Source organism: Brevundimonas sp. TWP3-1-2b1 (assembly GCF_049896165.1).
GTDB lineage: Bacteria > Pseudomonadota > Alphaproteobacteria > Caulobacterales > Caulobacteraceae > Brevundimonas > Brevundimonas subvibrioides_B.
The window spans coordinates 112,731-168,834 of sequence record NZ_JAFCTT010000006.1 but is presented as its reverse complement, the minus strand read 5'-3'; the positions used below and the strand labels follow the sequence as shown (position 1 = coordinate 168,834).

53 protein-coding genes (2 of these 53 only partly in view) are annotated in these 56,104 nt (G+C 68.0%); 23 read left to right on the top strand and 30 right to left on the bottom strand.

The window, feature by feature from the left end:
* A protein-coding gene (locus ACP7AB_RS07830) for a DnaJ C-terminal domain-containing protein (RefSeq protein WP_425989523.1) crosses the window boundary here: on the bottom strand, positions 1-337 show its 5' portion. It extends 383 nt beyond the left edge of the window; 337 of the gene's 720 nt are visible here — the first part of the coding sequence; it begins with the start codon at positions 335-337; the stop codon falls past the left edge of the window.
* Positions 338-413: 76 nt separating this feature from the next.
* Between ACP7AB_RS07830 and pdxH the strand changes: the two genes are divergently transcribed.
* Complete coding sequence (gene pdxH, locus ACP7AB_RS07825) at positions 414-1,088, top strand: pyridoxamine 5'-phosphate oxidase (protein WP_425989525.1); 675 nt, start codon at positions 414-416, stop codon at positions 1,086-1,088.
* A gap of 138 nt (positions 1,089-1,226) precedes the next feature.
* On the opposite strand, the gene ACP7AB_RS07820 is transcribed toward pdxH, so the two are convergent.
* Genes ACP7AB_RS07820 through ACP7AB_RS07810 form a run of 3 tightly spaced genes read right to left on the bottom strand, consistent with a single transcriptional unit; the run spans position 1,227 to position 3,201 of the window.
* On the bottom strand, positions 1,227-1,901 hold the full coding sequence (locus ACP7AB_RS07820; protein WP_425989527.1) for a TetR/AcrR family transcriptional regulator: 675 nt from the start codon (positions 1,899-1,901) through the stop codon (positions 1,227-1,229).
* Between the two features lie 25 nt (positions 1,902-1,926).
* A complete protein-coding gene (gene udk / locus ACP7AB_RS07815; RefSeq protein WP_425989529.1) occupies positions 1,927-2,580 on the bottom strand; it encodes a uridine kinase in 654 nt (217 codons plus the stop codon).
* Between the two features lie 27 nt (positions 2,581-2,607).
* Positions 2,608-3,201, bottom strand: coding sequence for a hypothetical protein (locus tag ACP7AB_RS07810; RefSeq protein WP_425989531.1), 594 nt, complete (start codon positions 3,199-3,201; stop codon positions 2,608-2,610).
* 190 nt (positions 3,202-3,391) lie between these two features.
* Between ACP7AB_RS07810 and ACP7AB_RS07805 the strand changes: the two genes are divergently transcribed.
* Together ACP7AB_RS07805 and ACP7AB_RS07800 are read left to right on the top strand one after the other, a co-directional pair.
* Positions 3,392-5,038, top strand: a complete 1,647-nt coding sequence (locus ACP7AB_RS07805; protein WP_425989533.1) for a long-chain-fatty-acid--CoA ligase — start codon at positions 3,392-3,394, stop codon at positions 5,036-5,038.
* 3 nt (positions 5,039-5,041) lie between these two features.
* Entirely contained in the window at positions 5,042-5,713 is a 672-nt protein-coding gene (locus tag ACP7AB_RS07800; RefSeq protein WP_425989535.1) for a DUF1499 domain-containing protein, read from the top strand.
* On the opposite strand, the gene ACP7AB_RS07795 is transcribed toward ACP7AB_RS07800, so the two are convergent.
* Positions 5,698-6,600: an MBL fold metallo-hydrolase gene (locus tag ACP7AB_RS07795; RefSeq protein WP_425989537.1), complete on the bottom strand. Its 903-nt coding sequence runs from the start codon at positions 6,598-6,600 to the stop codon at positions 5,698-5,700. The genes ACP7AB_RS07800 and ACP7AB_RS07795 overlap by 16 nt on opposite strands.
* A 69-nt stretch (positions 6,601-6,669) precedes the next feature.
* On the opposite strand from ACP7AB_RS07795, the gene ACP7AB_RS07790 reads away from it, so the two are divergent.
* Entirely contained in the window at positions 6,670-6,819 is a 150-nt protein-coding gene (locus ACP7AB_RS07790) for a hypothetical protein (RefSeq protein WP_303696988.1), read from the top strand.
* A 25-nt stretch (positions 6,820-6,844) separates the two neighbouring features.
* On the opposite strand, the gene ACP7AB_RS07785 is transcribed toward ACP7AB_RS07790, so the two are convergent.
* Complete coding sequence (locus tag ACP7AB_RS07785) at positions 6,845-7,249, bottom strand: TIGR01244 family sulfur transferase (RefSeq protein ID WP_425989539.1); 405 nt, start codon at positions 7,247-7,249, stop codon at positions 6,845-6,847.
* 221 nt (positions 7,250-7,470) lie between these two features.
* Between ACP7AB_RS07785 and ACP7AB_RS07780 the strand changes: the two genes are divergently transcribed.
* Positions 7,471-10,677, top strand: a complete 3,207-nt coding sequence (locus tag ACP7AB_RS07780; protein WP_425989541.1) for a TonB-dependent receptor — start codon at positions 7,471-7,473, stop codon at positions 10,675-10,677.
* A gap of 149 nt (positions 10,678-10,826) precedes the next feature.
* Positions 10,827-11,414 (top strand): hypothetical protein, encoded by a 588-nt coding sequence (locus ACP7AB_RS07775; RefSeq protein ID WP_425989543.1) that lies wholly within the window; start codon positions 10,827-10,829, stop codon positions 11,412-11,414.
* 129 nt (positions 11,415-11,543) lie between these two features.
* Here ACP7AB_RS07775 and metH read toward each other — a convergent pair whose 3' ends face one another.
* The 6 genes from metH to ACP7AB_RS07745 form a co-directional block, all read right to left on the bottom strand.
* On the bottom strand, positions 11,544-14,210 hold the full coding sequence (gene metH, locus ACP7AB_RS07770; protein WP_425989545.1) for a methionine synthase: 2,667 nt from the start codon (positions 14,208-14,210) through the stop codon (positions 11,544-11,546).
* A gap of 151 nt (positions 14,211-14,361) precedes the next feature.
* Positions 14,362-15,444 carry a homocysteine S-methyltransferase family protein gene (locus ACP7AB_RS07765; protein WP_425989547.1) on the bottom strand — a complete coding sequence of 361 codons (1,083 nt, stop codon included), beginning with the start codon at positions 15,442-15,444 and terminating at the stop codon, positions 14,362-14,364.
* Positions 15,444-16,394, bottom strand: a complete 951-nt coding sequence (gene metF, locus ACP7AB_RS07760; protein ID WP_425989549.1) for a methylenetetrahydrofolate reductase [NAD(P)H] — start codon at positions 16,392-16,394, stop codon at positions 15,444-15,446. The genes ACP7AB_RS07765 and metF overlap by 1 nt, the downstream gene beginning before the upstream one ends.
* Positions 16,394-17,371, bottom strand: a complete 978-nt coding sequence (locus tag ACP7AB_RS07755) for an ArsR/SmtB family transcription factor (RefSeq protein WP_425989551.1) — start codon at positions 17,369-17,371, stop codon at positions 16,394-16,396. Before ACP7AB_RS07755 ends, metF begins: the two co-directional genes overlap by 1 nt.
* A 52-nt stretch (positions 17,372-17,423) precedes the next feature.
* Positions 17,424-18,236, bottom strand: a complete 813-nt coding sequence (locus ACP7AB_RS07750) for a DUF6065 family protein (RefSeq protein ID WP_425989771.1) — start codon at positions 18,234-18,236, stop codon at positions 17,424-17,426.
* 223 nt (positions 18,237-18,459) lie between these two features.
* On the bottom strand, positions 18,460-19,392 hold the full coding sequence (locus ACP7AB_RS07745) for a 2-hydroxyacid dehydrogenase (protein WP_425989553.1): 933 nt from the start codon (positions 19,390-19,392) through the stop codon (positions 18,460-18,462).
* 111 nt (positions 19,393-19,503) lie between these two features.
* Here ACP7AB_RS07745 and ACP7AB_RS07740 point away from each other — a divergent pair, with 111 nt between their 5' ends.
* The gene (locus ACP7AB_RS07740; protein WP_425989555.1) at positions 19,504-19,923 is read left to right on the top strand and encodes a protease inhibitor I42 family protein; all 420 of its coding nucleotides are present in this window, start codon (positions 19,504-19,506) and stop codon (positions 19,921-19,923) included.
* A gap of 128 nt (positions 19,924-20,051) precedes the next feature.
* Here the strand turns inward: ACP7AB_RS07740 and ettA are convergent, their stop codons facing one another.
* The 3 genes from ettA to ACP7AB_RS07725 all read right to left on the bottom strand — a co-directional run bounded on the left by ettA (position 20,052) and on the right by ACP7AB_RS07725 (position 23,050).
* Entirely contained in the window at positions 20,052-21,719 is a 1,668-nt protein-coding gene (ettA, locus tag ACP7AB_RS07735; protein WP_425989557.1) for an energy-dependent translational throttle protein EttA, read from the bottom strand.
* Positions 21,720-21,840: 121 nt separating this feature from the next.
* Positions 21,841-22,485 (bottom strand): NrsF family protein, encoded by a 645-nt coding sequence (locus ACP7AB_RS07730; protein ID WP_425989559.1) that lies wholly within the window; start codon positions 22,483-22,485, stop codon positions 21,841-21,843.
* Positions 22,472-23,050 carry a sigma-70 family RNA polymerase sigma factor gene (locus tag ACP7AB_RS07725; protein ID WP_425989560.1) on the bottom strand — a complete coding sequence of 193 codons (579 nt, stop codon included), beginning with the start codon at positions 23,048-23,050 and terminating at the stop codon, positions 22,472-22,474. Before ACP7AB_RS07725 ends, ACP7AB_RS07730 begins: the two co-directional genes overlap by 14 nt.
* 157 nt (positions 23,051-23,207) lie before the next feature.
* Between ACP7AB_RS07725 and ACP7AB_RS07720 the strand changes: the two genes are divergently transcribed.
* The 4 genes from ACP7AB_RS07720 to ACP7AB_RS07705 are packed head-to-tail and all read left to right on the top strand — an operon-like array spanning position 23,208 to position 25,624.
* Complete coding sequence (locus tag ACP7AB_RS07720; RefSeq protein WP_425989562.1) at positions 23,208-23,501, top strand: DUF2282 domain-containing protein; 294 nt, start codon at positions 23,208-23,210, stop codon at positions 23,499-23,501.
* Positions 23,502-23,520: 19 nt separating this feature from the next.
* On the top strand, positions 23,521-24,402 hold the full coding sequence (locus ACP7AB_RS07715) for a DUF692 domain-containing protein (RefSeq protein ID WP_425989773.1): 882 nt from the start codon (positions 23,521-23,523) through the stop codon (positions 24,400-24,402).
* Complete coding sequence (locus tag ACP7AB_RS07710) at positions 24,395-25,153, top strand: putative DNA-binding domain-containing protein (RefSeq protein ID WP_425989564.1); 759 nt, start codon at positions 24,395-24,397, stop codon at positions 25,151-25,153. Before ACP7AB_RS07715 ends, ACP7AB_RS07710 begins: the two co-directional genes overlap by 8 nt.
* A 9-nt stretch (positions 25,154-25,162) precedes the next feature.
* Entirely contained in the window at positions 25,163-25,624 is a 462-nt protein-coding gene (locus ACP7AB_RS07705; protein ID WP_425989566.1) for a DoxX family protein, read from the top strand.
* 6 nt (positions 25,625-25,630) lie between these two features.
* Here ACP7AB_RS07705 and ACP7AB_RS07700 read toward each other — a convergent pair whose 3' ends face one another.
* From ACP7AB_RS07700 to ACP7AB_RS07690, 3 genes are all read right to left on the bottom strand, one after another.
* Positions 25,631-26,242, bottom strand: a complete 612-nt coding sequence (locus ACP7AB_RS07700; protein ID WP_425989568.1) for a TIGR02466 family protein — start codon at positions 26,240-26,242, stop codon at positions 25,631-25,633.
* Between the two features lie 118 nt (positions 26,243-26,360).
* On the bottom strand, positions 26,361-27,641 hold the full coding sequence (locus ACP7AB_RS07695) for an amidohydrolase family protein (protein WP_425989570.1): 1,281 nt from the start codon (positions 27,639-27,641) through the stop codon (positions 26,361-26,363).
* Between the two features lie 387 nt (positions 27,642-28,028).
* The gene (locus tag ACP7AB_RS07690; protein ID WP_425989571.1) at positions 28,029-28,781 is read right to left on the bottom strand and encodes a tRNA1(Val) (adenine(37)-N6)-methyltransferase; all 753 of its coding nucleotides are present in this window, start codon (positions 28,779-28,781) and stop codon (positions 28,029-28,031) included.
* 176 nt (positions 28,782-28,957) lie between these two features.
* On the opposite strand from ACP7AB_RS07690, the gene ACP7AB_RS07685 reads away from it, so the two are divergent.
* A complete protein-coding gene (locus ACP7AB_RS07685; protein WP_425989775.1) occupies positions 28,958-29,941 on the top strand; it encodes a polyprenyl synthetase family protein in 984 nt (327 codons plus the stop codon).
* Positions 29,942-30,112: 171 nt separating this feature from the next.
* On the opposite strand, the gene ACP7AB_RS07680 is transcribed toward ACP7AB_RS07685, so the two are convergent.
* The gene (locus ACP7AB_RS07680) at positions 30,113-31,318 is read right to left on the bottom strand and encodes a pyridoxal phosphate-dependent aminotransferase (protein WP_425989573.1); all 1,206 of its coding nucleotides are present in this window, start codon (positions 31,316-31,318) and stop codon (positions 30,113-30,115) included.
* Between the two features lie 122 nt (positions 31,319-31,440).
* Positions 31,441-32,883 (bottom strand): LytTR family transcriptional regulator DNA-binding domain-containing protein, encoded by a 1,443-nt coding sequence (locus ACP7AB_RS07675; protein ID WP_425989575.1) that lies wholly within the window; start codon positions 32,881-32,883, stop codon positions 31,441-31,443.
* 111 nt (positions 32,884-32,994) lie between these two features.
* On the opposite strand from ACP7AB_RS07675, the gene ACP7AB_RS07670 reads away from it, so the two are divergent.
* From ACP7AB_RS07670 to rodA, 7 genes are all read left to right on the top strand, one after another.
* Positions 32,995-34,428 (top strand): alpha/beta hydrolase, encoded by a 1,434-nt coding sequence (locus ACP7AB_RS07670; RefSeq protein ID WP_425989577.1) that lies wholly within the window; start codon positions 32,995-32,997, stop codon positions 34,426-34,428.
* 89 nt (positions 34,429-34,517) lie between these two features.
* Positions 34,518-35,237 (top strand): TVP38/TMEM64 family protein, encoded by a 720-nt coding sequence (locus ACP7AB_RS07665; protein ID WP_425989579.1) that lies wholly within the window; start codon positions 34,518-34,520, stop codon positions 35,235-35,237.
* A gap of 244 nt (positions 35,238-35,481) precedes the next feature.
* Positions 35,482-36,522 (top strand): rod shape-determining protein, encoded by a 1,041-nt coding sequence (locus ACP7AB_RS07660; protein WP_303696059.1) that lies wholly within the window; start codon positions 35,482-35,484, stop codon positions 36,520-36,522.
* 250 nt (positions 36,523-36,772) lie between these two features.
* The gene (mreC, locus tag ACP7AB_RS07655; RefSeq protein WP_425989581.1) at positions 36,773-37,801 is read left to right on the top strand and encodes a rod shape-determining protein MreC; all 1,029 of its coding nucleotides are present in this window, start codon (positions 36,773-36,775) and stop codon (positions 37,799-37,801) included.
* On the top strand, positions 37,798-38,316 hold the full coding sequence (locus ACP7AB_RS07650; RefSeq protein ID WP_303696061.1) for a hypothetical protein: 519 nt from the start codon (positions 37,798-37,800) through the stop codon (positions 38,314-38,316). The genes mreC and ACP7AB_RS07650 overlap by 4 nt, the downstream gene beginning before the upstream one ends.
* A 67-nt stretch (positions 38,317-38,383) precedes the next feature.
* Positions 38,384-40,399, top strand: a complete 2,016-nt coding sequence (mrdA, locus tag ACP7AB_RS07645) for a penicillin-binding protein 2 (RefSeq protein ID WP_425989583.1) — start codon at positions 38,384-38,386, stop codon at positions 40,397-40,399.
* A complete protein-coding gene (gene rodA / locus ACP7AB_RS07640) occupies positions 40,396-41,553 on the top strand; it encodes a rod shape-determining protein RodA (RefSeq protein WP_303696063.1) in 1,158 nt (385 codons plus the stop codon). Before mrdA ends, rodA begins: the two co-directional genes overlap by 4 nt.
* 163 nt (positions 41,554-41,716) lie before the next feature.
* On the opposite strand, the gene pip is transcribed toward rodA, so the two are convergent.
* Together pip and ACP7AB_RS07630 are read right to left on the bottom strand one after the other, a co-directional pair.
* A complete protein-coding gene (gene pip, locus ACP7AB_RS07635; RefSeq protein ID WP_425989585.1) occupies positions 41,717-42,691 on the bottom strand; it encodes a prolyl aminopeptidase in 975 nt (324 codons plus the stop codon).
* A gap of 27 nt (positions 42,692-42,718) precedes the next feature.
* Positions 42,719-43,087, bottom strand: a complete 369-nt coding sequence (locus ACP7AB_RS07630; RefSeq protein ID WP_425989587.1) for a DUF423 domain-containing protein — start codon at positions 43,085-43,087, stop codon at positions 42,719-42,721.
* Positions 43,088-43,136: 49 nt separating this feature from the next.
* Here ACP7AB_RS07630 and ACP7AB_RS07625 point away from each other — a divergent pair, with 49 nt between their 5' ends.
* The gene (locus ACP7AB_RS07625) at positions 43,137-44,294 is read left to right on the top strand and encodes an MFS transporter (protein ID WP_425989589.1); all 1,158 of its coding nucleotides are present in this window, start codon (positions 43,137-43,139) and stop codon (positions 44,292-44,294) included.
* Here the strand turns inward: ACP7AB_RS07625 and ACP7AB_RS07620 are convergent.
* From ACP7AB_RS07620 to ACP7AB_RS07610, 3 genes are all read right to left on the bottom strand, one after another.
* Entirely contained in the window at positions 44,291-44,887 is a 597-nt protein-coding gene (locus ACP7AB_RS07620) for a hypothetical protein (RefSeq protein ID WP_425989591.1), read from the bottom strand. The genes ACP7AB_RS07625 and ACP7AB_RS07620 overlap by 4 nt on opposite strands.
* A gap of 115 nt (positions 44,888-45,002) precedes the next feature.
* Complete coding sequence (locus ACP7AB_RS07615; protein ID WP_425989592.1) at positions 45,003-47,576, bottom strand: tipN; 2,574 nt, start codon at positions 47,574-47,576, stop codon at positions 45,003-45,005.
* Between the two features lie 148 nt (positions 47,577-47,724).
* On the bottom strand, positions 47,725-47,907 hold the full coding sequence (locus ACP7AB_RS07610; RefSeq protein ID WP_425989594.1) for a hypothetical protein: 183 nt from the start codon (positions 47,905-47,907) through the stop codon (positions 47,725-47,727).
* Between the two features lie 167 nt (positions 47,908-48,074).
* On the opposite strand from ACP7AB_RS07610, the gene ACP7AB_RS07605 reads away from it, so the two are divergent.
* On the top strand, positions 48,075-49,538 hold the full coding sequence (locus ACP7AB_RS07605; RefSeq protein WP_425989596.1) for a phospholipase D-like domain-containing protein: 1,464 nt from the start codon (positions 48,075-48,077) through the stop codon (positions 49,536-49,538).
* Here ACP7AB_RS07605 and ACP7AB_RS07600 read toward each other — a convergent pair.
* The 5 genes from ACP7AB_RS07600 to ACP7AB_RS07580 all read right to left on the bottom strand — a co-directional run bounded on the left by ACP7AB_RS07600 (position 49,523) and on the right by ACP7AB_RS07580 (position 53,488).
* The gene (locus ACP7AB_RS07600; RefSeq protein ID WP_425989598.1) at positions 49,523-50,260 is read right to left on the bottom strand and encodes an endonuclease/exonuclease/phosphatase family protein; all 738 of its coding nucleotides are present in this window, start codon (positions 50,258-50,260) and stop codon (positions 49,523-49,525) included. The genes ACP7AB_RS07605 and ACP7AB_RS07600 overlap by 16 nt on opposite strands.
* 51 nt (positions 50,261-50,311) lie before the next feature.
* Positions 50,312-50,998 (bottom strand): TPM domain-containing protein, encoded by a 687-nt coding sequence (locus tag ACP7AB_RS07595; RefSeq protein WP_425989600.1) that lies wholly within the window; start codon positions 50,996-50,998, stop codon positions 50,312-50,314.
* On the bottom strand, positions 50,998-51,822 hold the full coding sequence (locus ACP7AB_RS07590; RefSeq protein ID WP_425989602.1) for a TPM domain-containing protein: 825 nt from the start codon (positions 51,820-51,822) through the stop codon (positions 50,998-51,000). The genes ACP7AB_RS07595 and ACP7AB_RS07590 overlap by 1 nt, the downstream gene beginning before the upstream one ends.
* The gene (locus ACP7AB_RS07585) at positions 51,819-52,496 is read right to left on the bottom strand and encodes a LemA family protein (protein ID WP_425989604.1); all 678 of its coding nucleotides are present in this window, start codon (positions 52,494-52,496) and stop codon (positions 51,819-51,821) included. Before ACP7AB_RS07585 ends, ACP7AB_RS07590 begins: the two co-directional genes overlap by 4 nt.
* Before the next feature lie 68 nt (positions 52,497-52,564).
* On the bottom strand, positions 52,565-53,488 hold the full coding sequence (locus tag ACP7AB_RS07580) for a bifunctional methylenetetrahydrofolate dehydrogenase/methenyltetrahydrofolate cyclohydrolase (RefSeq protein ID WP_425989606.1): 924 nt from the start codon (positions 53,486-53,488) through the stop codon (positions 52,565-52,567).
* Between the two features lie 97 nt (positions 53,489-53,585).
* Between ACP7AB_RS07580 and ACP7AB_RS07575 the strand changes: the two genes are divergently transcribed.
* Entirely contained in the window at positions 53,586-55,457 is a 1,872-nt protein-coding gene (locus ACP7AB_RS07575) for a PPC domain-containing protein (protein ID WP_425989608.1), read from the top strand.
* A gap of 180 nt (positions 55,458-55,637) precedes the next feature.
* On the top strand, positions 55,638-56,104 hold the 5' end (the start) of the coding sequence (gene crtY / locus ACP7AB_RS07570; RefSeq protein WP_425989610.1) for a lycopene beta-cyclase CrtY. Its footprint extends 700 nt past the window's final position; only the first 467 of its 1,167 coding nucleotides appear in the window; its start codon is at positions 55,638-55,640; the stop codon falls past the right edge of the window.

The following is a 56,104-nucleotide window of genomic DNA, read 5'->3' as shown; positions in this document are numbered from 1 at the left end:
GCATTCCGGCGGGGGCATGAACGCGCAGCTGTCTGTCGCCGAGGCGCAGCATCGTCCGGGCGCCTGCGAGGGCCTGCAGCGGGGTCAGGCCCACGACCGGAAGCGCGACGGGGCCCTGGACGGGCGCAGCGAGGGCGGCGCGGGCGGGGCCGACGGACTGGATCAGGCGATAGGCGGCGATGACCCGGCGGAAGCGGTCGGCGTCGCCGCCGGGCTGGTCGGGTCTGGCGCTCTTGACCGCGAGGCGGAAGGCGCGCGTCACGACGGCCTGCTCGGCCGGACCGTGCAGGCCCAGGACGGCGAAGGCTTCGTTCAGACTGGGGCCGGGCGCGATCATCCGCTCAATAGGCCGTCGCCATGGTCAATGTCGGGTTAACCGTGCAGGTCGGCCCGGGCCTTGCTATAGGCGCGGCATGAACATCGACGCCATACCGCCCAGCCCGACACGCGAAGAGTACGCCCGCGACTATGCCGCCGCCCTGGCCGCCAACGGGGACGAGATGATCTTCGAGCGCGAGGAGCCGATCGGCCTGTTCATAGAATGGCTGACCGACGCCAGGGGGCATGAACCGAACGACGCCAACGCCATGGCCCTGTCGACAGTCGATGCCGACGGCGCGCCGGACAGCCGGATGGTATTGCTGAAGGACGTCGATGGGCGCGGCTTCACCTTCTATTCGAACCGGCAAAGCGCCAAGGGTGTCGAGCTGGACGCCAGGCCACGCGCGGCCCTGTTGTTCCATTGGAAATCGCTGCGCCGTCAGGTGCGGGTGCGAGGGACAGTGGAGCCGGTCAGCACCGAAGAGGCTGACGCCTATTTTGCCAGCCGGGCGCGGGAGAGCCGCATCGGGGCCTGGGCCTCGGATCAGTCCCGGCCGCTGGCGAGTCGCGCCGACCTCGAGGCGGCGGTGGCGCGCGAGACGGAGCGGTTCGAGGGTCAGGACGTGCCTCGCCCCGAACGCTGGACCGGCTGGCGGGTGCTCCCGGAGACGGTGGAGTTCTGGCGCGACAGGCCGTTCCGCCTGCATGACCGGCTGCTGTTCACGCGTGACGGCGGCGGCTGGGCGCGGACGCGACTGCAGCCCTGACGTCTGGAGCCTGATCGTTTGAGACGGAAGCGCTTCGCGCTTCTGTCGAAAGCGTGAATCAGGCTCTCGCTCAGATCTGGAGCAGGATTCACGGCATCAGCGGAATCGCGAAGCGATTCCTCCTCGGCCGATCCTGCTCTAGACGCCGTAGCGGGCGAGGAAGGTTTCGACCGCGTCCTCGGCGATCGATTCCGGCGCGCGTGCCGCCTGGACTTCGTCGCCTGTGACCAGGGGCATGAAGAAGACGGGGTGTTCGATCATCCCCATGAGCTGGCCGGCGGCCCAGGAGGCCTTTTCCAAGCGCAGGTCTCCGCTCGCGGCCAGGGCGGTCAGCGCCTCCATCAGCGGCAGCCCGAAGTCGTGACGGCCGCGCTCGAAGAAGCCCATGGCCACGTCGCGGAAGCGCGGGCGCTCGGCCATCACCAGCCGGAACACCGACCGCACGAACGGATCGCCCATGAAGCCGGCATAGGCGAGGGCGAACCGGGTCAGCCGGGTGCGCGCGTCGCCCTCGTCACAGCGAACGCTCTTCATCTGTTCGGAGAAGTCTCCTGACGCATTGGCGATCACCGCCGCGAACAGATCGGTCTTGGACGGGAAGTAGCCATAGAGGGTCGCGGTCGAGACAGAGGCCGCACGGGCGATGGGCTCGATCCGCGTCGCCGCATAGCCCTCGGACATGAAATGGCGTCTGGCCTCGCGTACGATGTTGTCGCGGCGGGGATCGGTGGCCGGGGTCGCGGAGTGAGCTCCGCCTCGTGGCGTAGTGGCGTTCGCTTGCATCAGGCCGTAATCGATAGCTGATATGCTCAAGCTGGCGATGTCATGTCAGAAATCGTCAGGTTTCGACAGGTTTCAGACGCGCCAGCAGTGGATGGGCCAGAACCGGCGCGGCCAGCCGGATTACGGCCTGCGGATCGTCCAGGCGAACCGCCGCCGTCGCGTCGGCGATGATGAAGTCCGCGCGGGTCCGAGAGGGCTCGGTAAGCCGTTCATGCCCGGGTCGCACCGTCTTCAGATACTGGTCGATGACCGAGGACGCCGTGCGCCCGCGTTCGGCCTGGTCGCGCAGCAGGCGACGGATGAAGCGGATGTCGGCGGGGGTGTCGACGAAGACCCGGATGTCGAACAGGTCCGCCAGCGCCGGGGTGCAGAGAACATGCGTCCCTTCCACGATCACGACGGCCGCGGCCGGGATCGCCTCGCCGTCGGGCTCGCGGCCGTGGTGGATGAAGGAATAGACCGGGGCCGTGACCGGCTTGCCCGCCTTCAGCCGGGCGAGGTCGTCGATCAGCAGGTCGTGATCGCGCGCAGCGACGTCGTCGAAGTCGAAGGTCGCGGCGTCGAAGCCGGGCAGGGAGGCGGCGTCGCGATAGTAGGAGTCCTCGCGCATCAGGGCGGCGACGCCGGGCGGCAGCGACGTAATCAGCGCCTCGGCCAGAGTGGACTTGCCCGAGCCGGAGCCGCCGGTGATCGCGATCAGAATGGTCATGGCGGGCCTTCTAGAGACCCGCGAGACCTAGCGGAAGAAGCAGGTCAGTCCGGCGTACAGGCTGGTGACCGGGCTGTCCGCGGCGGTCGAGCCGAAGAAGCCGCTGATGTCTCCCGCCGAGAACTCGGCTCCGAGCGTCGAATCCTCTTGCATCTCCACGGTGCGGTTGGCGCTGAGGGCCGCGCGGCTCATGCCGACCTCGACGCCGTCGACCGTGCTGAGGCCCTCCTGGTCCAGGGTCCAGCCGGCGAACTTGCTGTCCTGGAAGGCCAGTTGCAGGCCGTTGGCGAACTGGGCGAACTGGACCGGGCCGGCGCCGCATTCGCTGTTGGTGGTGACCTCCGGCGCCGCACCGCCGACCGATGCGGCGACAGTGGCGATCACCGTGGCCTGGGGCGTCTCGAAGGGCAGGGCGCGCGCGGCGCCCGCGGCGTCGAAGATGCGCAGGCCTTCGCCCTCGATGGCCAGTCCGCCGATCGACTGGGCCGGAAGCGCCGGGCCTTCCGCCCGCACAGGGTCGGCCGGGGTCGGGGCCGCGGCGGCCGGGGGAAGGGACCGGTCGCACGCGGCGACGGCCACCAGGGCGGCGAGAGCGAGGGCGGTGCGAGGGGCGATACGCATGACCGGGCGTCCTTACGATGTCTCAGGGGCGGGAACAGACGGCAAAAGTCGGGCGGGTGCAACGGCAAAGCCTTGTACGGTGTTCGGAGCCCCGGGGTCGGAGTGACCTAGCGTCACGTTGCTTATCAGCGGTCACCTCGGCTAGCGTGATGGCAAGCTCCGCATCCAGCCGGAGCAAAGAGGGAATGCGATGCTCGGTTTGATGCAGGACTGGCCGCTGACGGTCGACCGTATCCTGGACCATGCCAAGAATTGGCACGGCCACCGCGAGGTTGTGACACGCTCGGTCGAGGGGCCGATCGTCCGCACGACCTATGCCGAGATACACAGCCGGGCCCGCAAGGTCTCCAATGTGCTCAAGGACTGGGGCGTGAAGCCGGGCGACCGGATCGCCACCCTGGCCTGGAACACCGGCAAGCATATGGAGGTCTGGTACGGCATCATGGGTATGGGCGCCGTGTGCCACACCCTGAACCCGCGCCTGTTCCCCGAACAGCTGATCTACATCATCAACCACGCCGAAGACCGGATCATCTTCGTCGACCTGACCTTCGTGCCCCTGCTGGAAGCGGTGCTGCCGCACTGCCCGAGCGTCGAGCGGGTCGTCGTCATGACCGACGAATGGCACATGCCGGCGACCAAGCTGCCGAAGGCCGAATGCTATGAGCAACTGCTGTCGGGCGTGTCCGATGAGTGCGTCTGGGGCGGGTTCGACGAACTGACAGCCTGCGGTCTCTGCTACACTTCGGGCACCACGGGGAACCCCAAGGGCGTCCTGTATTCGCACCGGTCCAACTTCATCCACACCCTGATGGGGATGCAGACCACGGTCCTCGGCGCGACGCCGAAGGAAGTGATCCTGCCGGTCGTGCCGATGTTCCACGCCAACGCCTGGGGCATCGCCTTCGCCGGTCCTGCCTCGGGCGCGCGCCTGATCATGCCGGGCGCGCGGATGGACGGCGCGGCCATCTATGAGCTGATCGAGACCGAACAGGTCACCTTCTCGGCCGCCGTGCCGACCGTCTGGCAGGGCCTGTTGACCCACCTGCGCGAGAACAATCTGAAGATCCCATCGGTCAAGAAGGTGCTGATCGGCGGCTCGGCCGTGCCGGAGAGCCTGATCCGGGCCTTCCACGACGAGTTCGACGTCGATGTGGTCCAGGGCTGGGGCATGACCGAGACCTCTCCCATCGGCACCCTGTCGAACCTGACGCCCGAGCTTGAGGCCCTGCCCTACGACGAAAGCATGAAGTGGCGCGTCAAACAGGGCATTCCGCCCTTGGGCGTCGAGTTGAAGCTGAAGAACTACGCCGGTCAGGAGATGCCGCACGACGGCACAACCTTCGGCCGCCTGATGATCAAGGGCCCGACCATCGCCAAGGGCTATTTCAAGGACGAGGGCGGCGACATCCTCGACCACGAGGGCTTCTTCGACACCGGCGACGTTTCGACCGTCGACGAGCACGGCTTCATGCAGATCACCGACCGGGCCAAGGACGTGATCAAGTCGGGCGGCGAGTGGATCTCCTCGATCGAAATCGAGAACATCGCCGTGGGCCACCCGAAGGTCGAGCTGGCCGCCGTTATCGGCGCGGCCCACCCCAAATGGGACGAACGGCCCGTTCTGGTCATCAAGCTGAAGCCCGGCGAGACCCAGGACAAACAGGAGCATCTCGACTTCCTGGTCGGCAAGATCGCCAAATGGTGGATGCCGGACGACGTGGTCTTTGTGGACGACATCCCGCTGGGCGCGACGGGCAAGATCGACAAGAAGACCCTGCGCGAACAGTTGAAGGACTATCGGCTGCCCACCGCCGTCGCACCGGAGCGAGTCTGAGCCATGGCCAGAGGCCCGCGACCGCGATTGAAGGGCGGCATGGCCAAGGTGCGGGTCGCCATGGGGCTGGCCGTGCTGGCTCCGCTGATGACGTTCATCGCGCTTCTGTTGACGCGCAATGGCATCGTCTCGCTGGAGTTCGGTCTGGACCTGCTGGCGATCCAGGTCGCCCAGATCGTGTCATGGGCGGCGCTGGCGTTCGCCATCCTGTCGCTGGTGCTGTCCTTGCCGCAGTTCCGCAGGCTGGGTCTGATCAGCGTCGCCATCGTGATCGTTTGCGCCGTCGTCTCGGCCGCCTTCTTCGTCCAGTCCCGGGCCATCGCGCTTGCGGGGCCGCTCGACGTCTCCACCGACCTGACCGAGCCCCCGGCGGTGGCGGGCGCGACCGGATCGCCCCAGGCCTGTCCGGGAACAGCGGCGGTCATGACCCAGGTCGCGCCGGCACAGGCCACCGATGCGCTTCAGACCGCAGGCTTCTCGGTCACCGAATCCCAGCTGTTCCGCTCACGCGGGGTTCGCGACGGCTTCTGGTTCGGCATGGGGCACGAGGCGGTCATCCGCATCCGGCCGGATCGCACCGACGTCCGGGTCGTGGCGCGCTATGCCCACACCGACGGCGGCGCAACCTGCCGGATCGCCTCCACGCTGATCGCCGCGCTTCAGGCCGCGCCGTAGGTCGAGCCGAGCCCCGGGGCCTCGTCGACGGTCAGCCGGCCTTCGTCGACCAGTTTGATCAGGTGGGCCAGCACGGACAGGCTCGCCGCCGGCCATAGCCGCTGGTCCACGGCGGCGTAGAGAACGGGGACGATCTCAGCGATCGTCCGGTCTCCCGCGCGCACGTGCGTCAGGATCTGGGCCTCGCGCTCCAGCCGGTGCGCCCGATAGGCGGCGAGGAAGGGCGCGACCTCGGTGACGGGCGCCCCATGCGTCGGCCACAGGGTTGAGAACCCCGCCGCGATCACCGCGTCCAGGCTGCGCAAATAGGCCGACATGTTGCCATCCGGCGGCGCGATCACGGTCGTCGACCAGCCCATGACGTGATCGCCGCAGAACAATGCGTTCTCCTCCTCCAGCACGAAGGCTATGTGGTTGGAAGCGTGCCCCGGCGTCGCCAAAGCCGCCATCGTCCAGCCGTCGCCCGCGATCGTTTCGCCGCCTGACAGGATCGTGTCGGGCGCGAACACTTCGTCCTCCTCCTCGTCGAGCATCCCTGACGCATGGGTCTGGCGGGCCGGCGGGCGCATGGCCAGCACCGGCGCCCCGACCCGATCGGCGAACGGCCGGGCGAGGGGAGAGTGATCGCGGTGGGTGTGGGTCACCAGCACATGGCTGACGGTCCGGCCCTCGACCGCGGCCAGCAAGGCCTCCAGGTGCGCGTCGCCGATTGGTCCCGGATCGATCACGGCGACCGGCGCGCCGTCCTCCGGCCGCCCGACGATGTAGGTTCCTGTCCCCGTGAAGGTGAAAGGTCCCGGGTTGTCGCAGATCACGCGCTGGATCAGGGGCGAGACCTGATCGCGCCGCCCGTAGGCGAAGTCGAACGCGCGCACGAACGGGATCACGACGCTGTCTCCGAAAACCGGCGCCGACCTTGCCTTAACGAGAGGTAAATCCCTCCCGGAGCGTCCCCAGTGACCCGCAGCATCGTCTTCACTGTCTCAAATCGGCTCCAGCCCATCGCGGCGGCGATCCTGTGTCTCATGACGGCGCAACTTGTCCTCGCGTCCTGCGGCGATCCTGAACCGATTCCCTACGCGACCCGGGTGGCGATCCAGCGCTAGGGGGCCAGCATTAGGGGGGCCGACCCTAGAGCGGCAGCCGGCTGAGATCGTAGCCGGCGTTCGCGGCGGCCTCCCGCAACGCGTCCGGCCCGGCCCGATCCAGGGCCCGCATCGCCAGCGCCCAGGTCACTGTCGAGCGCGTGCCCGATCGGCAATACATCAAGACGGGTTCGCCGGCCTCCAGCGCGGCGGCCACGGCGCGGACTGCGTCCGGGCCCGGCATGCCCGACACGGGCGCGTGGACATAGTCCAGCCCCGCCGCCCGGACGGCGCCTTCCATCTCGGCGGAGGACGGCTGACCCGCCTCCTCGCCGTCCGGACGGTTGTTGACGACCAGACGCACCCCCATCGCCTGGACCTCGGCCAAATCCTCAAAGGCGATCTGCGGCGCCGCCCAGACGCCCGGGGCCAGAGGGCGGGGTGAGAACATGATGGGTGCCTTTCGGTTCGGTGACCTGAAGGTGAAGTTGGGACGGCGTTAACGTGTCCTGAATGCGACACTGATGGGGCTGAAACATTACACATAGGTAATAGCGGTAGCGCAGCAAAGTTCATCGGGCCTAACGTCGCATCAGTCCTGCGACAATTCAGAGTCGCGCGATGACCAGTCGGTGCGGCGGAGGGCTGCGCCATCGTTTCAGGAGAACGATCTTGAGAATCCAATCCATCCGGCAGCGCATGCTCGCCACCACGATGATGGGCGGCGCGGCCATTCTGGCCCTCGCAGCCCTGCCCGTGGTCGCGCTCGTTGCCGCGCCGACCGCCGCAGTGGCGCAGGACTATACCAACGGCACCCTGACCGGGACCGTTGGAGGAGCCAATGGCGAGCCGATCTCCGGCGCCACGGTCACCGTCGTCTCCAACGCCCAGGGCATCAGCCGCAGCGCCACCACCGGCGCCAACGGTCAGTTCCGCGTTCCGCTTATCCCGACTGGTTCCTACACGGTGACGGTCGCCGCCTCGGGCTTCGACAATGTGTCGGATGACGTCTCGGTCGGCCTCGGCAACAACAGCTACGTCTTCACGCTCGGCGCCGCCGGAGCCTCGGGCTCGGACGTCGACGATATCGTCGTCACGGGCGTTCGTCGCTCGCTGGACATGTCGCGCGCCGCCACCGGCGTGTCGATCGACGTTGACCAGCTGATCGAGAACGTCCCGGTCGCCCGTAACATCACCGCCATCACCCTGCTGGCTCCAGGCGCCGTCGTTGGCGACTCGCAGTTCGCGATCGGTCAGTCCCAACTGCAGGCTCCTCCGGCCCTCGGCGGCTCGGGCCCGGCTGAAAACGCCTTCTTCGTCAACGGCCTGAACATCACGAACTTCGTGACCGGCCTGGGCGGCGCGACTGTGCCGTTCGAGTTCTACAAGAATGTGGAAGTGAAGACCGGCGGCTATTCCGCCGAGTTCGGCCGCGCTACCGGCGGCATCATCAACGCCACGACCAAGTCCGGCACCAACGACTTCGTCGTCGAACTGCACGGCACCTGGGCGCCCGACTCGCTGCGTGAGGATGCCCCGAACACGCCGTCCGGCCCGCAGTACGCCGGCGCCGTGAACGCCCTCGCCGAGTTCGAAGAAAAGACCCTGACACTCGAAGTCGGCGGCCCGATTATCCGTGATCGCCTGTTCGCCTACGGCATCGTCGCCTACAACGATACGGAGTCCCAGTCGGCCTCCAGCGCGGGCACCACGGGCACGTTGAACCGCGACGTGTTCAGCGACGATCCCTTCTACGGCGTCAAGCTGGACGGCTACATCACCGCCGATCACCGTCTGGAGTTCACCTATTTCGACACGACCAGCTCGCGCACCCGTACGGCCTTCAACTACACCCCGGGCACGGGCGCGATCGGAACGACGGCGCTGAACTCGACCCTGCTGAATCAGGGCGGGGAGAACTGGGTCGGTCGCTACACCGGCACCTTCACCGACTGGCTGACCGTTTCGGCCGCCTACGGCGAAACCACCATCGACTCGTCCAGCCTGGTTCAACCGACTGCGGAATCGCTGGTTCAGGACGCCCGCCGCGACGCGGCGGGCCTGAGCCTGAGCAACGCCCGTCGCAGCCGTCAGACCTCTGCTGCATCGTCGCCACAACTGGCGGAACGCAAGTTCTACCGTGCTGACGCCGACGTGTATTTCGACCTGTTCGGCCAGCACCACGTCCGCTTCGGCTACGACCACGAAGACACGACGCTGACGACCTTCTCGATCCGCAACGGCGGCGGCAACTACGTCTACAACACCGCCTCGGCCGCGACGGCGACCTCGCTGGGCATCACGGTCGGCCAGGAATACGCCACCCGCCGTATCTTCACCTCGGGCGGCGGTTTCGACGGCGTCAACGAAGCCTACTACATCCATGATTCGTGGGACGTCAGCGACCGCCTGAACCTCCAGATCGGCTTCCGCAACGACAACTTCCAGACCGCGAACACCGCCGGTGTCACCTTCATCGACTTCGAGAACAACTACGCGGCCCGTCTCGGCGCCACCTACGATCCGATCGGCGACGGCACGTCGAAGTTCTACGGCAGCTATGGTCGCTACTTCCTGCCGCCGGTTTCGAACACCGCGTTCCGCATCGCGGCGCCGGCGATCGACATCACCGAGTTCTACCTGCCGACCGGCAGCGCGCGCTTCTTCGGCGGCTCGGCCGGTTCGACCACGGGCTTCGACGCCACCACCGGTCTGCCGACCGGCGGCTTCGGACCGCAGATCACCAACCGCCCGAGCTTCCAGGCTTGCCCGGCGGGCACGGGCACGACGGCTCCGGCCGGTGCGATCTCCTGCTCGGTTCGTAACAACGGTTCGCAACCCGATCCGCGCACCCTGGTCGCCACCAACCTCGAAGCGACCTACGAGGACGAGTTCATCGTCGGCTACGAGTCCCAGGTGTCGGACCTGTGGACGCTGGGCGTCAAGGCGATCTACCGCAACCTCGGCACGATCGCCGAAGATGCGCTGCTCGACAGCGGCGTCGTGAACTATTGCCGCCGGAACAATATCGCGCTGACCAACGCCCAGCACACCGGCTGCTTCGATCTGTACAACGGTCAATCGCTGTACCGGATCATCAACCCGGGCTCGGCTGCGACCATCGTGGTCGACCTGCCGAACGCGGCGGGCGTGCTGTCGGAACAGACGATCAACCTGACCGAAGCCGATCTGCCCTTCCCGAAGGTCCGTCGCGAATACACTGCGCTGGAGTTCACCTTCGACCGCGCCTTCGACGGCGTCTGGGGCCTGACCGGCTCCTACACCCTGTCGAAGTCGGATGGTAACACCGAAGGCGGCGTCAAGTCCGACGTGGGCCAGGTCGACGCTGGCATCACCCAGGACTTCGACTTCCTGTCGTTCCTGCCGGGTTCGGCGGGGCTGCTGCCGAACCACCGCGCCCACCAGTTCAAACTGTACGGCTCGTGGCAGGTGTTCGACAACTTCACCGTCGGCGCCAACCTCTCGGTCACATCTCCCCGCCACTACGGCTGCATCGGTCTGGCCCCGCCCGACTACGCAAACGGGGACGGTGCCGTCGCTAACGATTCCTACGGTGCGGCCGCTCGATTCTGTAAGGCCAGCGCGACCTCGCCAAGCCTTGTGGTCGATCGTGGCTCGGCCCTGGAAAGCGACTGGACGACCCGCTTCGACCTCGCCCTGCGTTACTCGCTGGACGACATCGTTCCGGGCAACCTGGTTCTGCGTGCTGACATCATCAACGTCTTCAACCTGCAAGGCGTGACGCAGATCAACGAGTTCGGCGAAGACGACTCCGGCAACCTGGATGCGACCTACGGCGCGCCGACCGTCTATCAGGCCCCGCGCTCCGTGCGCTTCGGCTTCGACTGGGCGTTCTAGACTTCACGACGACTCCACGAGCATGACTGGGCGGCGGATCTTCAGGTCCGCCGCCCTTTTTTTCGGACAACGGGCGCCGCAGAAAAACCATTGCGACGCTTCACGCCTTGGGTGGGGCGATACCCCTGAACACAGATCACGGACCGTCCATGCGCCTTCGTCTTGCCGCCTCGCTCCTCGTCCTGGCCCTCGCCGTTCAGTCCGGGGCCGCGGCGCCCGCCTTCGCCCAACAGGATGACGGCCCGGTCGTCACCGCCCGCGATGCCGGAGAGAGCGTCGATGCGCTGCGGGCGCGCGAGGCCATCGCCTATGAGACGCCCCTGCCGCGCGGCGCGCCGGAACAGGACTATCCTCTGGTGGCCTGGTGCGCCGCCTTGGTGGAGGGTCATATCGCGCTTGGTCGCAGCCTGACGAGCGCCGACGACCTCGATCGCGACATTATCCGTCTGGGCGGGCTGGAGGCGGCGGACTTCCGGGATGCGCTTCGCGCCGGTCAGGGCCGCCAGACGCCCGCGACCCTTGCCGCCGCCCGCGCCGCAGAGGCGGACGCCGCCGCCAAATGGGTTCCCCTGCAGGCGCAGGAAGACGAACGCGCGCGCAGCGAGGCCTTCGGTCTGTTCTTCGGCCTGCCCGGCCGTTGCGAACATGCCGCCCGCCGGGTGCGCGAGAACATCACGACGCCGCCGGTGACCCTGGATCAGGCCGGTCTGGACGACGTGGGCGTGCCGAAGGAGTAATCCTCCCCCGTCGGGGGAGGGGGACCGCAGAGCGGTGGAGGGGGCTAACCCCACACTCTGTCGATCGCGGCGGGCCCCCTCCGTCACGGCGCGAAGGCGCGCCGCGCCACCTCCCCCAATGGGGGAGGATTATGCCGCCGCCACCCGCGGTGCGGCGCCCGGCTCATAGTTGAGGATCGGCGACAGCCAGCGTTCGGCGGTCGCGACGTCCCAGCCCTTGCGGGTCGCGTAGTCCTCGATCTGATCCAGATCGATCTTGCCGACGCCGAAATAGTGGCTACCGGGGTGGCCGAAATACAGGCCCGAGACCGAGGCCGGGGGTGTCATGGCGAAGCTTTCGGTCAGGGCCATGCCGGCATTCCGTTCGGCCTGCAGCAGGCGGAACAGGGTGGCTTTCTCGGTATGATCGGGCTGGGCCGGATAGCCGGGCGCCGGGCGGATGCCCTGGTACTGTTCGGCGATCAGCTCGTCCACGCTGGCCGCCTCGGCGGCCGCATAGCCCCAGAGCTGGGTGCGGACCTCCTTGTGCAGCCGCTCCGCGAAGGCCTCGGCCAGACGGTCCGCAAGGGCCGAGGCCATGATGGCGGAATAGTCGTCGCCTGCGTCCTTGAACCGCTTCGAGGCTTCCAGTTCGCCGTGGCCCGTGGTCACCGCGAAGGCGCCGATATAGTCCTGACCGGTCTCGGCGACGAAGTCCGACAGGGCCAGGTTCGGCTTGCCGTTCGACTTCCTGATCTGCTGGCGCAGGGTGTGGAAACGGGCGATCTCCTCGGTCCGGGTCTCGTCAGCGTAGACGGCGACGTCGTCGCCGACCGCATTGGCGGGCCAGAAGCCGACCACGCCCCTGGCCGTGAACCACTTCTCGTCGATGATCCGCTTCAGCATGACCTGAGCGTCGGCGAACAGGTCCTTGGCCGCCTCGCCGACGATCTCGTCCTCCAGGATCAGCGGATAGCGGCCGATCAGCTCCCAGCTGGCGAAGAAGGGCGTCCAGTCGATGTGGTCGGCGAGGTCCTGAAGGTCCCAGCTGTCGAAGGCCTTGATTCCGATGAAGGACGGTGCGCCGGGCATGGCCTGGGTCGGATCGATGTTGAACCGGTTCTCGCGCGCCTGGGGCAGGGTTGCGCGCGCCTTGACCTCCTGGCCCCGGGCGTACTGCTCGCGGATGCGGATGTATTCGTCGCGGGTCAGGGCCTCGTTCTTCGCCCGCTCGGTCTTCGACAGCAGGCCCGAGACCACGCCGACGGCTCTGGAGGCGTCGACGACATAGGTGGTGGAACCCGCGCGATAGCCTGGCTCGATCTTGACCGCCGTATGGGTCCGGCTGGTGGTCGCCCCGCCGATCAGCAGGGGGATATCAAAGCCGCGCCGCTCCATCTCGCGGGCCACGAACACCATCTCGTCGAGGCTGGGTGTGATCAGGCCCGACAGGCCGATGATGTCGACCTTGTGCTCGATCGCGGCGTCCAGGATGCGGTCGGCCGGGACCATGACGCCCAGATCGATGACCTCGTAGTTGTTACATTGCAGGACCACGCCGACGATATTCTTGCCGATGTCGTGGACGTCGCCCTTGACCGTCGCCATCAGGATGCGCCCCGCCTGTTCGCGCGGCTTGCCGGCCTTCTCGGCCTCCATGAAGGGATTGAGCCAGGCCACGGCCTGTTTCATCACCCGGGCGGACTTCACCACCTGCGGCAGGAACATCTTGCCCGAGCCGAACAGGTCGCCGACCACGTTCATCCCGTCCATCAGCGGACCCTCGATGACGTGCAGCGGCCGGTCGAATGACAGGCGGGCCTCCTCGGTGTCGGCGTCGATGAAGGTCGTGATGCCGTTGACCAGGGCGTGTTCGATCCGCTTGCCGACGGGCTGGTCGCGCCACTTCAGGTCGACGACCCGCGCCACTCCCTTGTCGCCCTTGTAGTTGGGGGCGAGGTCGACGAGGCGTTCGGTGTTGGAGACATTGGTCCGCTGCGGCCGGTTCAGGATCACGTCCTCGACGGCTTCCCTCAGCGTCGGTTCGATGTCCGTATAGACGGGCAGGTCGCCGGCGTTGACGATGCCCATGTCCATGCCCGCCGAGATGGCGTGGTACAGGAAGACGCTGTGGATGGCCCGACGCACCGGCTCGTTGCCGCGGAAGCTGAACGACACGTTCGACACCCCGCCCGAGATCCGGGCGTAGGGCAGGGTGGCCTTGATGACCTTGACCGCCTCGATGAAGTCGACGGCATAGTTGTCGTGCTCCTCGATCCCCGTCGCCACGGCGAAGATGTTGGGATCGAAAATGATGTCTTCGGGCGGGAAGCCGACCTCGTCCACGAGGATCCGGTAAGCCCGTGTGCAGATCTCGATCTTGCGCGCGGCGGTGTCGGCCTGGCCCACCTCGTCAAAGGCCATGACCACCACGGCGGCGCCGTAGCGCAGGCATTTGACCGCCTGTTCGCGGAACTCGGCCTCGCCCGCCTTCATGGAGATGGAGTTGACGATCGGCTTGCCCTGAACGCACTTCAGGCCCGCCTCGATGACTTCCCATTTGGACGAGTCGATCATCACCGGCACGCGGGCGATGTCGGGCTCGGCCGCGATCAGGTTGAGGAAGGTGACCATGGCCTGCTGCGAATCCAGCAGGCCCTCGTCCATGTTGATGTCGATGATCTGGGCGCCGGCCTCGACCTGCTGGCGCGCCACGGTCAGGGCGGCGGAGTAGTCGCCGTCGATGACCAGCTTCTTGAATTTGGCCGAGCCGGTGACGTTGGTCCGTTCGCCGACGTTGATGAAGATGGGTCTCACTCGAAAACTCCGCTCATCCCCGCGAAAGCGGGGACCCAGTGCTTTCGTGAGGCACGGTGCATGGGATTGATGTCAGGGCGCGCCCGGCGGGACCGATCGCCCAAAGAACTGGGTCCCCGCTTTCGCGGGGATGAGCGGAAGTCAAAACACATCACGCCACCAGCTCGAACGGTTCCAGACCCGACAGACGCATCGCCACCGGCCGCTCGGGGATTTCCCGCGTCGGCAGTGTCGCGACGGCCTCCGCCGTGTGCCGGATATGCTCCGGCGTGGTGCCGCAGCAGCCGCCGACGATGTTCACCAGCCCCGACGCGGCCCATTCCTCGATGAAGTGCGCGGTCTCGTGCGGCTCCTCGTCGTACTGGCCCATCGCGTTGGGCAGGCCGGCATTGGGGTAGGCGGCGACCAGGGTGTCGGCGACGCGGCTCAGTTCGGCGATGAACGGTCGCATCAGGTCGGCGCCGAGCGCGCAGTTGAAGCCGACGGCGAAAGGCTTGGCGTGGCGCACGCTGTTCCAGAAGGCCTCGGCCGTCTGGCCCGACAGGGTCCGGCCCGAGCGGTCGGTGATGGTGCCCGAGATCCAGATCGGCAGGGCCTCCATGCCCTCGTCCTCAAGGTCCTTGATCGCCTTGATACAGGCCTTGCAGTTCAGCGTGTCGGTGATGGTTTCGATCAGATACAGGTCGACCCCGCCCTCGTTCAGGGCGCGGATCTGATGGCGATAGGCGTCATAGACCTGGTCGAAGGTGACCAGGCGCGCGCCGGGATCGTTCACGTCCGACGACATCGACAGCATCTTGTTCAGCGGCCCGATCGAACCGGCGGCGAAGCGCGGCTTGTGCGGCTGCTTCCCGGTCCAGCGGTCAGCGGCGGCGCGCGCCAGTTTCGCACCCTCCAGATTGATATCCCAGACCGCCTGTTCGTCGAGCTTGTAGTCGTCCTGGGCGATGATGGTGCCGGAGAAGGTGTTGGTCTCCGAGATGTCTGCGCCGGCGGCGAAATACTGGTCGTGAAGGTCGGCGATGACATCCGGGCGGGTGATGCACAGGATGTCGTTGTTGCCCTTCATCTGGTCCTTTTCGTTGTAACCATTGGCCTCAACAAAGCGGTCGCCGCGGAAGTCGGCCTCCTCCAGCCCGACGCGCTGGATCATCACGCCCCACGATCCGTCGAGGACGAGGATGCGCTCGGCTGCGGCCTTGTGCAGGGCGGCGATGCGTTCGGCGCGGGTCATCAGTTAGCCTTCTGTTCGCGGACGCCCAGGACGCGGCAGATCGCATAAACCAGGTCGGCGCGGTTCAGGGTGTAGAAGTGGAAGTCGGAGAAGCCCTCTTCCTGCAGCCGGGCGCAGGTCTCGGCGGCGACCGAGGCGGCCAGCAGCTTGCGGGTCTCGGGGTCGTCGTCGAGGCCTTCGAAGTGGGCGGCCAACCAGTCGGGGACCGAGGCGCCGCACGACCCGCACATCCGCACCAGGCCGGCGAAGTTCGACACCGGCATGATCCCGGGGATCAGGGGGATGGTCACCCCCGCCGCCCGCACCCGGTCGTGGAAGCGCAGGAAGGCGTCGATGTCGAAGAAGAACTGGCTGACCGCGCGGGTCGCCCCGGCGTCGATCTTGGCCTTCAGCACGTCGATGTCGTGGTCGATCGACGGGCTTTCCGGATGGCGTTCCGGATAGACGCCGACGGTGACGTCGAAGCCGCCGACGCGGCTGATCGCCTGGGTCAGTTCGGTGGCGTTGGCGTAGCCGTCGGCGCGGGGCGTGTAGACGCCGCCGATGCCGGCCCCGCCCGGCGGATCCCCCCTCAGGGCCACGATGTGGTTTACGCCGATGGCCTTGTAGTCGCGGATGACCTCGTCGACCTCGCTACGGCTGGCGTCGACGCAGGTCAGGTGGGCGGCGGGCTTCAGCGTCGTCTCGGTCAGCATCCGCTGCACGGTCCGGTGCGTCCGCTCGCGGGTCGAGCCGCCGGCGCCGTAGGTAACGGACACGAACTCGGGGTAAAGCGGCTCCAGCCGGCGCACCGCCTGCCACAGGGTCTCTTCGGCCTTGTCGGTCTTGGGCGGGAAGAACTCGAACGAGACGCGCACCGGATTGGCGTTCTGGCCCGCGCGGGCGACCGGTCCCAGCGGCGACAGCAGCAAGGCGCGGGCCTCGGCGAGCGGAGAAACTGCAGCGGCCATCAGGCGATGTTCCTTAGGGCGTGGGCCCTTGATGCGACAGCAGGTCGTGTCGCGGTCCAGATGGTGACTGTCAGCCCGGCCGTGTCGGGGGGAAGGGCGATGGAGGCGGAGGCGTCGAGGCCGGCCTCGGCCAGCCAGCGCCCGATCTCGTCGTCGGCGAAGCCCAGCCTGCGATGCTGGTGCTCCTCGCGCAGCCGCTCGAGGTCATGCGGGGCGAAGTCGACGATCAGCAGCTTGCCGCCGGGCGACACCAGCCGCGCCGCCTCGGCCACCGCTGCGCCCGGATCGGCGAGGTAGTGCAACACCTGGTGCACCAGCACCATATCCGCCGAACCGGCGGGCAGGCGCGTCGCGAAGATGTCGCCGTGGCGCAGCTCGACCTTCTCCAGCCCCGCCTTGACGACATTGGCCCGGGCGATGTTGAGCATGTTCTGCGACAGGTCGAGGCCAATCGACATCTTCGCCTTCTTGCCCAGGAGCGTCAGCATCCGGCCCGAACCGGTCCCCAGGTCGACGACCCGTTCGAACGGTCCCGGCCCGGCGGCGCGCTCGATCGCGCTCTCCACCGCCGTTTCGGACACATAGAGGGAGCGGATGCGATCCCAGCTCGGCGCGACCTGCTCGAAATAGGCGGCGGCGGCGGTGGCCCGCTCGTCGCGCACGGCCTCCAGCCGCCTGTGATCCGCCTCGCCCTCGCCGTCGTCCAGCAGGTCCAGGACCGTGTCGATCAGCCGCCGGGCCAGCAGCTCGTGCGAGACGCGGTAGAAGACGCGGGCGCCGTCCGGGAATCGCTCGATCAGGCCGGCGTCGGCCATCAGCTTGAGGTGACGCGACACGCGCGGCTGGCTCTGCTCCAGCACGCGGCCCAGCTCCATCACCGACAACTCCTCGCCGGCCAGTAGCGACAGGATGCGCAGACGCGTCGGCTCGCCGGCGGCGCGCAGGGCTTCGACAGTCTGATCGGCGGTCAGCGACATAGGGTAATCATATAAGGATATCCTTATATGATGTGAAGACGGAAACCGACGGTCAGGCCTTCCTCGTCGCGCTCCACGTCCTGAACCCGACGTGCGCCTTCGACGGCGGTGCGGGTTCCGCCGACGGGGCGTCGGGAAGGGGGGCGAGGCGGCGCTTGTTGACGTGTTCGACCGGCGCCTCGGCGATCCTGTCGGGGAACTCTCCGCGGAAATAGAAGCGCTGCCACGCCTGTTTGATAGCCTCCGGGTCTCCGGCGGCCATGCGCGTATTAAAGTCGGTCCGCACCTCCGACCATTTCCGGTACTGCAGCGCCAGATCGCCCTCGGGGTCCATGCTGGCCCGGACGGGGACGAAGGCCTCGACCCGGTGATGCTGAACCGGCTGCAGGAAGCAGAAGGGCTCGTCCTTCTCGAACCGGATCACGCCGGGCGCGGTGAAACGCCAGTTCATCGTGAACGGATAGGGCAGCCAGTCCGTCTCGGTCAGGCCTTCCAGCGCCTGGATCCCATGCTTGAACCGGTTCGGCACGCCTGAGGCCCGCATCGCCCAGCCTGGCGGCGTCCGGAACAGCCAGCCGGTGTGAAACGTCAGCACTCCCTCGGTGAAGTGCGAGGCCGCGAAATGATCGAAATAAAGCGCGTCCGCATCGGGTCGGAAGGTGATCGAATCCGCCCCCATCCGCCCGTCCCACTCGGCCTCGAACCCGAACGGGCACAGCAACTCCCACCCCGTGGTGTTGGCCATGGTCAGCGGCAGGCAGCGATACGGATGCCGCCCGGCGAACTCGTCCATCCAGTCGCGCTCGGGCCGGCCTGGAACCATGCGCGGCGGGTCGTCCCGCATCGGATAGCATTCCAGCGTCAGGGCTGTGGTCTGGGCGTCGGCGGCTGCGGCTGCGTCGGTCAATGCAAATGATCTCTGAGAGAGGATGGCGGCACCTTACCCATACCGTGCATCCCCGCGAAGGCGGGGACCCGGTTCTTTTATGAGGCAGGACGTTTGGGGGCAGCGCTGCGCATGGCCGGGGGAGAGGCCAAAACCTGGGTCCCCGCCTTCGCGGGGATGCACGGGAAAAGAGCGACGCTGACTAGCTGCGAACCACCGGCGTGACCAGCGGCTCCCCGGCCACGGCGGCGGCGAGGTTCCGCATCAGCAGCACCAGCATTCCCTGCACCGCCTCCGACGTCGCGCCTCCCGTATGCGGCGTCAGCAGGAGATTGGGCACGTCCGCCCAGCGCGCCGCCGGCGTCGGCTCGGTCTCGAACACGTCCAGCGCCGCCTGGCCCAGCCGGCCGGCCTTCAGCGCGTCGATCAGGGCGTCCTCGTCCACCAGCGAGCCGCGCGCCACATTGACCAGCACACCGTTCGGCCCCAGGGCCTCGATCACCCCGGCCGAGATCAGCCCCCGGTTGGTCTCATCCGCCCGACAGGCCACCACCAGCACATCGCTGTCCCGCGCCAGCTCCAGCAGCGACTCCGCGCGCGGCCAGGGCGAGTCCTTCGCCCTCGGGCCCCACCAGGCCACCGGACATCCCATGACCTCGACCCGTCTCGCCACTGCCTCGCCGATCAGACCCAGGCCGACGATGCCGACCCGCCGCCCCTTCATCGACGGTGTCATCAGCCGCGCGTCCAGGGTCCATTCGCCGGCCCTCAGCGTCCGGTCCCCGTCCACGATCCGCCGCACCGAGCCGAGGATCAGCCCCAGCGCATGGTCGGCCACATCCTCGTGGTTCACTGCCGGCGCATGGGTCACCGGCAGCCCCCGCGCCGCGCACCAGTCGATATCGATTCCGTCATAGCCCGAGGTGAAACAGGCGATCAGCTTCAGATTCGGCAGCCGCTCGATTACCGCCGTGTCGAGCGGCGCCTCGCCGAGCACGATCGCCGCCTCGATCAGCCCCTGCGCCTCCACCGGCGGATGCTCCCAAAGCCGGTGGACGTCGTAGGCGCTCTCCAGCACAGGCGTGAGCAGCCCTAGCGGCGAGTGCATGATCAGGATGTGCGGGCGATGGGTCATCCGTCCAACCTAGCCACCGAGCCGCCGCATGCAAATGCCGGCGGCTTCCCGACTGGTCCGTCAACAGGTTTGGACATTTGACTTTGTCCGGCAGGAGACGAGGATCGCGCCATGACCAGTATGCCCAGCCTGATGATCGCCTCCGTTCTCGCACTCGCCGCCTGCAACGCCGGCCCCGGCGAATCCTCACCCGCGCCCGTTGCCGCGACTGGCGATGTGCTGGGCGTGCGCGACGGGCGCACGACGCTGGCGGTCGGCCAGACCCTGCTGATCGAACTGCCGAGCAACAGCACCACGGGTTATCAGTGGCAGGTCGCGGAGACCCATGACGACCTGCTGCTCCCGGGTACGCCCTTCGGAGACGAGGTCACCGATCCCCATCCGGCCGGCATGGTCGGGGTCGGCGGCGCCACATCGTGGCGTTTCCGCACCGGACGACCGGGCACGACTACCCTGACCTTCAGCTATAGCCGTTCCTGGGAGACGAACGCGCCCGCCGAGACAGCGACCTACAGGATCACGGTCCGCTGACACCGGCAGGGACAGGTTGCCGCTGGCCGCCCGGGTCCTGATGCCGATCCTGCTCCAGATATGAGCGAGAGCCTCATTCACGCTTTCGACAGAAGCGCGAAGCGCTTCCGTCTCAAACGATCAGGCTTCTAGCGCCCGAACTTCTGGAACTTGATCCGGTGCGGGATCAGGGCGTCGGTGCCGAGGCGGCGCTTCTTGTCCTCCTCATAGGCTTCGAAATTGCCCTCGAACCATTCGACGTGGCTGTCGCCCTCGAAGGCCAGGATGTGGGTCGCCAGCCGGTCCAGGAACCAGCGGTCGTGGGAGATGACCACGGCGCAGCCTGCGAACTCCTCCAGGGCCTCCTCGAGGTTCTGCAGCGTCTCGATGTCCAGGTCATTGGTCGGTTCGTCGAGCAGGATCAGGTTGCCGCCGGTGGCCAGGGTCTTGGCCAGGTGGACGCGGTTGCGCTCACCACCGGACAGCTGGCCGACCTTCTTCTGCTGATCGCCGCCCTTGAAGTTGAAGGAGCCGACATAGGCGCGGGTGTTGATCTCGCGCTTGCCGACCATCATCACATCGGTGCCGCCCGAGATCTCTTCCCAGATGGTCTTGTTGGCGTCCAGGGCGTCGCGCGACTGGTCGACATAGGCCAGCTTGACCGTCTCGCCGATCTTGATGGAGCCGCCGTCAGGGGTTTCCTGGCCGGTGATCATGCGGAACAGGGTCGACTTGCCGGCGCCGTTGGGGCCGATGATGCCGACGATGCCGTTGGGCGGCAGTTTGAAGGTCAGGTTGTCAAACAGAAGTTTGTCGCCATAGGACTTGTTCAGCCCCTCGACCTCCAGCACCACATTGCCAAGGCGCGGGCCGGGCGGGATCTGGATCACGGCGTGGGTCTGGGCGCCGCGCAGGTTCTCCTGCTCGGTGACCATCCGCTCATAGGCGGCCAGACGGGCCTTGGACTTGGCCTGACGGGCCTTGGCGCCCGAGCGGACCCATTCCAGTTCGCGGGTGAGGGCGCGTTGGCGAGCCTCGGATTCCGAGTTCTCCTGCACGACGCGCTTCTGCTTCTGCTCCAGCCAGCCGGAGTAGTTGCCCTCGTAGGGGATGCCCTTGCCGCGGTCGAGCTCGAGCGTCCATTTCGTAACGAGATCAAGGAAGTAGCGGTCGTGGGTGACCAGGATCACACAGCCCGGGAAGGCTTCCAGGTGATGCTGCAGCCAGGCGACGCTTTCGGCGTCCAGGTGGTTGGTCGGCTCGTCCAGCAGCAGCATGTCGGGCTTGGACAGCAGCAGGCGGGCCAAGGCCACGCGGCGCTTCTCACCACCGGACAGGTTGGTCGTCTCCCAGTCGTCGGGCGGGCAGCGCAGGGCGTCCATGGCCATCTCGATGCGGCTGTCGATGTCCCAGACATCACCGGCGTCGATCTTTTCCTGCAGGGCCGTCATCTCGGCCATCAGCTCGTCGGTGTATTCCTCGGCCATCTCGCCGGCGATGGCGTTGAAGCGGTTGACCCACTGCTTCTCTTCGCACCAGGCCTCGACGTTCTCGCGGACGTTCAGGCTGTCGTCGAGGTGGGGTTCCTGCTCCAGATAGCCGCGCTTGATCCCGTCAGCGGCCTTGGCCTCGCCGGTGAACTCCGGGTCGATGCCGGCCATGATCTTCAGCAGGGTGGACTTGCCCGAGCCGTTGACGCCGACAACGCCGATCTTGGCGTCGTTGTAGAAGCTCAGCCAGATGTTCTCGAAGATCTTCTTGCCGCCGGGAAAGGCCTTGGTCAGGCCCTGCATCTGGAAAATATATTGCTGCGCCATGAGGTGCGGTGCGCCCTGTCGTTCAAATCGAATGGGGAGGTAGGCGCGGGATGTAGCGACCGCCGCGCCGGAGGGCAAACCACTAGGCCGTCCAGACGGCAGATTGAAGGCGCCGCGACGATTACCAGCGGAACACGAACCGTCCCGCGATCGCGCCGGCGGCCACCGCCATTCCCATGCCGAGCGAATACCAGACGGCGACGAACGGTGCGGTGTGTTCGGGGCAATGCAGACCGTAGAGCGTCGTGGCCAAACCCGCCGTCAGAAGGCCGGCAGCCGCCCCTGCGAGGGTCGGCCGGGTCGGAGCAAAGGCTCGCGCCGCCCAGAACACGAACGGCGCGGCCAATGTGCTCAGCAGCAGGATGTTGGGGGCGCAGACCCTGGCTGAATCACCCATCAGGGCGGGCATCCGCTCGGGCATCGGCATGGTGATCATCTCATAGGTCGCCAGCCCTGCGACGCCCAGCAGAAGCGCGATCAGCGCGATCAGGGGCGCAGCGGCGCTCGCGCCTGGTCTCCCCAATCGGGCGAGCAGCCAGAAGGCCGTCACCGCCAGAGCCGAGGTATAGGCGGCCTTGGCCCAGAAGGTCGGACCAACCATGGCGGATGCCAGATCGCTGCGAAACCCAAGCCACAGGCCGACGCCCGCAACCACCATCAGGGCGGCGGGGATCATCCACAGCAGGATGTTGCGTTCGATCTGGCGGTTGCCGGACGGCGGCAGGTCCACCGACAAGGCGTCGATCAGGTCTTCAGTCTTCATCATAGGCGGTCCCGGCCAGCTCGGGCTTGGCGTCGGTGGAGGCGAAACGCGCGGTGAGGGATTTCATCGATCGGTGGATCGAAACCTTGGCGGCGGTCAGGGTGTAGCCGTGGTTCGCCGCGGCCTCGGCCACCGTCAGTCCCTTGAGGCGCACGTCCTCGATCAGGCGACGCTGGCGTGCCGGTAGCAGGGCCAGACAGCGACCCAGATCGGCCTGGGTCGCACCGTCCTCCACCGTATGGTCGGCGAGCAGGTCTGAGGCCTCGTCCAGCGGGTGCGTTGGCCGCCTGCCGCGCCGACGCAGATGGTCGATCAGTTTGTGCCGGGCGATCGCGAAAGCCCAGCCGGTGAAGGATTGGTTGCGATCCCAGGTCGTTCGTTTGGCGTGAATGGCGATCAGGGTTTCCTGCACCAGATCCTCGGTGTCGGCACCCCCGTCGAACAGTCGGCGGGAGAAGAAGGGGCGCAGGTGCGCGCCAAGGTCGGTCAGCAGCACGCGCCAGGCCGCCGCGTCGCCATCCAGACCACGCAGCATGAGAGACTGGAGATGCGCTTCACGGTTGGTCACGGGCGCTCTGCATTCGCTGCCGACGCCGGAAGGTTACGGGCTTTCGGCGGCGCACCGCAAAAATATTCATGCGTCGGTTTCCGTAACCGGATCGGGCAGCGCCGCGAAACCTGGACCATGCGGTCACTCCTGGCCGCGCCATACCAGAGGACACCCCATGACCCGCAACAAAGCCGCCGTCGCCGGACTGACCGCCATCTCAGCCATTATTGCCGGCGCCGGTATCGCCCAGGCCCAGGGCGCCGGCCAGACCGCCGCCCCTGCCGTCGAGAAATGCTACGGCGTCTCGCTCGCCGGCAAGAACGACTGCGCCGCCGGCCCCGGCACCACCTGCGCGGGCACCTCGGTGCGCGACTATCAGGGCAATGCCTGGAAGAACGTCCCGGCCGGCACCTGCACCTCGATCCGGACGCCGCGCGGCAACGGCTCGCTCACCGCCGTCTCGCGCTGACCCCCGACCCAGCACGATGATGCCCAGACCCGCCGTCGGAAAATACCCTCAGTCACCCGACCCCCTCGGGCTGACGGCGGGCCTGGGCCTGAAGGCCCAGCACTACGAACAGGCCCTCGCCTGTCCGGCGGCGGGTCTGTGGTTCGAGGTCCATCCCGAGAACTACATGGTCGAGGGCGGCCCCCGGCTGGCCTGGCTGGAGGCCATCCGGCGGGACAAGCCGCTGTCGCTCCACGGGGTGGGTCTGTCGCTCGCTGCCGATGAGCCGCCCGACCTCGACCACCTGGCGCGTCTGAGAGCACTGGCGGACCGTTATGAACCGTTCGTGATGTCCGAACATCTGGCCTGGTCCCGGCGGGCCGGCGTCTACCATCCAGACCTTCTGCCGTTTCCACGCACCCGTCGATTGCTGGCCCAGGTGGCGGACAACATCGGCCGGGCCCAGGACGCCCTGGGACGCCGACTGCTGATCGAAAATCCCGCCCTGTATCTGTCCCTGAATGGGCACGAGATGGACGAACCGACTTTTCTCAATGAACTGGTTACGGCGACGGGCTGCGGCCTGCTGCTGGACATCAACAATGTGCATGTGAGCGTCAACAACCTCGGGGGCAGCGCAGCGGCCTATCTGGATGCCCTGGCGCCGGAGGCGATCGGCGAGATCCATCTGGCGGGGCACGATCCCGATCCTGAATGGGGCGACGCCCTGTTGATCGATACCCACGCCGCTCCTGTGTCCGAGGCCGTCTGGAGCCTTTATGCGCGCACGATCGGCCGTATCGGCCCGCGACCGACTCTCATCGAGCGCGATGATGCGATCCCGGCCTTCGACGTCCTGATGGCCGAGCGCGACCGTGCGGATGCCGTGTTGACCGCGATCGCCGAGGCGCGACATGCCTGAACCGTTTCACATCGCCATGCACGCCGCCCTGAGCGGCGACGACAGCGCGCTCGCTCCCTGGCTGCGGGGCGGCGAGGCCGGGCGCGCAGGCCTGGCGGTCTATCGGAATACCGTCGCCAAGGCGCGGGCCGACGCCCTGGCCGCCCTGTATCCCAGCATCGAGCGGCTGGTCGGTGCGGAGTGGTTCCGCGATGCGGCCCTTATCTTCGCCAGAAGCCAGCCGCCCTCAGGGCCGGTCATGGATGACTACGGCCATGGCTTCCCCGACTGGCTCGAAACCTTCCCGCCTGCGGCAGGCCTTCCCTATCTGGCGCCTGTGGGCCGGCTGGACCGGGCGTGGACCGAAGTGCATCGGGCAGCCGACGCGCCCGTGCTGACCCCTTCGGACGTTTCCGGCCTGTCGCCGACCGTCCTGTTCGGGGCGCGGGCCGTGCTGCATCCCGCCGTGCGCCTGTTCTGGTTCGACTGGACCGCGCCGTCGATCTGGCGGGCCAATCGTCCTGGTTCCGATCCGGACCGGCCGGTCATGTGGGATGCCGCGCCCGAGGGCCTTCTGCTGGTACGGCCGCAGGACGCCGTGACGCACCATGCGCTCAGCGAACCTCAATGGCGTTTTCTGGACGCCTGCCGTCGCGGGGCGCCGCTGGGCCGGGCGGCCGCCATGCTGCGACTGGATCACCCGACGCTCGACCTCTCGCGCCTGTTCGCCGCACTGCTCGGCCTGGGCGTCTTCACCCGTCTTGAAACCTGAAAGACACCGATGACCGACACCTCGATGAACACCCAGGCCCGACCCTCCCGGTTTGAAGCACTCGTCCGCCTCATCGAGCGGCTTTTGCCGATCGACGTGCTGACCCTGATCGTCCGTGTCGCCATCGCGGCCGTGTTCTTCCTCTCGGGCCGCACCAAGGTTGAGGGAGTGCTGGACATCACGGAAGGAACCTATTTCCTGTTCGCGGAGGAGTATCGCGTCCCGCTGATCCCCAGCGACATCGCCGCGCATCTGGCGACCTATGCCGAACATCTGTTCCCCGTGCTGATCGTGCTGGGCTTGGCGACCCGCGTGTCTGCCCTGGCGCTGCTGGGTATGACGATCGTGATCGAGGTCTTCGTCTATCCCCTGGGCTGGCCGACGCACCTGATGTGGGCTGCGCTGTTGCTCTATCTGATCCGGTTTGGAGCGGGAGCGTTCAGCCTCGACCGCATCCTGAAACTGCCCTGAGCGAACTCAGGCGTAGTTGAAGCTGATCGAGATGCGGTCCGACCTGGCCGCGTTCATCGGCACCTCGTGGCGCAGCCAGCTTTCCCACATCAGGACCGTCCCGGCTTGCGGGGCCAGGTAGACGAACGGCTGTTCCGCCTCGGACGCGTCCGGATCGACGGAGGGCCGGGCCATCATCATCGGCAGGCGCGGGTCTTCCAGCTTCAGGGCCGAGGCGCCGTCCGGGACGTCGACATAGACGGTGCCGGACAGGAAGGCGTGCGGGTGGATGTGGCCGGAGTGGGCGCCGCCGGGCTTGAGGATATTGACCCACATCGTGTCCAGCCGGGGCTTCCGGGCCAGGTCGAAGTTCAGCGCCCGTGCATAGGCCAGGGCGTGACGGTCCAGATGTTTCTTGAGTTCTGCGAACTCCGGCAGTCGGTGCGGCAGGTCGTTCAGCGAGCCATAGGAGGTATAGCCGCGATAGCCATGCGCCTTGCACCAGGCGCGACCGGCGCCGTCCTCGACCGCCAGCATGCGGCAGGCCTCGGCCAGTTCGACGTTGAAATCGCCGAAGCCGGGTACGGCGGCGAGCGAGGCTTCATAGACCTGGGTGACGAAGAGGGGGCGCAGGGACATGTTCGATCTCATACCCTCTCCCTCCCCCTTGGGGGAGGGCAGATCGCGAAGCGATCGGGTGGGCAGGGCAGGGCGATCCACCGTCCGGCCTTGCCGCCCCCACCCGGCTTCGCTGCGCTCAGCCACCCTCCCCCGAGGGGGAGGGAGAAGGTTCTGGGCCCACGATCTGGCCGTCCTTGATCGCCAGCCGTACCGCGCGGACGGCGGAGATGTCGGCGGTCGGGTCGCCCTCGACGGCGACGAGGTCGGCCAGCAACCCCGTCCGGACGGCGCCCCGGTCGGTCAGGTCGAAGATGGCGGCGTTGCCCGATGTGGCGGCGATCAGGACCTCGGCGGCGGGCATGCCCTGGGCGGCCATCAGCTCCATCTCCAGCGCGTTGTTCCCGTGCGCATAGACGCCGACGTCGCCGCCCATGCAGATCTCGACTCCGGCCGCGCGGGCGGCGGCGAAGGCGGAACGCTTGGTCAGGACGTTCTGTGGCGCCGGCTCCGATCCGTCCCAGCCGCGATAGCGGGTGATCTGGTCGGTGGCGGCGAGGGTGGGGCACAGCGCCACGCCGTGTTCGGCCATGAGGCGGAAGATTTCCGGCGTGCCCGCGTCGCCGTGCTCCAGGGTGTCGGCGCCGGCGAGGATGGCGCGGCGCATGCCCTCGGCCGTACCGGCGTGAACGGCGACCTGGCGTCCGGCGGAGTGTGCGGCCTCGACCGCCTCGGTCAGTTCGGCCAGGGAGAAGGTCGGACGGCTCGGCTCGCCCGGGCCCCAGCGGTAGTCGGCATAGAGTTTCACCAGATCGGCGCCCGCCCCGATCTGGCTGCGGACCACGCGGACCAGGTCTGCGCCATCGGCCTCCTCGGCCCCCAGCGGGACCTCGACGCCGGGTTCGAAGCCCTTCGGACCGTAGGCGCCGGTGGCGACGATGGCGCGCGAGGCGATCAGCACGCGCGGGCCGGGCACGATCCCCTCGTTGATCGCCCGACGCAGGCCGGCGTCGGCATAGCCCGCCCCCTCGGTGCCGAGGTCGCGCACCGTTGTGAACCCGGCCATCAGGGTGGCGCGGGCGTGGTTGACCGCCCGGGCGGTGCGCAGGGCCAGCGGCTCGTGCAGCACCTGATCGTCCCAGGACGTCTCGTTGTAGGGGTGCAGGAACAGGTGCGAATGTCCCTCGATCAGGCCTGGCATCAGGGTCTGGCCGGGCAGGTCGATGACGCGGGCGTCGGCGGGCGCCCGAACGTCCGGCCCTGCAGCCTCGATCCGGTTGCCGCGCACCAGCACCGACCAGCCCGTGTGCGGCCGGGGATCGACCCCGTCGAACACCCGCTCCGGGCGGAGCAACAGGGCGTCCTGCGCCTGTGCGGGCAGGGCGAACAGGAGGGCAGTGAGGATCAGGATCAGGCGCATGGGCGAGACCTTCTGTCTTTCGTCATCCTCCGGCAAGCCGCGCCTTCGCAGCGCAGACCGGGGGGCGCAGCGGCGCGCGAGAGCGCGAACCTGCCGCACACGCCGGTGGGGGCTATCGTGCGTGAACAGATCGCCTTCGGCGCCGCTGGGTCCCGCGGTCTCGCTGCGCTCGCCGGAGGATGACGAAAGAGGGGTGTGTGCCTGCGGTGCGTCCGGAACTGACGCTGTCCCATGCCATCCAGGCCGCAGAGGTCTTCGCAGCCGGACAGAAAGGAGATCACATGCTGGACTCATCTGGACAGGCTGAACTCCGGGTCCAATCAAATCCCTCAAACTCTCAAGCGATTAGACTCCCTGGACTCCCTGGACTCCCTGGACTCCCTGGACTCACCATCCCAGATCGGCCTCGCCCCTCAGGATCACCTCGGCCTCCGGCGCGTGCTTGGCCCCCGACCGGTCATGCAGGACCAGGGCCGGCAGCAGCCTCAGCGGGGCCTTGCCGGACCGTATCGCCTGCAAGAGCACGCGCTTTGCCGGTTGGTCGGCGTACGGCTGCACCGGCCGGATCGCGAACGAGCCGCATCGTTCGCCGAGCAGGCCCAGCAGGTCTGCCAGCCGGTCCGCTCGGTGAATGACGACGATCCGTCCCCCGTCCCGCACGCCGTCGCTCAGGAATCGCGTCCAGGCGGCCAGCCCGTCGTCGGCGATCCAGGCTCCGCGCTTGGCCGGCGCCGGCGTCCGCAAGGTCGCCTCGTCGTCGAAGAAGGGTGGATTGGAGATGGCCCAGTCGAAACGTGGTCGATCCAGTGCGGCGAATCCTGCGGCGATGTCGGCGTTGAGCACCGCCATTCGATCCGCCAGATGGTTCAGCGCCGCGTTCTCGACCGCCAGTCCGGCCACCGTTGCCTCGCGCTCGACCCCCGTCAGAAAAACGCCGGGCCGGCGGACCGCGATCTGCGTCAGCACGCCGCCTACGCCGCATCCCGCTTCCAGCACCCGCTCGCCCGACTTCGCGGGCACGGCGGCCGCCAGCAGGGCGGCGTCCATGCCCGCACGATAGCCGTCGGCGGCCTGGATCAGGCGAACCTTCCCGTTCAGGAGCAGATTCGCCTCGGGCGGAGGCAACGATGCGACGGTCACACGGCTTGACCCTTCATGGCGCGGTCACCATTGTCCGCCGGAACGCGCGGCGGCAAGTCGTCGTTGCGCCGATGCGATGCGATCTCCCCGAGCGTCGTGGTTTTTGAGAGAGTTTTCCGTTGGACGCCGTCACTCTGACCGCTCCCCGCGCCAAGCCCCCACGGGCCCAAGGCGACGTGGACGCCCTGGTCGCTCTGGCCGGGGTCGATATGGCTGCGGTCGATGCGCTGATCGTCGCGCGCATGCAGTCGCCCGTGCCGGTCATTCCCCTGCTGGCCGAACACATCATCGCGGCCGGCGGCAAGCGCCTGCGCCCGCTCCTGACGATCGCCGCCGCGCGGGCCGCCACGGCCGCCTCGGCGGACGTCGATCTGGCCAATCCGGTGAAGCTGGCCGCCTCGGTCGAGTTCATCCACACCGCCACCCTGCTGCACGATGACGTCGTGGATGGGTCCGAGCGCCGCCGCGGCAAGGTCGCGGCCCATCTGATCTGGGGCTCGGCAACCAGCGTCCTGGTCGGCGACTTCCTGTTCGCGCGCGCCTTCGAACTGATGGTCGAGACCGGACAGCTTCGCGCGCTGGGTATCCTGGCCCAGGCCTCCAGTGTGATCGCCCAGGGCGAGGTGCTGCAACTGACCCGCGCCCACGACCTGAACCTGGATCAAGAAACCTATCTGCGGATCATCTCGGCCAAGACCGCCGAACTGTTCGCCGCCGCCGCCGAAGCCGGCGCCGTGGGCATCGGCGCGGATGAGAAGACCACGTCCGCCGTGCGGTCTTTCGGTCTGAACCTGGGCCTGGCCTTTCAGCTGGCCGACGACGCCCTGGACTACGGCGGCTCGTCCGAGGCCCTGGGCAAGAACGCCGGCGACGACTTCCGCGAGGGCAAGGTGACCCTGCCGCTATTGCTGGCCGTGGCCCGCACGCGCGGCCGGGAGGACGCCTTCTGGGAGCGCACGATCAACAAGGGCGAGCGGACCGAAGACGACTTCCGCCGTGCGCGCGAACTGATCGTCGGCACCGGCGCCCTGGCCTCGACGCTGGACGCCGCCGACGAATACGCCGACGCGGCCAAGGCGGCCCTCGCCGTCCTGCCCGCCAGCCCCTGGCGCGACGCGCTGGCAGGCCTGGCGGACTTCGCGGTCAGCCGCGCGGCTTGACCTGGATCTTCTCCTCCCTGCGCCGCAGGCGTGGGGAGGTGGCTCGTAGCGAAGCGGTGAGACGGAGGGGTTCATGTCTTGCGGACACGAAGAACCCCTCCGTCAGCCCGCAAGGGCTCGCCGCCACCTCCCCATCCCCCAAGCGGCGAACGGGGGGGAGACATAGAGGCTCTAACGCAGCGAGGCGGCGAACCTCTGGATGCGGTTGCACGCTTCTTCCAGCACCGATTCCGAGGTCGCGTAGCTGATGCGGAAATAGGGGCTCAGACCGAAGGCCGCCCCGTGCACCACGGCCACGCCCTCGGCTTCCAGCAGGGCGGAGGCGAAAGTCTCGTCGCTGTCGATGACCAGGCCGGCTTCCGTCGTCTTGCCGATCAGGCCGTGGATCGACGGATAGACATAGAAGGCGCCTTCGGGGTTGGGGCAGCGGATGCCGGTCGCCTGGTTCAGCATCGACACGACCAGGTCCCGGCGGCGTTCGAACGCCTTGCCGCGCTCGGCGATGAAGTCCTGGGGCCCGTTCAGGGCCTCCACGGCCGCCGCCTGGCTGATGGAGGAGGGGTTCGACGTCGTCTGGCTGGCGACCTTGCGCATCAGGTCGATCAGGCCCTTGGGCCCGCCCGCATAACCGATCCGCCAGCCGGTCATGGCGTAGGCCTTGGACACGCCGTTGACCGTCAGGGTGCGGTCATAGAGGTCCGGCGCGATCTGGGCGATCGTCGTGTATTCGAAGTCGCCGTAGGTCAGATGCTCATACATGTCGTCGGTCAGGACCCAGACCTGCGGATGACGACGCACGACGTCGGCCAGGGCTTCAAGCTCGGCCCTGTTGTAGGCGGCGCCGGTCGGGTTCGATGGCGAGTTGAGGATCAGCCACTTGGTCCGGGGCGTGATCGCGGCCTCCAGCACGTCGGGGCGCAACTTGAAGCCGTCCGACTCCTCACCCGTGACGAAGACGGGTTCGCCGCCCGCCAGCAGGACCATGTCCGGATAGGACACCCAGTAGGGGGCCGGCACGATGACCTCGTCGCCCGCGTTCAGCGTTGCGACAAAGGCGTTGTAGATCACCGGCTTGCCGCCTGAGGCGACGTGAACCTGCGCCGCCGTGTAGGTCAGGCCGTTCTCGCGGGCGAACTTGGCCACGATCGCGGCCTTCAACTCCGGCGTGCCGTCGACATCGGTGTATTTCGTCTCGCCGCGCTGGATGGCGGCGATGGCGGCGGCCTTGATGTTGTCCGGGGTGTCGAAGTCCGGTTCGCCGGCGCCCAGGCCGATGATGTCGCGACCGGCGCGCTTGAGCTCGCGCGCCTTGGCGGTGACCGCGAGGGTGGCGGACGGCTTGACGCGGGCGAGGGCGGTGGACTGCAGGTCTGACATGGCGATTCCCGGGGAGAGGCGATGTCTCTTACGCAGATGCGAAAGATGGATCAAACACGGAGGCTCGCGCATGCGACGGGTCGGGTGCGATGGCGGCGAAAGCCCGAGGCCCGTCCTCGATTTCATCCTGAATATGGAGGCTCGTCGTTCGACGAACCCTCGCCCAGCCTCTCACGGAGGGCAGGCAGTCGGCTACGGCTGATCGGCAGCGAGGTTCCGTCCTGCATGGATAGTCTCCATCGACTGGCGTCCCGTGCATAGCCCGTGGTCAGGGCCAGATTGGCGATCACCGACCGGTGAACGCGCAGGAACCCTGCCGGCAGCTCGGTCTCCAGCCGGTCGAGCCGGGTGGCGTGAAGCAGGCAGCGCCCTCCGGTCAGCCGTAGTTCGACATAGCCGTCGGCCCCGACCACGGCGATGATGTCGACAATCGGAACCAATTCGACCCTGCGTGACGACGCCACCGTCAGACGATCCGGCTGATTGGCCGCCCGCGTCAGCGCCGCCTCCCGTCCCTGATCCTCACGGCTCAGCCGGATCACCTCAACCATCAACAGGGGCAGGATGAAGCAGGCGGCGAGGAGGAAGAAGGACAGGTCCAGCAGCCACTCGGGGAACAGGACGCTGACGCCGATAAACAGCGCCAGCCAGGCCAGGCTCAGCCGTGCCCCGGGACGTCTGTGGCGAACCGCAATCATGGTGGCGACGGTCGCCAGACTCACGCCGACGACCAGGGCCATAGCGGTCTTGAAATCGAACCCCGGGATCAGAAGCGTGGCGCTGACGGCGACTGCGGCGATGCCGGTCAGGGTCTGTCGGGCCTTCGGAACGAACCGCGAGGCGGCGTAGGAGACCAGCAGGACCGAAAACGCTGCGGCCAGAAGCCAGATGCTGCTCAGCCGCCAGACATGGAATGGATAGGCATAGGGAAACAGGGCCCGAAGGCTCTCCACGATCGCCTGAAGCCCGGCGACGCCGGCCATGGCCGCGAGCGTCCGGCTGGACCCCGTCCGGCGCATCAGATGGATCACGCCGAAGCCGAAGGCTGCAGCGAACAACGCGCCCGCGGCGACAAAGGTGACGGCCAGAAGGGCGTCGCGGGCCGGGAGCGGGTAGGGCGCAACCATCAACGCCCCTATGGGGTGGGCAAGCCGCGGCCCGCCATGAAACGATGACAGATGCACGACGAGGCTGTTGCCTTCGGGGCGCCAGACCGAATCCCGGATCAGGAAGGCGGTCTGGTAGCGGCCGGGGATCTCCGTCGCCGCCGAGTTCCCCGGCCGGCCGTTGGCGCCCAGCCGCACGCCGTTGAGCCAGATTTCCGACGAGGCGATACCCCCGAAGTAGAGGGCCTGCGGTCGATCATCGGCCGGTGCGGCGACGGTCGAGCGGATCCACAGTTCCCGGCCCTGCGGATCGATGACGCCGTCCAGCGGGCGGCAGTCGCTCAGGACCGGTCCGCCAGAACCGGCGCGCCCGCGACAGGTCTCCCAGCCCATCTCCTGGGCACAGGCCGCCGTTGCGAGCCACGACAGGAGCACTGCAATGATCAGGGTCCGCCACATTCGCCCAGCCTAGCGCGCCGCTGACCGAAATGCGCGGCCGTTGGCCGACCCGGGCACGCCGTTGGCCGACACGACCGGACAGACAGGACGTCATCCGGCTCAACTGTCGGCATGACAAACACATCCCTGAGCCGCCGCTCCCTTCTCGCCGCCGCCGGCCTCGCCGTGCCGGGTTTCGCCCTGGCCCAATCCCCGGCCGGACCATTCCGTTTCGCGGGCTGGCGCGGCGCGGAAACCGACGCCGAGCGCGGCTTTTTCGAAGTGCCCGAGGATCGTCGCGACCCGACGTCCAGACGAATTTCGTTGAGTTATGTCCGCTTCCCTTCGACGGCTGCGCGGCCCGGTCCGCCCATCGTCTATCTGGCCGGCGGTCCCGGCGGCACCGCCACGGGAACTGCGACCGGGCCCCGGTTCCCGATCTTCATGGCGCTGCGCGAGGTGGCGGACGTCATCGCCTTCGACCAGCGCGGAACCGGCCTGTCCAACCACATCCCGGCGCGCCCCCCCTCGACAGGACCGCTGCCCGCCCTGACCCGGGATGCCCTGACCCGGCATTTTCGCGATGAGTTCCAGACGGCCTGGGGCGACTGGACCCGCGCCGGGGTCTCCATGCGGGGGTACAATACGGCCGAGAGCGCCGATGACATCGACGCCCTGCGCCAACACCTCGGCGCTGAAAAAATCGACCTCTGGGGAATCAGTTACGGCACCCACCTGGCCCTGTCAGTGCTGAAGCGGCACGGTGACCGGATCGGCCGCGTGGCGCTGGCCAGCCTGGAAGGGCAGGACCAGACCGTGAAGCGGCCGGCCCATCTGGACGCCTATCTGCAACGGGTGGACGCGCTTCTGGACGCCGATCCGGCGGCGCGCGGCGCCATCCCCGACCTGCCTGCCCTGATGCGGCGCGTGCATGACCGGCTCGAGGCGGCGCCGGTGGCCCTCGCCGTGCCGGGACCGGCCGGGCCGATCGACCTCCAACTCGGGGGCTTCGGCGTGCAATTGCTGGCCGGCAGTCTGATTGCCAATCCCGGAACACTGGCCCTGCTGCCGGGCATGTATCTGGCGCTCGACGCCGGCGCGATGGAGCCGCTGGCCCCCTTGCTCGCCGGCATGGCCGGTCAGTTCGGCATAGGCGGCATGCCGGAGGCCATGGATCTGGCCTCCGGCATCACGGCCGACCGATTGCGCCTGATCGAACATGAGGCGCGGACAGCGGTTCTTGGCGACGCGCTGAACTTCCCCATGCCTCATCTGCTGGGCACGGTTGAAGGCGTCGATCTCGGTGATGACTTCCGGATGCCGTTCCGGATTGGGACTCCGGCGCTGCTGGTCGCCGGCACGCTCGACGGCCGCACACCGCTCGAAGAGCAGGCCGAGGTAGCTGCGCAGTTTCAACACCGAACGCAGGTGACGGTCGAAAACGCGGGCCACAATGTCTTTGAGTCCCATCCGGACGTGCAGAATCTGATCGTACGTTTTTTCCGCGGAGAGACAGTCGCGGAGACCCGGTTGAATCTGCCGCAGCCGACCTTCCGCATCGCTTGATCGTGTGGCGCTGACGGCCTGGCCGGATGGCTACCTGGTCTCCTTGCAGACCTCGCCCCCGCTCCCTTGGCCTGCTAGTCGATGGGTTCATGCGGCGCATCCTCGACTTCATCCTCAACATGGAGGGCCGGCGCTGGCGCACGGCTCTGGCGGCGGCGCTGTTGCTTGGGGCGACCGTTGGCCTGCTGGCGCTCGGCAAGAGCCAGTTCGGGTTGGCGGCCGAGGAGAACCTCGAAGGGTGGCTGCAGGGCTATCGCGGCAGTCCCTGGGCCTTCGCCGCCACCGTGGCCTTGTTCGTGATCGCAGCCTTCATCGGGGCGCCGCAGTTCATCCTGATCGCCGCCTGCGTCGTCGCCTTCGGGCCGTCGCTGGGTTTCTTCTACAGCTGGGCGGCGACGGTGGCCTCGGCGGGCGTGACCTACTGGCTGGGCCGGGGACCGACGGCGAGGATGCTGGACCGGTTCGGCGGAGCCACGATGGACCGTCTGAAACGGTTCGTGGGCAAGAACGCCTTCTACGCCAGCTTCATGATCCGCAACGTGCCATCCGCGCCGTTCATCGTCGTCAACATGGCGTTCGGCGCCACCCGGGCCTCCTTTCCCGCCTTCCTCGCGGGATGCGCCCTCGGCGTCCTGCCAAAGACCGCGCTGGTGGCCTTTTTTGGAGGCGCGGTCGTGGCCGCCGTCAGCGGCGACGGGGTCTGGACCTCGTTGATCCTGGCGGCCGTCGCGGTCGTTTTCGTGGGGCTGATGCTGGGCGTGCGCGAGCTGGTCAAGCGTCGCGAGCGGGCCGGCGGCGCAGGGGATTGATCTCCGGCGATCGGACGGCGTGGAAACCCAAGCGGGGCCGTAACCTGGTCGTGATCGCAAGCGCGCCTTCGAGCCGCATCGGGGCTTGTATTCGCCTGCCCATGCGGGCAAACGGGCCACGACCGGTCAGGCGAGGACGATCAGGAAATCCGTGGCGTATGGGGATACGCGCCGGATGGGGCGTCGCCGGAACCGGTCCAACTGCAGCGCCTTGAAGGCCCCAACCGAACGGTATTCGACCCCCATGAGCTTCTCCCTCTTCGGCGCCATCTCGAACGACATCGCGATGGACCTCGGGACCGCCAACACCCTGATCTACATGAAGGGCAAGGGCATTGTTCTGAACGAACCGTCCGTGGTCGCGCTGCGCAACGTCGGCGGACGGAAGATCGTGCACGCCGTGGGTATAGAAGCCAAGCAGATGCTGGGCCGCACACCGGGCCACATGGAGGCCATCCGCCCGATGCGAGACGGGGTCATCGCTGACTTCGAGGTCGCCGAAGAGATGATCAAGCACTTCATTCGCAAGGTTCATAACCGCAAGGGCTTCGTGAACCCCAAGATCATCGTCTGCGTGCCGTCGGGCGCCACGGCGGTCGAGCGTCGCGCGATCAACGATTCCTGCCTGAACGCCTCGGCCCGCCGCGTAGGCCTGATCGACGAGCCGATGGCCGCCGCGATCGGGGCCGGCCTGCCGATCCACGAGCCGACCGGGTCCATGGTCGTCGACATCGGCGGCGGCACCACCGAGGTGGCCGTGCTGTCGCTGTCGGGCATCGTCTATTCGCGTTCGGTTCGCGTCGGCGGCGACAAGATGGATGACGCCATCATCAGCTACATGCGCCGCAACCATAACCTCCTGATCGGCGAGACGACCGCCGAGCGCATCAAGAAGGACATCGGCACCGCCCGAATCCCGGCCGACGGCGAAGGCCTGTCGATCGAGGTCAAGGGTCGCGACCTGATGCAGGGCGTGCCCCGCGAGGTCCGCATCTCCGAGCGTCAGGCCGCTGAGGCCCTGGCCGAGCCGGTCTCGCAGATCATCGAAGCCGTGAAGGTCGCTCTGGAAGCCACGCCGCCGGAACTGGCCGCTGACATCGCCGACAAGGGCATCATGCTGACGGGCGGCGGCGCCCTGCTGCGCGGCCTGGATGCGGAAATCCGCGATCACACGGGCCTGCCGGTGTCGGTCGCCGACGATCCCCTGTCCTGCGTGGCCATCGGCTGCGGTCGCGTTCTCGAGCATCCCCGGTGGATGAAGGGCGTGCTCGACTCGGCCCTCTGATCCTCCCCCGACGGGGAGCCATCGGCCACGAAGTGGTGGAGGGGGGCAGCCCCGGACATCGAATTTGCAGGTGGCCGCTCCGTCTCTTCGCTCCGCTTCGAGCCTCCTCCCCCCGGCGGGGGCAGGATTTAGCAAATCCTTGTGATTCCGGCCCAATCGCCAGTTTCAAAGTGGACCGGTTTTTGCGATAGGCTGCTTACAGCGGCGGGTGGCGTCCCGTCGATTCTGACCTCTATTGGAAGGCTAGGCCGTGGCGTTTCGCGACGGACCGTTCGAGTCACTGAAAGTGCCGCTGGCGTGGACCGCCGCGGTCGTGACCGTGGTCGCCATCATCGCATCGATCCTGATGATCCTGGGGGACCGTCGCCACGATGCGACGGGCGAGGCCTACGGCCCCGTACGCGCGGGCTTCGACGCCGGCGCAGGCCCCGTGAACGGGATCCTGGCCTGGCCAGTGCGCTGGGCGGGCAACGCCACCGACTATGTGAAGGGCTATTTCTTCGCCGTGTCGGAGAACCGCCGTCTGCGCGCCGAACTGGAAGACCTCAGGCCCTGGCGCGACCAGGCCATCGCCCTGAAGAACGTCAACGGCCGCTACGAAGCCATGCTGGGCCTGCGGACCGAGCCGCCCGTGGCCATGGCGACGGCGCGCTCGATCTCGGAATCGCGCGGACCCTTCATCAATGCCCGCCTGCTCGACGCCGGAACGTCGAAGGGCGTGCGCATCGGCAATCCGGTGATCAACGAGGACGGGCTCGTCGGGCGTGTCGTCGGTGCGACCGGCGGGGTCAGCCGCATGCTGCTGCTGACCGACGTCGCCAGCCGAACTCCGGTTCTGATCGATCGCACCGACGCCCGAGCCATGCTGACCGGTGACGGTTCGGGCAATCCGCGTCTGGAGTTCGTGCGCGGTCAGGACTCGGTCCAGGCCGGCGACCGTATCCTGAGTTCCGGCGACGGGGGCGGCTTCCCGCGCGGCCTGCCCATCGGGGTCGCCGCCAAGGGCATCGACGGGTCGTGGCGGGTCAAGCTGTTCAGCGACCGGGGCGCCGTGGACTATGTCCGTGTGCTGCTGTTCCAGGATTTCGGCCAGCTGGTCACGCCCGACGCCCTGAACGCGCCCCCGTTGGCCGGTCTGGGCGCGGCCCCGGCTCCGACCGCAGCGGCTGCCGCCGCCATCGGCGACGCCGCCGCACGCCGGGACCGTGCCGCCGCGGCCGCCACGCCGGCCGCAACGCCGACCGTTCCGTCCCCCGCGCCGGCGAGGCCCGCCGAGTGAGACGCCAGGTTGCCATGCGGGTGGTCGGGCCGACCCAGTGGGTCTTCTATCCTGCGCTGGTCGCGATCGCCCTGACTGTCCTGCTGGCCACGCCGGTCGAGCTGTTCGGCCTGAAGCTGCCCGAGCCGGTCCTGCCGCTGATCCTGGCCTTCGCCTGGCCGCTGATCCGTCCGTCGATGATCGCGCCCGCCGTCCTCTTCGGCCTGGGTCTGTTCCTGGACATGTTCTGGGGCGGGACCCTGGGGCTTTGGCCGCTGTGCCTGCTGTCGGTCTATGGCGTCGTCCTGGCCTCCCGCAACCTGCTGGCCGGTCAGGAGACCCAGATCCTGTTCGTCTGGTACGCGCTGTGCGCCCTGGCGGCCTTTATCGTGGCGTATCTGGTGGTCACACTGGATGCAGGCCGGGCGCCCAGCCTTTTGTCCCTGCTGGGACAGGTTGTGCCAACCCTGCTTCTTTTCCCTGCAGCCGACTGGATGATCCAGCGGTTCGATGACGGCGACGTGCGGTTCCGATGATCCTACTCCGCCAAGGCTACGAAGGATTGATTCAATCCTGCGAAGCTCCTTCAAGGAGCGAAGCAGGATGAGCGGCGAACCTTCGATCTTCTTTGCCGATGTGAACGAGCGCCAGGGCTCGTTCCTGCGCCGCACCTTCGTGGTCGGCGGACTGACGACGCTGGGCGTTACGGCCCTGACCATCCGACTGGCCCAGCTGCAGGTCGTTCAGGCGCAGGAGTATTCGACCCTCGCCAGTCAGAACCAGTTCAACTTCCGCCTGGTGCCCCCGCCGCGCGGCCGGATCCTGGACCGCAACGGGGTCACCATCGCCGGCAACCGCCCCAGCTTCCGCGTCCTCGTCGTGCGCGACGAGACCAAGGACCTGGATCAGACCCTGGACCTGCTGGGACGGCTGCTGCCCGACACCATCGACCGCCGCCGCGCCATCATCCGCGACGTCAACGCCGCACCGCGGTTCAGCCCCGTGCCGGTCAAGAGCGACCTGACCTGGGAGGAGTTCGCCAAGGTCAATCTGTACGCGCCCGAATTGCCCGGCGTGATGGCGGACATGAACGAGGCGCGCTTCTATCCCTACACCGGCGCCTTCGCCCATGTGATCGGCTATGTCGCCAAGGTCTCGGATCGCGACATCAAGGCGATCCGCGACAGGGGCGAGGAGCCGCCCCAGATCCTGTTCAACCCCGGCTTCCGCATCGGCCGCTCGGGTGTGGAGAAGGCGCTGGACACCGACCTGCGCGGCGAGGCCGGCGGCAACCGGGTCGAGGTCGACGCGCGCGGCCGCGTCGTGGCCGAGGATGTCGGCGGCTCTCGACCCGCCGTGCCGGGCAAGGACGTGGTCCTGACGCTGGACGCCGACGTCCAGAACCGGGCGCTCGAGGTGTTCGGCGACGAGTCCGGGGCCTGTGTCGTCATGGACGTCCGCAATGGCGACATCCTGTGCATGATGTCGGCCCCGTCGTTCGACCCGAACCTGTTCGTCTCGGGTGTTCCGACCCGCACCTACCGCGCGCTCGCCGACTACGAACGCAAGCCGCTGCTGGACAAGGCGATCAACGGCACCTTCCCTCCGGGCTCGACCTTCAAGCCCGCGACGGCCCTGGCCTTGCTGGCGGCGGGCGTCGATCCGGCCGACCGCGTGAACTGCAGCGGCGTCTTCCGTACCGGTCAGCGTTGCTGGGGCCGTCATGGCTCGCAAGACATGCACAACGCGATCAAGAACTCCTGCGACATCTATTTCTACACCATGTGCAATCGCGCCGGCGTCGATCTGATCCGCGACACGGCGATGAAGCTGGGCTTCGAGCACGAGTTCGATATCGGCGTCGACAATCAGCGCAAGGGACTGCTGCCCTCCACGCAGTGGAAGCGGCGGACCTTCCCGCGCGATCCCGTCTGGCATCCGGGCGAGACCACCTCGGTCGCCATCGGCCAGGGGGCGGTCACGGTCAACGCCCTGCAGCTGGCCGTCTACACCGCGCGTCTGGCCAACGGCCGCAAGGCGATCCTGCCGCGCCTGATCAAGTCGGTCGGCGGCGTTGACCGCCCCAGCGGCGCCGAGGTCCCGGACCTGCCGTTCAGCGTCGAGCATCTGGACATCGTCCGGGGCGGGATGATCGCCGTCGCCAACGACCGGTCCGGCACCGCCTATCGCCAGTCCCAACTCGGACTCGGCGACATCCAGATGGCCGGCAAGACGGGCACGGCCCAGACGCGCAACTATGGCTCCGGCAACCGTCGCTCGAACGTCTGGTCGCAGAAGGACCACAACCTGTTCATCGCCTTCGCGCCGGTCGATGCGCCGCGCTACGCCGTGGTGGTCATCATCGAGCACGGCGGCCGGGGCGGGGGCACCGCCGGGGCCCCGCGTGCCCGGGAGGTCATGCGAACCGTGCTGCTGAAGGATCCGGAGATGCGCGAACGCATCACCCGGCCGCCGCCGCCGGAAGCCACCGGCCCGCAGATTGACGAGGGCGAGATCGGCGCCGCGCCTGAATCGGCTATCGCTCCGCCTGCACCCAGCGTCCCGGCGACGCCTCGCCCGACCAGCGGACCGCGCCCCTATCTCTCGGGGCCGCAATGACATCCTCGGCCCTGACCCGTCCCGGCGAGCGCGAGCGACTGTCGGTCAAACTGACCCAGATCGACTGGCGATTGACGGCCCTGCTTTGCGTGATCGCCGGGATCGGCACAGCCATGCTGTATTCGATCGCTGGCGGGCACTGGGACCCTTGGGCGGCCAAGCACCTGATCCGCTTTGGCGCTCTGCTCACGATGATGCTGGGACTGGCTTTGGTGCACCCGAAATGGTGGTTCGGCGCGGCCTACCCCTTGTATGGCGTGCTGATCGTCATGGTGCTGCTGATCGAGTTCACCCCGCTGGGCTATACAGCCGGCGGGGCCAAGAATTGGCTGAACCTCGGCTTCATTCGTATCCAGCCTGCCGAGTTCATGAAGCTGGGTCTCGTTCTGGCGTTGGCCCGCTGGTACCATAGCCACTCCGCCCAGGACGCGCGCTGGTCGTGGAAGCTTGTGTTTCCCGCTGGAATGATCGGCCTGCCGTTCATCCTGGTGGCCAAGCAGCCCGATCTGGGCTCTGCCATGGTCATCGGCCTGACGGGGGCCGCGGTGATGTTCCTCGCCGGTCTGAGTTGGCGGGTCATCGCGGCGGGCGCTGCGGCTGTCGTCGCCATCGTGCCGCCGTTCGTCATGTTCGGCATGCACGAGTACCAGCGCAATCGGGTTCTGACTTTCCTGAGTCCTGAATCCGATCCTTCAGGCACCGGCTACAACATCATTCAATCCAAGATCGCCCTCGGGTCCGGCGGCCTGCTGGGAAGAGGCTATGGCCTCGGGAGCCAGAGCCAGCTGGAGTTCCTGCCGGAGCGCCAGACGGACTTCATCTTCTCGACCGTGTCGGAGGAATTCGGCTTCGTCGGATCCTTCACACTGCTGGCCTGCTATCTGGCGATCATCCTGATCGCCCTGCGAATTTCATCGCTGTCGCACAGCCATTTCGGCCGTATCTCGTCGGCCGGCATGACAGCGTTTTTCGCCCTCTTCGTCCTGGTGAACGGAGCGATGGTGATGGGATTGGCGCCGGTGGTCGGGGTGCCGATGCCGCTGTTGTCCTACGGCGGGTCGTCGATGATGACCGTGATGATCGGGTTTGGCCTTGTGCTGTCGACCCGGGTTCACCGGTACGTGGAGCTCCCCAAGGGCAATGGCCTGATCTGATCGATCAGCCGGCGGCGGTGCGAGCGGTCTTCCGCTTCGACATCAGGGCCTTCGGGCGTGAGAAAGCCGCCATCGTTCAGGCGTGAAACCCGTCGGACCAGGTGAAAACGTTCAGCTTCACCGCCATCGGGGCCTTACGCCCGGCGACAGCCTCGGGTTCCGCCTAAAGCGATGCGGCCCAGTCCGTGCCGCGCACCAGGCTGTCGATGATGCCGGGCTCGGTCGAGGCGTGGCCGGCGTCGGGGACGATGTCCAGCTTCGCCTCGGGGAAGGCGCGATGCAGGGCCCATGCGCTGGCGATCGGGGTGACCACGTCGAACCGGCCCTGGGCGATCCAGGTCGGGATATGCCGGATCCGGCCGATGTTTTTCAGCAGCCAGCCTTCCTCGGGGAAGAAGCCGCCGTTGACGAAATACCAGCATTCGATGCGGGCGAAAGCGACGGCGAAGTCCGGTTCGGCGAACTTGTCAGGGCGGGCCGCGGGGCCTTCGACGCTGACGGTCTCGCCTTCCCAGCTGGACCAGGCGATGGCGCAGCGTTCGCGCTCGGCGCGGTCGTCGCCGGTCAGACGCTTGTAGTAGGCGCCCATCAGGTCGTGGCGCTCGTCCTCGGGGATGGGGGCGACGAACCGCTCCCAGGCGTCCGGGAAGATCATTGAGGCGCCGTCCTGGTAGAACCAGTGCAGCTCCTTCTTCGTCAGCAGGAATATGCCGCGCAGGATCAGGGCGTCGACTCGTTCTGGATGGGTGATGGCATAGGCCATCGAAAGGGTCGAACCCCAGGAGCCGCCGAAGACCGCCCACTTGTCGATGCCGCAGCGTTCACGCAGGCGTTCGATGTCGTCGATCAGGGTCCAGGTGGTGTTGTCGTCCAGAGACGCGTTCGGCCGCGACTTGCCGCAGCCGCGCTGGTCGAGCAGGACGATGCGATAGATGGCCGGGTCGAAATAGCGGCGCATGCCGGCGTTGATGGCCCCGCCGGGACCGCCGTGCAGCACCAGGACCGGCCGCCCCTGGGGGTTGCCGCATTCCTCATAATAGATCTCGTGGACGCTGTCGGTCTGCATCCAGCCGGACGCGAAGGGCTCGAGCTCGGGATACAGTTCGCGTCGGGGCGTCTCGGTCACAGGGAAGGCCATTCGGTGGTCGGAGCTTTCAGGTAGGGGTCAAGCGGTTACTGATTGTGACCGAAACGCGGCGAAGGCAAGCACCAGCCAGCCGGCGATCATCAGAACTCCGCCGATCGGAGCGACGGCGCCGAGCGCGGGCAGGCTGAGCAGGCCGAGGAAGGCCAGGGCCAGGCAGAAGATCAAGCCGCCGAAAGAGCCCAGCCATCCGGCTAGGGCAGCCAGCCGACCGATCGGCGCGACGGCGCAGATGAGGGCCAGCAGGGCGTGAGCCAACTGATAGGAGGCGCCGGTGGTCAACAGGGACTTTATCTGCGGTCCCGCTCCGTGGGCTGCGAACGCACCCACCGCCACCGCCATCGCGCCGTTGAACGCCGCGAACACGGCCAGGTGACGATTCAGACTCATGGGCCGAACCTAGCCCACGGATCCGTCGCCGTCTGCTATCGGATGCGCGATGACCCCGTCTCGCCGCATGGCGCTGCAGTATGTGTTGCTCTTCGGCGCCAACGGCGTGAGCCTGCCCTTCGCGGGATTGTGGTTTCGCGCGCAGGGATTCTCGGGAGCCGAGATCGGCGTGCTGCTGGCGGCCCCCATGCTGGCACGGCTGATCACGGGACCGGCTATCGCGGTGTGGGCGGACGGTTTCCGGCGGCGGCGCTCTCCCATCGCGATCCTGGGACTGATCCTGGGCCTGGGATACGCGGGCGCGGGCCTGACCGAGGGCGTCTGGCTGCAGGGGTTCCTCTGGTTCGTCGCGGCGACGGCGATGGCCGGATTGATCCCGCTCAGTGACGTGCTGTCGCTGCAGGTCGCGCGGCGGCACGGCTTCGACTTTGCCTGGCCCCGGGGGTGCGGGTCCGCCGCCTTCGTCGCGGCCAATGTTCTGATGGGCGCGATCCTGACGCGTGGCTCGGCGGACTGGGTCATCGTCTGGATCGCCGTCGCCGGGGCCCTCGTTGCCCTGACGGCCGCCACCCTCCTGCCCAGCGACCCGGTGACGGAGGGGCCCATGATCGCTGGTCGTGAACGGCTGGCAGGGCTGGCGCGGCTGACCGTCGATCCGGTCTTCATGACCGCGGTTCTGGCCATCGGGACGGTGCAGGCGACGCACGGCTTCTACTACGGCTTCTCCGCTATTGCATGGAAGGCGCAGGGGATCAGCGAGACCATGACCGGCCTGTTGTGGGCGATGTCCGTCGTGGTCGAGATCGCTTTCATGTGGTGGATCGAGCCATGGCGGAAGCGGCGCGGGATCGGCCCGGGCGTGATCCTGACGCTGGGGGGCGTGGCGGCCATAATCCGCTGGACGGCCCTGGCCTTCTCCCCGCCGCTGTGGATGCTGTGGCCCTTGCAGGCGTTGCATGCCCTGACATTCGCGGCGACCTATCTGGCGGGCGTGCAGATCATAGAGAAGCTCGCTCCGCCGGGTGGCCACACGGCGGCCCAGACCCTGAACTCCGTAATGGCGGCCGGCATTCTGATAGGATTGGCGACCCTGGCCGCCGGGCCCCTGTACGATCGAGTCGGCGTGCTGGGCTATCTCGCCATGACCGGACTGGCCGCGATCGGTCTTCTGCTGCAGTGGCGGCTACGCGGGGTCGCGGCGGTCTAGTTGAGGCGGGCGCGAGGCAGGGGCGACAGGTGTCGCGCCATGGCGGCGGCGGCCGTCTGGACGCCGAGACGCAGTTGATCAACGTTCAGCGAGGCCGGGACCCGCAGCAGTCCGACCGACGGGGCGTCAGCGTTGTCGGGCAGGGCGGCCAGCACGCGATAGAGCAGATAGGAGCCGGTATCCTCCTCGCTGTCCGAGCTCGCGTCGGCGACGAGGCCGGCGTCGATCAGGGCACGGACCATTTCGGCGGCGGGGGCAGTGGCGCGGGCCAGGGCGGGGCCGGTCTGCGAGATCTTCTTGCCGCCGTCGAGGGCGCGGTTTTCGGCCCGCAGCTGGACGCGGAAGCCGTTGCTCTTGCGCGTCCGTCCGACCAGCAGCACGGCGCGGCAATCGGCATCTTCGAGCTGACCGGTGATCAGGGCCGCGAGGGCGGCGGGATCGCCGGGACCGACCGGACGAAGGCGGGTTCCCGGCGGCGTCCAGCTGGCGGCTTCCTCATCGATGGCGGTCCAGAGGGGATCAGCGCTCTCATAGACGCATACGAGGATCGCAGGCCTGCGGTCGGGCTGGTTCTCGGCGATGGTGTCGAGCATGGACCCTGCTAGGTGCGTGACAACGTCATGACAGCGGCCGGACGGTGTCCGCAAGCGGATGATCCCGTCAAGCCAAAAGCGGCGATCGGGATGGTTCAGCCGGTCGATTCGTGTCTCAGGCGAGGTCGCCGACCGCCGCGTCCAGCAGCATGAAGGCGCGGCCAGCGTCGGTGGCCAGCGTGGACAGCACGGCTGCCGCGCCGCCTCGCGCCTCGTCGTTCAGCCGGCCCGCGAAGGCGCGGACATAGCGTTCGGCATCGCTGCGCAACTCCGCATCGCTCATCACCCGGCGAGAGACGCTGCGGACGGCGGCCGGGGCGACGCGCCGGACGATCTGGCGCGCCCGGTCGGGATCCCGACCGGCGAAGGCGGACGCTGCCTCTTCGACCCGCGACCTGGGCAGGAGGGCGTTCGGATCGACGCCCATACGGCGAATGGCGGCGGTGATCCGGTCGGTCAGGGCATCCTCGTCGGCGGGCATGACGGGCGTGTCGAGATCGAGCGGGGGCTCGCCCGGGCCGTCATCGACCAGATCGCTCCAGTCGAGCCGGTCCTTCGACGGCGGTGCGCCGCGCGCGCCCGGATCGTCGGCGGCGGGCGCCAGCTTCAGGCGACCGCGAAGGCCGAAGCCGCGTTCGCGTTCGCGTTCAGGCTCGGTCGCAGTCGGGCGGAGCGGCCGTTCGCCCGCAGGCGCGGCGGGTTCAGCCAGAACGTCGCGCCGCCGCAGGGGGGCTCCGCCGTCGCCGGACACGACCCCCATCAGACGGACGGCCTCGGTCAGCATGTCGTAGTTGCGTCGGACCCGCTCCTGGAAGCCGGCGTCCAGCGCCTCGGTGTCCTCGGCAGCCTTGCGCGATGCGGCGCCGAGGGCGGCCAGGCCTTCCTCGACCGTGATGCGGACGGATTCGGCGCGGGCGCGGGCCTCCTCGGGCAGGCGGGAGGCGCGGTCGTCCAGGTCGCCGATGGCGGCATCGACCTCGGCTAGGGCCTGGGTCATGCGGGACAGGGTGGACTCCAGTTTCTCGATCGCCCGCTCGCCGGCTTGGTCCACCAGATCGACGGTCTCGCCGACGATCCTGCGAGCGCCCTCGACGCGCGCGTCGGCTGCGGCATCCGCCTTCTGGGCGGCGTCGAAGAGAGCCTCGCCCAGCCGGTCGGCGCGGATCTGGGCCTGGCCTGCGGCTCCATCGGCGGCCTGCCGGCTTTCCTCGGCGGTAGCCTTGAGCACCGCGAGCGTTCGGCGGGTTTCCTCGATCAGGGTGTCGCGTGCCTCGGCGGCCAGGGCCTCGAAACGGTCCAGCGACTGTTTGGTGGCGGCGTCGAAGCCGTCGGCCTCGCGCTGGGACAGGTCGACCAGGGCGCGGAACTGGTCGGTTGCGGCCTCGACCAGGTCGCGCAGCCCCTCGGACGCCTTGGTCGAGGTTTCGCCTAGGTCGCCGGTGGCGGTGCGGGCCGCAGACAGCTGTTCGGTCAGCTGGGCGCGCTGGCTCTCGACCTGGGCGGAGAAGTCTTCCTGATCGGTGCGCAGGGCGTAGGCGGCGGTGACCAGGGCGGCGCGCTGCTGGCCCAGCCCCTCTTCGACGGACTGGATCTGTTCGGCGACGCCGGTGCCGGCGTTCTCGAGGCGCAGCGTCTGGCGGGCCAGGTCGTCGGCGGCCATGCGGGCGGCATCCTGCGCCTCTCCGGCGGCGGCGGCGAGGTCGGCGGCGCGAGCGGCGAGGGCGGCCTCGGCTTCGCGAAGCTGCGTCTGGGCGAGATCAGACGCATCGACGATCAGGCGCGACTGGCGCTCCACCGCGTCGAGCACGCCCGACGCCTGTCCGTCCAGGCGGCTGCCGAGGGCTGTCATCTCGTCGCGCTCGCGGCCGAGGGACTCGGTCAGGCGACGCGCCGTGCGACCGGCGGCCTCGGCGGCCTCGTTCAGGCGGCTGGTCTCCAGCGAGAGGGCCTCGCGCAGCAGGGCCATGTCGTTGCGGGCCCGCTCGGCGGCGAGGGCGGCCTGGTCGATATCGTTGCGCAGGGCCGACAGGACATGTCCGGTCTGCTGGGCCGCGAGCGCCGTCGGCGCGACGAGCGCCTCGGCCAGTTCGCGGGCGCGCCGGGTTTCGGAGGCCAGGCCGGCGCCCTGACGAACGGCATGGGCCAGCATGATGGCCAGGCCTGCAGGCGCGAGGGCGATCAGGGCGTAGATGGCCAGGCGCAGGGGATCGGGGGAGACCGCGCCGGAACCGACCTCATAGGCCGCCCAGGACGCGACGCCGCCCATCCACAGGGCTGCGGCAATCCCGGCGATCAGATAGGAAGGGCCGGACCGCACCTCGGCGGGGCTCAAGGCAATCGCCGCTGCGGTGGGCGCGGGCGGCGAAGCCTGGGTGGCGGGGGGAGCGCCGGCGCTGGTCGAGAAAGCCAGGGGTTCGATCGCCGGTTCAGCCTCTTCGGACCGGATCGGAAGCGCGACAGGGGCTGTGGGTTCGGGCGCGGCGGGCGAGGGAAATTCGAGATCCGCGGCGCCCCGCTCCTGCTCCAGCAGGCGACGGCGACGACGCTCCGACATCGGGCGTTCGGGGGCGGCCTGGGGCCTGGCGACGAGTTCGGGAGCGGCGGCGTCCTCGAGTCCGGCAGTCGCGTCGCCCAGGGGCGCCGGTTCGGGGTCGGACAAGGTCAACGGCGGCCGGGAGCGGGACTTCATGGGGCGCGGATCTCAGGTGGGCTGGCGCGTGACGCAGGAGTCATGCGCAGCCGTAACCCTAGACCATTTTGCGTGGGTATCGACCCGCCGTTGCGTCAAAAAATGGATCAGGGGTCTGTACCCGGCCGATTTCGGCAGGGCGGCGCGACTAGCAGTCGTTCGAGCGTGGCGCCGTTATGAGCGTCTTGGTCGGCGCCTCGGGGCAATCGCTGACGCGATGGACTTCGCGATCAGGGCGGGGGGCGGCGTTCAGGTCCACGCCGAATTGAGCCAGGGCCGCCGTGGCGAGCAGGGCGATGAAGCCGGCCAGCAACTCGATCAACGCCTGCATGATCGGCACTCCCCCATTCCGGCTCTCCTTATGCCTGATTTCGGCGAACCGGACAATCCAGCCTGGTGACGCCATTGACCAGCGGGGCGCGGGCATGGAACGGAAGACGGGTCCGGGCGTCTCTCCGAGCCGGACACTCGATCACCGACGCCGGCAGGGACACCGATATGGACGCCGCCCAAGGCCCGTTGCTGGACACAGCCGCCCTGTTGGCGCCCGGCGAGACCTGCTGGCGGGTCGAGCGGGCGGACCGGCTGTCGATCCTGATGGAGAACGGCGCCTATTTCGAAGCCCTGGCCTCGGCCCTGTCCAAGGCGCGGCGTTCGGTGGTGGTTCTGGGCTGGCAGTTCGACCCACGGACCCGGCTGGACCCCGAGACCCGGCCCGGCGACAAACAGGCCGAGATCGGCCATCTGCTGCGGATGATGGTCAAGACCCGGCCGGAACTCGACGTTCGGCTGCTGATCTGGAAGTCGCCGCTGCTGATCGCGGCGTCGCAGGGCTTCTATCCGCACAAGGCCCAGGCCTGGTTCAGGAAGCGGATGGTCGAGTTCCGGCTGGATACGCCGGGCCCCATCGGCGCCTGTCATCACCAGAAGGCGATCATCATCGACGACGCCGTGGCCTTTTGCGGCGGCGGGGACATCTCGGTCGATCGCTGGGATTCCGAGGCCCATGCGGACGATGATCCGAGACGCTGCCAGCCATCGGGGATCATCTCGCCGCCAAGGCACGAGACCATGTGCGTCATGGACGGGGCGGCGGCGCGCGCGCTGGGCGATCTGGCGCGCGAGCGCTGGTTCAAGGCGACCTGGGAGCGGACGGTGCCGGAAACGGTCGATGGTGATCCCTGGCCCGAGGGTCTGGCGGTGGACTTCCGTGACACGCCGGTCGGGATCGCCCGCACCGAGCCCGGCTTCGGCGGTCGTCACGAGGTCCGCGAGAACGAGAGACTGCACCTGGAGGCCATCCGGGGTGCACGGAAGCGGATCTATATGGAGAACCAGTATTTCACCTCGCCGCTCGTCGCCAACGCCCTGGCCGAGCGGCTCGACGAACCGGACGGGCCGGAGATCGTGCTGGTCTCGACGGGACGCAGCCCGAGTTGGTTCGACAGCATGACCATGGACACGGCGAGGGCCGAGGTCCTGTTCCGGCTGGAAAGCGCTGACAGGCACAACCGCTTCTTCGCCTTCAGCCCCAATACGAAGAACGGCGAACGGATCATCGTCCACGCCAAGGTGACCGTGGTGGACGACGTCTTGCTACGGATCGGCTCGACCAATCTGAACAACCGGTCGCTGGGTTTCGACACCGAATGCGATATCGCCATCGCGCCGGAGGATGAGGCGGGCCGCGAGGCCATCCGGCATTTTCGGCATCGGACCATCGGTCACTTCATCGGCGTGACTGCGGACGAATTCGGGGCGGCCGAGGCCGTCTGCGGCTCGACTGGCGAGGCCATCCAGAAGTTCGACAGCGGCCGGATGTCGCCGTTGGGCGCGACGCCGCCGTCGATGATCCAGCGCACTATCGCCGAGTTCCAGTTGGGGGATCCGACCTCGCCACGGGACGCCTGGCGGCCATGGAAGCGGCGCAACCGCTCGCAGCGGCTTCAGCCGACGGGCTGAATCTCGAAATCGACCACCAGGGGCAGATGGTCCGAGGCCATCCGCGACAGGGGCGAGAAGGGCGCGTGGACGCCGGTGATTCTGATCTCCGGGCTGACGAAGACGTGGTCGATGCGGATCGCGGGGAAGCCGGACGGGAAGGTCTTGATGGTCGGACGCAGACCCAGCTGGCGCTGACAGTCGGCATGGTTCCGCGCCAGCGTCTGATAGGGGCGGGTGATCGAGGTCGCGTTGAAGTCGCCGGCCAGCAACGTCGGGCCTTTGCAGTCCGGATGGCCGAGCCAGTCCTTGCCGACGAGGGCCGCCGCCTGGAGCCGCTGCTCGCGCGGGACCAGCCCGAGGTGGGTGGTCAGGACGTTGATGTCTACGCCCTTAACGTTGACGCGCACCCACAGGGCGCCGCGCGGCTCCAGTCCCGGCACGCCGCGCACGGTAGGGAGGGCGCCGACGTGCATCAGGGTTTCCGGATGCCCCGTCAGAATGGCGTCGCCGTACTCCTCGGCCTCGACCCGCATGGCGGCGTGGAAGCGGACCGCCATCGACAGGCGGTCACCGATGGCGCGGGCCTGATCGACCCCCCCGGTCCGGGCGCGGCCGACGTCGAGTTCCTGCAGGCAGACGATGTCGGGTTCGAGCTCGGCGATCACGCCGACGATACGCTCGACATCCAGTCGCTTGTCGACTCCGACACAGCGATGGACGTTATAGGTGACTAGCCGCATGGCGGCACCGGCTAGGCCAATTCCCCGCCGAAAGCGAGACCGCGCGCAGCGTCAGATCTCGACCAGTCGATCGGGCACTTCGTTCGGATTGCGCGGCCTCGGCGGGAAGTGTTCGGCCAGGACGCCACCCACCAGGGCGATGGCCCGTTCGAAGCCTTCGGCAGCGCGTCGGTCGCGTAGCCCCTCGGTCAGAACCTGGACCGCCTCGGCCCAGATCGCCTGATCGACACGCGAATGGATGCCCTTGTCGGCGATGACCTCGACCTGTCGATCGGCCATGGCGGCGAAGATCAGCACGCCGGTGCGATGCTCGGTGACATGCAGGCCGTGGGCCAGGAACTGATGCATGGCCGCCTGGCGCGTCCGGTCACGGCGCACCCCGCGCGGCGTGGTCAGCCGGGTCAGGACGGGGATCCGCAACAGGACATAGACCGCCAGGAACACAGCGGCCTGCACCACCGCATAGACCCCGATGGCCCGACCGATGGTCAGATTCAGGGCCGCCAGATGCCCGGCCTCCCAGTGGTCGGCCAGCCCCGGAAACCAGGCGGCCTCGAACCCGAACGGGATCAGCATGAGCGGCAGGAGCAGGGCCGCCGCTGCCGCCCAGGCCAGGCTGATGTCGCGATAGCTCGAGACCCGTCCCGCCAGGACGCAGAAGATTTCGCCGTAGGTGCGCGCCTCCGCCGCCGCGATGGCGCTCGCGACGCGCGCGTGTTCGCCGGAGTTCAGTCGCATCACCATCCGCCCGAGGCCCCCCCGCCGCCGAAGCTGCCGCCGCCGCCGGAGAACCCGCCGAAGCTGCCCCCCGAACTCCCCGAAGACCCCCGCGAGACATTGGACAGGATTTCCGCCGCGCCCCAGACGAGGATCGGATCGATTCCGCTACGCCGCGCGCCGCGTTTGCGTCCCCGCCGCCCGATGCCGCGCAGCAAGCTCAGGAAGAAAAAGATGAAAATCAGGGCTATGACGATGCCTGGGAAGATCGGCGCCTCCGCCTCGCTGGGCGCGGCCTCGGCGGCGCGGGCCGCGGCCTCTGCGGGGTCCAGGCGCAACTGGGCGATGACGGCGTCTACCCCGGCCTCGATCCCCAAGGCATAGCCGCCGTCGCGGAACGGCGGCAGGATGTCGGTCTGGATGATCTGGTTGGACAGGGCGTCGGTCAGAACGGGCTCAAGGCCGTAGCCGACCTCCAGCCGGACCTTGCGTTCATTGGGAGCCACGATCAGCAGCACGCCGCTGTCATTCTCCGCATTGCCGATGCCCCAGGCGCGCCCGAGGCGGTAGCCGTAGTCTTCGATCTCATAGTCCTGGAGGCTGTCGAGGGTGACGACGACAAACTGGTCGCCCGTGTCCGTCTCCAGCTGGGCCAATTTGGCGGTGATCGCAGCCTCTGTGTCGGGCGTCAGCAGCTGGGCTTGATCGACGACACGACCGGACAGGGCGGGGAAGGTCGGGTCGGCCGCAAAGGCGTGCGGGACGAGCGCGAACAGAACCGTCAGACCCGCGATGAGGATGGCCAGAAGAGAGTGTGTCGGCCGAACCGACTTGATCGGGCTCACCGGGCGGGCGGCGTCGAACCGGGGGCGACGGCGGCGGCCGCGCCGCCGGTCGCGACCGGTGTCTGGCCGTCGAGACTGAACTGCACCTGGGGCGCGCTCTGGGCCTCGGTCGTCGCGGTGAACAGCTGCATCGGCTCCTCACCCGCGAAGGCGGTCTTGGCCCAGATCACGGTCGGGAAGGTGCGCAGACTCGTATTGTAGTCGCGAACCGCCTCGTTGTAGTCGCGTCGCGCGATGGTGATGCGATTCTCGGTGCCTTCGAGCTGCGACTGGAGCTGGAGGAAGTTCTGGTTGGCCTGCAGCTGAGGATAGGCCTCGACCGTCACCAGCAGGCGCGACAGGGCGCTGGTCAACTGGCCCTGCGCCGCCTGAAAGGCCTGGAAGGCGGCGGGATCGCTGAGCGTCTCGGGCGTGATCTGGACCGCCGTGGCCCGGGCGCGGGCCTCGATCACCTGGGTCAGGGTCGTGCGCTCCTGGATGGCTGAGCCCTGGACGGTGGCGACGAGATTGGGAATCAGGTCGGCGCGCCGCTGATACTGGCTCTGGACGTCGGCCCACGCCGCCTGGGCGCGCTCCTGCTTGGTCGGGATGGTGTTGTAGCCACAGGCCGCCACGCTCTGGGCAGCGAGAATGATGGCGACTGAACCGACGAGACGAGATGCGCTGCGAGCCATGAACCCCTCCATCCGACGGCCGATCGCCGCAGGTCACCCCGGGACTATCAGCGGTTCGTGACGCCGCTTCAAGCGTCCAGACGTTCCGGCTCGATCCCGGCCGCGCGGCAGGCGGCGTTATAGGTGTTGGCCAGGAGGCAGGCGATGGTCATCGGGCCGACGCCTCCCGGGACCGGCGTGATCGCCCCGGCGACCGTGACGGCCTCAGCAAAGGCGACGTCGCCGACGACTCGTGTCCTGCCCTCGGCCGCCTTGACCGGGTCGGCCGAGGGGACGCGGTTGATGCCGACGTCAATCACGGTCGCGCCCGGCTTGATCCAGTCGCCCCGGATCATCTCCGGCCGGCCCACGGCGGCGACCAGGATGTCGGCGGCGCGGCAAAGGGCCGGCAGGTCGCGGCTGCGCGAGTGGGCGATGGTGACGGTGCAATTCTCGGCCAGCAGCAACTGGGCCATCGGCTTGCCCACGATGTTCGAGCGCCCGACGATCACGGCGTTCAGGCCCGACAGGTCGCCGAGCTGATGCTTCAGCAGCATGGTCGAACCCAGGGGGGTGCAGGGTACGAGACCGGGCAGGCCGACCGCCAGCCGCCCGGCGTTGACGACATGGAACCCATCCACGTCCTTGTCCGGGTCGATCGCGCCCAGCACCGCCGAGGCATCGATCTGCGCGGGCAGGGGCAGCTGGACCAGGATGCCGTGGATGCCGGCGTCAGCGTTCAGCGTCCCGACCAGGGCCAGCAGTTCGGCCTGGCTGATCGTGTCAGGCAGGCGGTGGGTATCCGAGCGCATCCCGGCGCGGGCGGTCGTCTCGCCCTTGTTACGGACGTAGATCTGGCTGGCGGGATCCTCGCCGACGATGACCACGGCCAGCCCCGGCTTGAACCCGTGGGTCGCCTCCAGCCGCGCCGAGGCGGCGGCGACCCGCTCCACCAGACCGGCGGCGAAGGCCTTGCCGTCGATGATCGCCGCGCGCGTGTCAGGTCCGGCCATGGGAGGCCCTCTTTCGTCAGGATTCGATAAGGTTCGGGCGATTTACAGGCGTCACGGTTCAGCGTCTATGTTGCCTCCACAGAACAGGGGACTTTCAATGCGCCGCTCTACCTTCATCATGACCGTCAGCGTGATCGCGCTGTTCGCTGCCGGCCAGGCCGCGGCCCAGGACGCCACGCCGCTGCGCTTCGGCCAGACGGTCAACGGTCAGCTGACCGCAGAGGACACCAAGGTCGATAGCGAGGAGCTCGGCCAGTACCTCTACGACACCTGGTCGATCCAGGCTCGCGACGGCCAGCGACTGGAAGTCACGATGCGGTCGGCCGTCTTCGACACCTATCTGGAAGCCTATGAGGGCTCGGATACGGGCGAGGCGATCGCCATGGACGACGACGGCCTGGGCGAGGGCACCAACTCGCGCCTGCGCTTCTCGGCCGACAACGGAACCTACATCATCCGCGCCCGCACCCTGGCCGGTCTGGAAGGTGGCGACTACACCATCCAGGTGACCGACCGCGGGCCCGCGCCCCGCGCCCCGCGCCCGACCGCCATCCGCATGGGCGACGACGTCGACGGCGCGATCAGCGACCGCAGCCCGAGCGAAGAGGACGGGCAGTACGGAGAGTACACCTACAACGGCTACAGCTTCCGGGCGCGTCAGGGCGAGCGGTTCGCCATCACGCTCGAGAGCGAGGACTTCGATCCGATCGTGCGTGTGGGCCGCATGGGGCGCGGCGGTGCGTTTGAGGAACTGGCCCAGAACGACGACTCCGGCGCCGGCGGCCTGAACTCCTATCTGATCTTCACCGCCCCCTCGAACGGCGAATATGTGATCCGCGCCGCCCCCCTCGATGGTTCGACCGACGGCGACTACGAGCTGGCCCTGGCCGAGGCCCCGCCGCCGTTGGTGGCGCGTCCGATCGCCGTCGGCGAGACGGTCGAGGCTTCGCTGGACGCCGACGACGGTGGCAACGCCTTCGGCACGCGCGCCGACGCCTACGCCTTCACCGGAACGACGGGCCAGCGGATCGTCGCGACCATGAGCTCGGACGCCTTCGATACCTATCTCGAGCTGTTCTCGGAGAATTCCGACGAAGCCGGCGGTCGTTATGCGCTGGATTCGGACGACGACGGCGCGGGCGAGGGCACCAACTCCCGCCTGACCTACACCATCCCGTCCGACGGCCAGTACACGATCGAGGCCCGCGCCTTCACCGGTGAAGGCGCGGGCGCCTACACCCTGACGTTCGAGGAGGCGCCGCCGCTGCCGGCGCCGGTCGCCTTGTCCTGGGCCGCGACGGTGCAGGGCGAGATCGTCGCCGAAGATCCGCGCGACGACGAGAGCCGTGGTTTCGACGCCTATGCCTTCAGTGGTACGGCCGGAAACCGCATCCAGCTGATCATGCGCTCGGGCGACTTCGACACCTACCTTCAGGTCGGCAGCCCGGAGGGCGACTTCTACGCCATGGCCTCGGACGACGACGGTCTGGGCGAAGGCACGGACTCGCGCCTGAACTACATCCTGCCGTCCGACGGGGAGTTCATCGTCCGCGCCTCGCCGCTCTATGCGGACGCCGACGGTCTGTATTCGCTGGAGCTGCTGGATCGCGGTCCGCAGCCCCTGCCGGGCAGCATCCTCGTCGGCGCCACGGCGCGCGGCACGCTGGGCGAGGACGACGCCCTGGCCGAGGACGGCAGCTTCTACGATGCCTACAAGATCTCGGTGAAGGCTGGCGATAAGCTGCGTTTGACCATGGTTTCCAACGAGTTCGACGCCTTCATCGATATCGGCCGCGAGGATGAGGCCGGCGTCTTCACCTCGGTGGTCTCGGACGACGACAGCCTGTCGGACACGCATGCCAAGGTCGATTGGGCGGTCGAGGAAGAGGGCGATTACGTCATCCGCGCCCGCAGCTTCTCCTCGGGCCAGTCGGGCGCCTACGCGCTGGCGATCGAACCCAAGGAGTAGTCGATTGCCGTTCGCCGCCATTCGGTGAGTTGGCGGCGATTTCGACAACGCAAAGCCAGCTGTCAGCCGGCGATTTCGGTGACGATGGCTACGCAGATTTCTGCTGATTACGCAGAGACTGCATTTTCAGGGAGGCCTCGATGCGTTCGCGTCGGGGCCTCTTTCGTTTAAGGATCGGACATGGCTGCGCTCGAGCATGATCTGATCCTCGTCGGCGGCGGTCTGGCCTCCAGCCTGATCGCCTGGCGACTGGCGCTCGACCGGCCGGAGTTGCGCGTCGCGGTGGTCGAACGGGACGGGCGGCTGGGTGGCGAGCACACCTGGTCCTTCTTCGATGGCGACATTCCGGCCAGGGATCGCGCCTGGCTGGAGCCCGCGACTCCGCACCGCTGGCCGGACGGGTACGAGGTCTTCTTTCCGGGGCTGAGCCGGGTGCTGGAGACGCCGTACAACAGCCTGACGTCGGATCGGCTGCATGCGACCGTCGCGCCGCTGCTGGGTGACCGGCTGATCAAGGGCGGGGCGGTCGAGGTCCAACCCGACGGTGTGACCTTGTCAGACGGGCGGGTGCTGCGGGCAGCCGGGGTGATCGACGCGCGGGGCCCCGCGCCGACGCCGCATCTGGACCTTGGCTGGCAGCTGTTCGT

Excerpts from the sequence above, each read along its gene's own strand:
- ACP7AB_RS07600 (WP_425989598.1), bottom strand. The coding sequence starts at position 50,260 with ATGCGGCTAGTCACCTATAACGTCCATCGCTGTGTCGGAGTCGACAAG.
- ACP7AB_RS07775 (WP_425989543.1), top strand. The coding sequence starts at position 10,827 with ATGCGCCTTCGTCTTGCCGCCTCGCTCCTCGTCCTGGCCCTCGCCGTT.
- ACP7AB_RS07675 (WP_425989575.1), bottom strand. The coding sequence starts at position 32,883 with ATGTGGCGGACCCTGATCATTGCAGTGCTCCTGTCGTGGCTCGCAACG.
- pip (WP_425989585.1), bottom strand. The coding sequence starts at position 42,691 with ATGGCCTTCCCTGTGACCGAGACGCCCCGACGCGAACTGTATCCCGAG.
- ACP7AB_RS07630 (WP_425989587.1), bottom strand. The coding sequence starts at position 43,087 with ATGAGTCTGAATCGTCACCTGGCCGTGTTCGCGGCGTTCAACGGCGCG.
- ettA (WP_425989557.1), bottom strand. The coding sequence starts at position 21,719 with ATGGCGCAGCAATATATTTTCCAGATGCAGGGCCTGACCAAGGCCTTT.
- rodA (WP_303696063.1), top strand. The coding sequence starts at position 40,396 with ATGACATCCTCGGCCCTGACCCGTCCCGGCGAGCGCGAGCGACTGTCG.
- ACP7AB_RS07730 (WP_425989559.1), bottom strand. The coding sequence starts at position 22,485 with ATGATGAAGACTGAAGACCTGATCGACGCCTTGTCGGTGGACCTGCCG.
- ACP7AB_RS07575 (WP_425989608.1), top strand. The coding sequence starts at position 53,586 with ATGCGCCGCTCTACCTTCATCATGACCGTCAGCGTGATCGCGCTGTTC.
- mrdA (WP_425989583.1), top strand. The coding sequence starts at position 38,384 with ATGAGCGGCGAACCTTCGATCTTCTTTGCCGATGTGAACGAGCGCCAG.
- ACP7AB_RS07720 (WP_425989562.1), top strand. The coding sequence starts at position 23,208 with ATGACCCGCAACAAAGCCGCCGTCGCCGGACTGACCGCCATCTCAGCC.
- ACP7AB_RS07740 (WP_425989555.1), top strand. The coding sequence starts at position 19,504 with ATGACCAGTATGCCCAGCCTGATGATCGCCTCCGTTCTCGCACTCGCC.
- ACP7AB_RS07595 (WP_425989600.1), bottom strand. The coding sequence starts at position 50,998 with ATGCGACTGAACTCCGGCGAACACGCGCGCGTCGCGAGCGCCATCGCG.
- ACP7AB_RS07755 (WP_425989551.1), bottom strand. The coding sequence starts at position 17,371 with ATGTCGCTGACCGCCGATCAGACTGTCGAAGCCCTGCGCGCCGCCGGC.
- udk (WP_425989529.1), bottom strand. The coding sequence starts at position 2,580 with ATGACCATTCTGATCGCGATCACCGGCGGCTCCGGCTCGGGCAAGTCC.
- ACP7AB_RS07710 (WP_425989564.1), top strand. The coding sequence starts at position 24,395 with ATGCCTGAACCGTTTCACATCGCCATGCACGCCGCCCTGAGCGGCGAC.
- metF (WP_425989549.1), bottom strand. The coding sequence starts at position 16,394 with ATGGCCGCTGCAGTTTCTCCGCTCGCCGAGGCCCGCGCCTTGCTGCTG.
- ACP7AB_RS07620 (WP_425989591.1), bottom strand. The coding sequence starts at position 44,887 with ATGCTCGACACCATCGCCGAGAACCAGCCCGACCGCAGGCCTGCGATC.
- ACP7AB_RS07610 (WP_425989594.1), bottom strand. The coding sequence starts at position 47,907 with ATGCAGGCGTTGATCGAGTTGCTGGCCGGCTTCATCGCCCTGCTCGCC.
- ACP7AB_RS07800 (WP_425989535.1), top strand. The coding sequence starts at position 5,042 with ATGGCCAGAGGCCCGCGACCGCGATTGAAGGGCGGCATGGCCAAGGTG.
- ACP7AB_RS07765 (WP_425989547.1), bottom strand. The coding sequence starts at position 15,444 with ATGACCCGCGCCGAACGCATCGCCGCCCTGCACAAGGCCGCAGCCGAG.
- ACP7AB_RS07670 (WP_425989577.1), top strand. The coding sequence starts at position 32,995 with ATGACAAACACATCCCTGAGCCGCCGCTCCCTTCTCGCCGCCGCCGGC.
- ACP7AB_RS07660 (WP_303696059.1), top strand. The coding sequence starts at position 35,482 with ATGAGCTTCTCCCTCTTCGGCGCCATCTCGAACGACATCGCGATGGAC.
- ACP7AB_RS07715 (WP_425989773.1), top strand. The coding sequence starts at position 23,521 with ATGCCCAGACCCGCCGTCGGAAAATACCCTCAGTCACCCGACCCCCTC.
- ACP7AB_RS07805 (WP_425989533.1), top strand. The coding sequence starts at position 3,392 with ATGCTCGGTTTGATGCAGGACTGGCCGCTGACGGTCGACCGTATCCTG.
- ACP7AB_RS07605 (WP_425989596.1), top strand. The coding sequence starts at position 48,075 with ATGGACGCCGCCCAAGGCCCGTTGCTGGACACAGCCGCCCTGTTGGCG.
- ACP7AB_RS07745 (WP_425989553.1), bottom strand. The coding sequence starts at position 19,392 with ATGACCCATCGCCCGCACATCCTGATCATGCACTCGCCGCTAGGGCTG.
- ACP7AB_RS07695 (WP_425989570.1), bottom strand. The coding sequence starts at position 27,641 with ATGCGCCTGATCCTGATCCTCACTGCCCTCCTGTTCGCCCTGCCCGCA.
- ACP7AB_RS07585 (WP_425989604.1), bottom strand. The coding sequence starts at position 52,496 with ATGGCTCGCAGCGCATCTCGTCTCGTCGGTTCAGTCGCCATCATTCTC.
- ACP7AB_RS07615 (WP_425989592.1), bottom strand. The coding sequence starts at position 47,576 with ATGAAGTCCCGCTCCCGGCCGCCGTTGACCTTGTCCGACCCCGAACCG.
- ACP7AB_RS07705 (WP_425989566.1), top strand. The coding sequence starts at position 25,163 with ATGACCGACACCTCGATGAACACCCAGGCCCGACCCTCCCGGTTTGAA.
- ACP7AB_RS07680 (WP_425989573.1), bottom strand. The coding sequence starts at position 31,318 with ATGTCAGACCTGCAGTCCACCGCCCTCGCCCGCGTCAAGCCGTCCGCC.
- ACP7AB_RS07625 (WP_425989589.1), top strand. The coding sequence starts at position 43,137 with ATGACCCCGTCTCGCCGCATGGCGCTGCAGTATGTGTTGCTCTTCGGC.
- ACP7AB_RS07580 (WP_425989606.1), bottom strand. The coding sequence starts at position 53,488 with ATGGCCGGACCTGACACGCGCGCGGCGATCATCGACGGCAAGGCCTTC.
- ACP7AB_RS07810 (WP_425989531.1), bottom strand. The coding sequence starts at position 3,201 with ATGCGTATCGCCCCTCGCACCGCCCTCGCTCTCGCCGCCCTGGTGGCC.
- ACP7AB_RS07700 (WP_425989568.1), bottom strand. The coding sequence starts at position 26,242 with ATGTCCCTGCGCCCCCTCTTCGTCACCCAGGTCTATGAAGCCTCGCTC.
- ACP7AB_RS07665 (WP_425989579.1), top strand. The coding sequence starts at position 34,518 with ATGCGGCGCATCCTCGACTTCATCCTCAACATGGAGGGCCGGCGCTGG.
- pdxH (WP_425989525.1), top strand. The coding sequence starts at position 414 with ATGAACATCGACGCCATACCGCCCAGCCCGACACGCGAAGAGTACGCC.
- ACP7AB_RS07785 (WP_425989539.1), bottom strand. The coding sequence starts at position 7,249 with ATGTTCTCACCCCGCCCTCTGGCCCCGGGCGTCTGGGCGGCGCCGCAG.